Consider the following 57,671-nt stretch of genomic DNA (forward strand, 5'->3'; position numbering starts at 1 on the left):
GTTTTTCATCGTGACAGTTTGAATTTAAAGTTAGTAAATTCGAATTATGAACTGTCCTATTTTTAGGGAAGCCTACACTACGGAGACGCAAATAAATATAAAACCAAGGAAGATAGAATGTCCGTTTTGGTCATCTATAGAAAAGTTTTATTACGACTACTGAACCAAGGTTATGACCCCTATTCCGATATGATAGAATTATACAAAAATATAAATGATAAAAACAATGTTGTCGTTTCTACTGATTTACCCAATGAGAATTTAGACAAGCCAGACACGATACAAGATAAAATATCAATGACCATTCAAGAAGCTTTTGATTTCGGAATGAAGCTAAAAGAAAAATTGATCAGCCCTACCCAATTTATCACAATGTGGTGGCAATGCTTATTTATTTACGCCACATAAATAGATAGAATATGGAATACAGATGAAACCAATAAAAGAGTTTATTTTACCATGCGCTTTAAAAAGGTGGTAAAAACCATATTCGAGGTTCAACATCCTATACCATAATCAAATTAACATAGCATCAACTGAAAAGAGAAAATAATTGAAATAACTTTTGCATGAATTAAGTCAATTAGAAACCTAATTATTTTTTATTAAATATGGATTCATTCAATTCACCCTCTAAAAATGTTTTAGAGCCAACTCCTAATTTTCTAAATAATTTCATAGCATTTACACCCTTTACATTTAACTTTTTTAATCGATCCAATTTCACAATTACCACATTACCAGCCATAGGGTTTGGTGCTCCTGGAATAAATACAACATTAAGATCTTCATCAATCTTCTCCATTAAAAACCCAACTTGCCAAACCTCTTCTATATCAACAAGAACAACCTCTTTTAAATTATTAGAATCTAATCCTGCTGCTGTCTTACTCACTCCCTGCATTAGCGTATAACCAGGGATATTCGAAAGAATATTAACCTCAACCCAATCTTTAAACTGATTAATTTTCTGCATTTTTACTAAAATACCTGCGACAAAACACAAAATAAATAAAATGATTACAGCCAATATTCTAGAGGTTGTTTCTAATCCTAGTAGAGAAATATCAATTCTATCTACAAAGGGAGCAACCATTTTTCTAAATATGCCAATCACTTTTCCTAGTAAATAAATCACCAAAACAATAGGAATTATTAGAAATAATCCGTCAATTATGGTTCTTTTAATAAAAGACAATACCTTATTCATAAATCATTTTTATTTGTTTGCTTTAATCGGATACAAATATCCATTAAGCACTTGTTGTGACTATTGGCAATTCACTCTTTTTAAGGAATTAGGTAATTCACCTAGAAAGATCAACACAAAAATAAGTTACCTTTCTAAGACTGACCTCATCCCATATTATGTACCGGTTAAAAATAGAGAATCCAGGCTATTTTGATTCTTTTCGATATACTCGTTGGGGGACATGTCCCCCAACGAACTGTAAGGTCTGAAGCCGTTATAATCCTTTCTCCAAATATCGAGCTTTTCCTGTGTACCCGCAAGGGAAAAGAACCAGTTAGCATTGAGACATTCGTCCCTTAACGAACCTATGAAGCTTTCGACAAACGGGTTGTCGGTAGGTTCTTCGAGCCTTGAGAAATAGAGTTCCACTTTATTTTCATAGGCCCATTTATCCAATACCTTACTTATGAACTCACTGCTGTTGTCCACTTTTATTCGTTTTGGAAGCACTTCGCCGCAAAGGTAGTGGTATGCATGACTTGTACTACATCACTTCCTTTTAAGAACTTCCTGCATGAATGGCAAGGCATTTTCTACTATAATAATCCACTACAGTCAAGCCCATGAACCTACTGCCGTTGTAAAGCTGGTCAGAGACAAAATCCATACTCCAGCAATCATGTAAACTGTAGGCATTGCCTTCAATTGGTTGCCTTTGTGCTGCGGAACGGTTTCTTTTGGACCGCTTAAAACTGAGGTTCAACCCTTTATCGCAATAAACCTTGTAAACATGCTTATGGTTGTCCATGAAATCCTCACGTCTCAAAAGTATGTAGATCCGCGAAAAACCATATCTGACCCTTGTGGCAGCTATTTCGTTCATACGCATCAGAAGAAACTCATCGTTCGTCCCATGCGCTTTATAATAGAACACAGTTTTGTGTAAAAGCACCAAGCTGGCACAACGGTTTATGGAGATATTGTATTCTATGCGTATGTTGCAGACCATCTCACGTTTTCGAACTGGTCTCAGAACTTTTTATCAGTACATCTTGTAGGGTCTGTTTATTAAGGCTAAGGTCCGCAACAAGCTTTTTAAGCTGGGAATTCTCCTCCTCTAGGTTTTTTTACCAGCGTAATTCTGAGACCTCAAGACCTCCATATTTCTTCTTCCAACTATAAAATGTGGCCTCGCTGATGCCCATCTTTCGACAGACCTCCTGGATACGGGTGCCCGTCTCCACCTGTTTGATTCCAAATACGATCTGCGACTCTGAATACTTTGATCGTTTCATAAGCAAATAATATATTTAAAGTTAAACATTTATTCGCCCTATTTTCTCTTGTTTTATTCTGTCCAGTTTATCGGGAGGATGTCAAATTCTTAAACAACAAAAAGTCATTTAACAAAAACTAGAGAAGCTTGCTTCTCTAGTTTAATATTAATTATTTAAAGACTGTCAACCTATTTTAAGACGACTCATACTATTGAATAATAGCAAGTATAAAAATAGAATACAAACTACTATTTAATTTTCTTCCAGTTCAAAAGTTCCATTGAACTTTGCCATTTCTTGTTCCTCCCAATCTTTTTGTAATTCTTCTGGATCGAACCATTGCGGTTCTGTATGGGTCTTACTCCAGTTCTGAGCCTCTAAAACCATTTGCTTTAATTGCTCTGGGTGTTCTTTGCTTAGGTCATTACTCTCCCCTAAATCATTTTCAATATTAAAGAGTTTCCAAGCGTTTTTATTTGTCTTCAAGGCTTTCCATTCATTCTGTCTAACACCGACATCGCTATACCCTTCCCTATGTCTTAAAACAAATACAGGTTCATCTTTTCTCGGGTTGTTACCATTAAGTAAATTTTGCCAAATATCTTTACCATCCAATTTTTTGTTCTTTGGAATAGAAGTGTTTGCCAACGTGGCAAACGTAGGATAGAAATCTAATGTAGAGATAGGATAATCAAACTTTTTACCAGCAGTAATTGCACCTGGCCAATGAAAAAACATAGGCACTCGGTAACCGCCTTCAGCAGTACTTCCTTTTCCTTCTCTTAATGGGTAATTATTTGCGCCCCTAGAAAGCTTACCTCCATTATCACTTAAGAATACGATAAGTGTATTCTCATACTCTTTTTTTGCCTTCAGCGCTTTTACTAATTCACCCACTCCTCTATCAACTGCATACACCATGGCGGCATAGGTTCTTCTGTCTTTATCTTCAATATGCTTAAACAATTCTAAATCTTCTGCTTTTGCTTCGAGAGGTACATGTGGGGCGTTATATGCCAAATACAAAAAGAAGGGATTTTCGTCGGTACTGGTAGTTTTTACAAAATCTACGGCTTTTCTAGATAACTCATCCGTAAGATACTCTGTAGGATTTTCTACATTTACCCCATTATGCTCCAAAGGTTTTAAATAATCGAAAATAACTTTTTGCCCTGCAGCTTTTTGCTTATTATAGGTTGCTGTATATTCCTCTGGAAAATACTTGTGACCACCACCTAAAAATCCATAAAAATCATCAAAACCTCTTTTATTTGGATGATAATCGGCTACTGCGCCTAAATGCCATTTACCAATTGCCCCAGTTGTATAACCGGCATTTTGAAGCATTTTACTCATGAAAGTTTCTTGCAATGGTATACCCTTACCTATATTTACTTCACTATTAGCAGGTAAATTAAATTGTGAACCAATGGTATGCGGGTAGCGACCTGTCAACAATGCTGCCCTACTAGGACCACAAAATGGATGGGCAACATAACCAGAAGTTGCAATTGTACCGTTAGATGCCAGTTCGTCTAATTGCGGAGTAGTAATATCTTTTGAGCCATTAAAACCCACATCAGCATACCCTAAATCATCTGCAACGATCAGTATAATATTTGGTCTTTTATCAGTTGAAACTTCTTCTGTAATTTGAAGTTTCTGGTTTTCTTTACATGCTATTAAAAGCAATAATATTACTATTACGAATATATTAATTTTTAAGATTCTACCGTTTTTTACACACATGGCGTTTAAAGTTTTTCACTATTATTATTATAAAAAAACTGCAACTGATTTTTATTTTGTTTTGATAATTCTTGCTTTGATAAAAACCAATAAACTCTTCTAGCAAGTATAAAATCAGATTGCATAAGTATTGTCAACATATGTTTATTGATGCTAGGTGAAACGAGTTCTTTTATCTCTAGTATTCTAATGAACAAATCTATTTGTTGAAAAGAATTGGAACTAACAAGTTGTTTGCTTAATGTATTTAAAAAATCTTCAGATGGTTCTTTTGATGTATTCAATAATGACTGTAAGGCAAGTACCGATATTTTTTCATTCTCTCCTTTTAAAAGACATTCAATAGCTTCAAAATAATCAACACTAGGGAGTTGCTCTATGTAGTCTATTATTAGCTTTTGTAATTTTAGATTTTCTTGGAATTTTAATTGAAGTACTGCATTGGTCACCTTGCTTTCATGAAAATTCAATCGAATCAATTGCTCTAAGGCAAATTTTTTTTTGGTCATAGAGTTCTCTTGTAAATCATTTACGAGAGCATTTAAAGTCATTGATTCTCCCGTTATATCTCTAATAGTAGTTGTAATATTTCCATTAACCCAATGCCATAAGGTGTAACATGTCCAAACTGCTCCTTTTACATAAGACTTGGTGTCTAAAGCTATTGTTGCTCCTGCCAATGCATCCACTCCTTCGCTAGTCTCACTTCCTGTGACCTCATACTTTTGAACATCTTTCAGACTCGAATTTCTATCCGACAAAATACTATCCATTTTTTTGTAATCAACCTGACTAAACGATGCTCCTTCTGCCTTTTCAAGTTCCACACCATTTGGCAATTTAATTCGTTTGTAAAAGCCTAATTCGTCCCAGTAGATACGAATTATATCAATTCTACATTGTAAATCTCCACAAACTACCGATTCTACATCCATATAAAACTCTGCGGGTTCTATTAAACTGCATGTTGATCTAACTAAAGTTTTATCCACAGTTTCTACCATATCAATTCCAGGGTGCAGAACCTCAACAACATAATTTGTTTCACACACCACTGCTTTCTCTGGAATAGACCATCCAAAGAAAAGAAAAACCATAGCTATCTGTAGCACAACTATTTTCATTAGGCTTCGTAGGCTCTCAATTCAAATAATTTTCCGTTTTTATGACCATACGTTTCATTAAGTTGAATACGTATTGCAGTAGTCTTTACCTCGTTGAACTTAAATTTAACCAATCTGGTTTTGTTTTTATCAACGGCGCCAATATTCATCCATTCACCATTTACACGAGCTTCCAATACTAAAGATTTCATGAGTTCTTCTGGAATATTATTTCTATAAATCCCTTCATTGCTAGAGTCTTTTCGCATCATAATATTACGCTTCACATTAGTATCACATTTAAGTTCGATCGTAGAAAGCGATATTGGGTTTTCCCATTCCATTTGTACCGTAGCAGGTAAGCCGTCGGATTGCCAATGATGAAATTCGCCATCTATATCACGAGACATGCCATCTGTCAATAGTTTTGCGTCGCCAGAAGTTGTTGAGGACGCAAAAATTAAGCTCGCTTTTTTTGCCAAATCTTTAGGATCATTCGCCGGTCTTTTAGGAATGAAAGCATCATCACGCATTAATTGCTCTTGTAATTCATTAACATATTTTTCGCTAATGCCTTTTGGCATAACTTCATGTTTTAAACAAAGCGCTGCCGCAGTACCAACTGCCTGCCCTTCAAGCGCACAGGTTGCCATAATTCTAGATGAGGATAAGGCCATGTGAGTCTGACTAATATTTCTGCCTGCAAAAAGAAGATTTGAAACATTCTTAGAATATAAGGAACGGAACGGAATCTGATATACCTCCGCGAATCTTGCATGGAAATAACTTGGCGGTTCCGATAGATTTTCAATCCCACCAGGATTATGTTCATCTAAAGACCAACCACCAAATGCTACTGCATCTTCAAAATTACGGTTCTCGAGAAGGTCTCCTTCAGAAAGAATAAAATCGCCAATAAATCTGCGCGATTCTCTTTTCCCTGGTAACGAACAAACCCAGTCCAAAGCATAATTCTCAGATTCAGGGAATTTTCCAGAGTTTTTTACATAATCCCAAACTCCATATGCATACCCCATTAACTTATGTCTATTTTCTTCATAATCGGCAATAATATCATCATCGCTTCCTAATTCTACCCACCAAAACCCTTCAACAAAAGGTGTTAGTTTTCTGCCCTTATGTGATTTTTCTGTCTCGTATTTTCTAACAAATGAAGGTGGTTCAAAAGGCATTGGCCTACCCATATCTTTTGAAGACAGTAAGACCGTACCTCCCATTTGCCACCCGTCTGCCTCTTTTGGCGCGTACCTTTCATTGAATTCAGCAGCAGCCTCACGTCCTGTTCTATATAATGCACCAGCTGTTGCCGCTAATAAACCATCGCCAGAACAATCAATAAATTGTTTTCCGTTAATGGTAAATTCCAATTCTGTAGTTAATTGATAGCAGTATGCCGAAAGTATTTTTCCATTTTTAGTATTGGCCCGCATTGCAGAAGTATTCAACAATAAATCTAAATTAGGTTCACGGGTTACAAAATCATAAAGCACATGATCCCAAACGGTAAAAGATTCCTGTGGATTCTGAAATCTATTAAGCAATAAGAACTCTTCAATAATGCCAGTTTCTCTTTCAGGAAGGCCATCTTGCAAATGGTTCACTCCATTCAAATGCACACGAATTTCGCTCGAAGCATTACCCCCAAGAACAGGTCTATCTTGTACTAAAACCGTTTTAGCGCCATTACGTGCTGCTGCAACAGCAGCACAAATTCCGGCCGCACCGCCACCGATAACAACAACTTCATAATCCAACGTTTTGTTTCTGTCAGGATGCGGCCTTTTTCCATTACCCATCTGATGCCATTGCTCAGAATCGCCTGAACCCTTTTGAATACCATTTTCTGGTAAATTTATTTTGATACTATCAGCAGTCGTCGCCGCAGAGCCTACTATAGGCATCATACTTGCTGCGATGGCTCCTTGTGTTCCTCTCTTGAAAAATTTTCTTCTTTCCATACAGAAATGTTTACATTCTTAATTTGGTAATCTACCTTGAAGCCCTTTATTTAACTGCACCAATAGATCTGCTACAATATCCTTATTTTCATTAGCGATATTGACACTTTCCGTTGAATCTGTTTTGTGATCATAAAGTTCCACGAACAATGGTTCTTTGGTAGGTTTTGTTCTATCTTTCCAAGCAACCAAACGGTATTGTTCTGTTCGCATAGCATAGCCAAATAGATTGTTTTCGAATAAATCCCTATTCCATTTTTCTTTTTGTTGGATTATAATACGCTCTTCTACTTCTTTTAATAAAGGTCCGAAGTAAGTTTCACGCATTCCCTGCCGTAAAGGAATAGAGCCCCATTCGCGTAATGCGGGGGAAGGAAATTGACTAAAGGCTGCTGTTTTCCAAGGCATATCCGGCTGCTTTATAAGCGGCATAAAACTGGTTCCGTCAAGATAATCCGGCTTATCCAATCCAGCCAATTCACATAAGGTTGGGTAAATATCAACCAGTTCTATCAGGGCATTTGTCTGTCTACCTCGATTCTTTTCTATCATATTCGGTGTCCAAATCATCATAGGAACACGGGTTGCAATTTCGTAATTGGTGGCCTTGCCCCAAATACCCATATCACCCAAGTGATATCCATGATCGCTCCATACTATTATAATGGTATTGTCACGTACTCCAGCTTCTTCCAAAGCTTTAATCATTCGCCCTATTTGTGCATCAACATAGCTAATACATGCTAAATATGCATGCATAAGTGTACGCTCTAATTTTGGATCTAGGTCTCCTTTTTTAGGAATACCGTCACGCACACGAAGCTCAAATGAGGGATGTAAACCCATTGCCGCTCCGTTCTCTGGACCATGAATCTGTTTCGTGATTTCTATTTCCTCAGGACTATATAAATCCCAATACTTTTTTGGGGCAATCCAATTCAGATGTGGCTTGTTCATTCCTAAGCCTAAGAAAAAAGGTTTATCACCCTTAGCAACCATATCTTTCATAGTTGCAATTGCCAAATCTGTATTATACCCATCAACATAAGTGTTATCAGGTACATCTGCAAATTCGTAAGCTGGGCCCATAGCTAGGCCAAACTTTGCTACATCGCCGTATTTCGCGAACATTTCTTTTCGCACCTTATCCCTCTTATCTATATTTTCCTGTAAAGCAAAACCGCTTGTTCCAAGGATTTCCTGTTTTCCAAAATCTGGGTGTACAACTGGTTTTCTGCTCCATGATTTTTCTTCATCTTTATCTCCATGATGAAATATTTTTCCGGCATAAACTGCTTCATAACCATTTTCCTTAAAGTGTTGTGGCAGTGTAACTATATCAGGAAATTGATCTCTTATTTTTATATAGTTATGGATGATACCGCTATTCTCTGGCCTCATACCTGTTAAAACACTTGCACGTGAAGGACCGCAAATAGCTTGTTGACAATAAGCATTATTGAACTGCAAACCTTCACTTGACAATTTGTCTAAATTGGGACTTATGGCAATTTCAGAACCATAGCTACCTAGTTCGGGCCTAAGATCATCAATTGCTATAAATAGAATATTTGGTTTAATATCCTCCTTAACCACATCAAGTTCTTTTTCCTTTAGCTTACAACCAACTGAAAAGTAAAGAAGAAAAAGCCCCCCAACTAATATCTTGGAAAAAGATTTTATTTCTTGTTTTTGTTTCATATGCCTAGAGGATATAACTAGAAACCTTTAAGATTTCTTCAAATTATTTGAACAAATTCAATACAGCAATCTAACCAAATCAATAAAACTATTATAGCATAATTTTAACTTACACCTTACTAATATTACCCTTTTCGGATATACGAATAATGAGATAAATTCCACTTGAAATAAATATCAACATGAATGCAAAACTCAAAAGAATCCTAGTTTCTTCCATATTAATGAATGATAGAACAATCATTACCAGAGCCAGAATAGCGAGAGCATACATAACCATCTTTGCTGGCATTGTAGAGGACTGAACGCTCTTTATCCTAGAAAACTTTTGTTGAGATTCCTGAACCCTAGCCCACCCGGGGTGCTCATTTTTTTCAAAGAACTCTAGCACTACCAAAACAATAAACGGTACTAGAATTCCAGAGGTTAAATCGGCAATACGCATATTAGCAATTACCCAATCCGAAAGTGGCCCTAGAAAGTCTGAGCCTGCAAGAAAACCATTCTCAGTGAGTCCAAACTTAACAATTACAGCAGAAATGAAACCTATTATTGTTGTTCCCCAAACGGCTTTTATCCCTATTTTTTTTGAAAACAAACCCCAAATAGTTGGTAAGACCAGAGGCCCTGTCAGCAATGTTGTTAAATCTATGATAAAACTCGTATACCCATATCGTGGTATCAATAATGCACCTGCAATGACGATACCTCCCAAAAGAATAGTAAAAATACGTCCAACAAAGACTAATTTTTGTTCGGATGCATTTTGATTAAAAATCCTTTTATACACTTCAGTTGTAAAAGCACCAGCAAATACATTAAGTTGAGAAGTTGCCGCACTTGCCGTTGCCGAAGCCATAGCGGCAATCATAAGCCCCATCATACCTGCGGGAAGTACTAAATTACAAGCCAAAATATAAGCTTGCTCTACATCTTGATTGGGTTCTATAGTACGATAAACTAGTGCAGGAAGCATCCAAAAAATAGGGCTTATTAAGTACATAGCCCCAAAAATAAATGCAGCCTTCTTTGCATCTTTGGCAGTTGGCACGCATGTATAACGCTGAACAAATGCCCATTCACCACCTATTTTAAAAAAATGTATGACTACCCAACCTACAAGAAACCACCATGTGAAATCTGAAGCAATGGGAGACATAAAACCCTCAGGAGCTTTCTCTATAATTAGGTCCATACCACCTGCTTTCTTTATAATTAGTGGCACCACAAAAATTACAGAAATTACCAGTATTACAAACTGTAGAACATCGGTTACCAATACTGCCCACAAACCGCCCGAAAAAGTAATAAGAATTACCATGAGACACAGAACAACAGAGGTAAAGGGAACAGATAGCATACCAGTGACAGGATCAGACAAAAGATGCCCTTCGGGCAAAGGCATTAAAGCGCATACTATTTTAGATAGCGCATATATAGCACCACCTACGGCAAATATGCCAAAAGTACCTTGAAACCATGTGTAAAATTGAACTATAGATCCCCCAAAGCGTAATTGTAAAAATTCTGAAGCGGAATTAACACCTAATTTTCGCCAATAGCCTGCAAGAAACCAACCAACCAGCATTGCAGCAATACCGTAACACATATTTATTGCTACGGCCACCATACCATATTGATAGGCTATACCGCCCCAAACCACAAAGGTTCCTGCTGAAAAAATAGTCATAAAACCAGAAAGTCCTGATACCCACCAAGGCGATTGCCCACCTGCGGCGAACATATCTTTCGAATTTTTCATTTTTCCCGCAAGTAGCATTCCGGCTCCAACGACCCCCACCATATAAAGAATGATTACAATATAATCTGCTATTTGCATCTATTTTGAATAAAATTTAAAATGGTTTATTCATAACATCTTACCTCGAACAATTTTGCGTTTTTAACGCCATACGTCTTGGTTATATGAATTTTAAAGGCTGTTGTTTTCGTAGTGTTAAAATTGAATTTGATTAAACGCTTTTGATTTTCATTTACCACACCATATTCTACCCAATTTCCGTTAATCATTAGGTACAGTTTTAAAGATTTTAAAAGTTCTGGTGGTATTATGGTAGTATAAGCTTCATTCTCACGAGTGTTCTTCAACATCATGATATTCTTTTTCACATTGGTATCACATTTCATTTCTACAGCAGAAAGATGTAATGGTTTATCCCATTCAAAAATTACTTCAGCCGAAAGTCCGTTTGATTGCCAATGATGTATTTTACCATTCTCATCTCTAGAAACACCGTCGGTCAATAACTTTACATCTCCTTGACGAGTGGAAGAAGCTAAAACTCTATTGGCAGTTTTAGCTAAGTTCATTTTATCGTTTGCTGGTCGTTGTGGTATAAATGCATCATCCCGCAATAATTGATTTTGGAGTGTAGCAATATGGTTTTCCCTTAACTCCCTCGGGCTAATATTCTTTTTTACACACAAAGCAGCGGCAGTACCCACTGCCTGGCCCATAGTAGCACAAGTTCCCATAACCCGTGAAGAGGAAAGTGCCACATGTGTTTGACTAATGTTTCTACCCGCAAAAAGAAGGTTGGAAATGTTTTTAGAATATAAAGAACCAAAAGGAATTTGGTAAATTTTCTCAAAATGTTCATGCCAAAAACTAGGCGGTTCAGCTAAATTCTCAATGCCACCGGGATTGTGTTCATCTAAAGGCCATCCTCCAAATGCAACCGCATCATTAAATTGTTTAAATCCTATTTGGTCAGGTTCTGAAAGAATATAATCTCCCATAAAACGACGAGATTCTCTTCTTCCCGGCAGAGAACCCACCCAATCTAAAGCGAAATTATCGGCTTCTGGAAATTTACCTGAATTCTTAACATAATCCCAAACACCATAGGCGTGGCCCATTAGGCGATGCCTATCTATTTCTGCCGTACCAATAATGTCATCATTACTCCCAATTTCTACCCACCAAAAACCTTCTACAAAGGGTATTATCCTTCTATCTGAATGTGTGTTTTCAGCATCAAATTTTATAGTATAGGGAGGAGCTTTAAAATCCATCGGTTTACCCATATCTTTTGAAGAAAGTAATATGGTTGCCCCCATTTGCCAACCATCAGCTTCTTGAGGCGCATATTTTTCTCCAAATTCAGAAGAAGCTTCACGTCCAGTCCTATAGAACGCTCCCGCGGTAGCAGCCAGTAGTCCGTCTCCAGAACAATCGATAAATATATCTGCATCAATGGTGATAACCGTTTCGGTAGACAACTGCCAACAGATAGCAGATTCTATTTTATTTTTAGAAGTGACCGCTCTTATTGCCTGGGTATTCATCATCAACGTAATGTTGGCTTCTCTAGTCACATAATCATATAGAACATGATCCCAAACGGTAAAAGAATGCTGTTCGTTATAAAACCGATTTAATAATAGTATTTCCTCAATAATTCCAGTTTCCCGTTCTGGAAGACCACTTTTCAACTTGGTAACCCCATGAACAATGACACGAATTTCACTAGATGCATTTCCTCCTAAAACAGGTCTATCTTGAACAAGTATTACCTTAGAACCATTTCTAGCTGCTGATACGGCAGCACAAATTCCTGCCATACCACCACCGATAACAACTACATCAGTTTTAAGCTTTTTTTCTCGGATAGGAGTTCTCATTTCTCCCGTCCCCATATGAATCCATTGATCGGAAGATCTATCGGTCAAGTCTGTTAATTTATTCATTTACAATTAGAAGTTTATTTAGCGATATTACCTTCCCAACCTTTATTGAACTGGGACAAAAGTTCTTTAACTATTTTAGGATTATCATTTGCGATATTGACGGTTTCAGTTGGATCCTTTTTATGATCGTACAATTCAAAAAATATAGGTTCTGCTTCAAGGTCGGTATAATCTTTCCAAACGGTAAAACGATAGTTTGCCGTTCTCATTGAATAACCCATTAATCGATTCTCGAAAAGGTCTCTATCCCATTTACCGCCTTGCTGTGCTATTATTTTTTCCTCAACCTCTTCTAACAAAGGACCAAAAGATGTTTCTCTCATTCCTTTAGATAAAGGGTTAGCAGCCCATTCTCGAAGTGCCGGACTTGGGAATTGTGTAAATGCAGCATCTTTCCACTTTCTGTTTGGATCAGACAATAAAGGTTTAAAACTTTGCCCTTCTAAACTCTCAGGAATTGAAACTCCCGCCAGATCGCATAATGTTGGGTACATGTCCACTAATTCAACTAATGCATTAGTCTTGGTGCCACGTACAGCTTCTGACATGTTAGGTGTTGAAACAATTAATGGCACCCGAGTTGCTATTTCATAGTTTGTCGCTTTTCCCCAAATACCCATATCTCCTAAATGCCAACCGTGGTCACTCCACAGCATAATGATTGTATTATCTCTTAAACCAGCTTCGTCCAAAGCTTTTAACATCTTCCCTATTTGGGCATCCACATAACTTACCGTTGCCAAATAAGCGCGTTTTAAATTTTTGGCCTGCTCTTCATCTATATCACCATAATTAGGAATATCTGCTCTTGCGCGTAATTCAAAAGAAGCATGAAGACCCATTGCAGCACCATTTATTGGTCCTTCATGTTGATCCGTCATTTGCAAATCTTTACCTTCGTACAAATCCCAATACTTCTTTGGTGCAATCCATTCTAAATGGGGTTTTAAAAACCCTAGCCCTAAGAAAAAGGGCTTTTCGTTTTTCGCCATTTCTTTCATGGTCTCAATAGCTAACTCTGTATTATGACCATCTTCGTAAGTATTATCTGGTGCATCTGCAAATTCATACGCCGGACCTTTTCCTAACCCATTTCTTGGTGCATTTTCACCATATTTCGCAATAACCTCTGCTTGGTTCTTTTTAAACATTTCCTGATTTTCAGGAAGAACGTAGCCTCTTATTCTTTTGGGCATATCTGCTACATTTGGACCTGAATATGCTTTTCTACTCCATGAGAGCTCTTCGTCTGTATACCCAGGATGGAATATTTTACCCGCATAAACGGTCTCATAACCTTCTGTCTGCAAATGTTGTGGCAAGGTTACGATATCTGGATTTAGGTCTCTGAAATAAGAGAAATTCTCAATGACCTTAATAGTCTCTGGTCTGGCACCTGTCATAACACTAGCCCTAGAGGGACTACATATTGCTTCTTGACAATATGCATTGTTGAATAAAAGACCTTTAGATGCGAGTGCATCCATATTAGGTGTTATGGCAACTTCTGACCCATAGGCTCCTAATTCTGGACGAAGGTCATCTATCGCAATAAATAGAATATTAGGTTTCTTACTAGGTTCATCTATTGATTTTTCTACTTGAGCTTTACAGCTAAAAAGAAGAATATTTAATAAAACAAAAAAGGTTATTCTTTTCATACTATAGCTTTTAGGTTTTAGGTTTTAAAACTTTATTTTTTATTTCTTACCAATAAACACTTTGGTATTCATTTGAAGATTTTCGCTAACACTTTCTCCATTGGTCCACGTTACATTTACCTTTAAAGGTCTTGTACAAGTACCTACGCCGAAATGTATGAATGAATTAAAAGATGAAGAATAAGCTGAACCTGTAGCCCCTACTCTTTTTAACTGTTTGTTTTTACAATTAGTAAGGCTCACCAATGCTCCTAATGCCGTTGCTTTTCCTGAAGGTGCGTTACCTACCTCAACAGTTATAAATTTTTTTTTAGATTTTGAAATTTCCGAATTCTCAAATAAGTGCCATTTACCTCGCTCATTGCCAATGACAACATCAACATCGCCATCTAAGTCATAATCTAACACTTCTACAGCCATACCCATTGATCCAATATCCGAGGTTGAAATTCCATTATAATTTAATTGCTTAAATGTAGCATCACCTTGATTCAAGTAGATAACCACGTTGTTTTCAAAGACCAATTCACCTCTTCTAATAACTAGTATATCTTCTGATCCATTATTATCAAAATCTGCAACCGAAACACCTACAGTATGGTCTTCTAGCAGAAGGTTTGCTTTTTTTGTTACATCTACAAATTTTCCATTTTTATTTTCTAACAGAACATCTGAAAGCCCCTTCGGGTGTTTATAGTCAGGATATTCTTTAACACCTATTATTGCACCTGTAGTTGGTGCAAAAGTACTACCGGCAATACGCCACTTATCATTCCCTACGTACCCAACATGTATACCACCTTCTGGATTTAATACATCTGGAAAACCTAATGCATTGCTATTCACCAAACGTATGTCTTTTCCAGAGTGTGTTTCTCCTGAAAATTCATATTTATAGGCAGATTCGCCGATATAATATGCATCGTTAAATGGCCATTGCGACTGAAAATTATTCATATTCAAGACATCACCAACGAATAAATCTTGAAATTGAAAATCTCCCCGTTTAGTGAAAAATCCCCAAGTTTGGGTTTCCTTGTTTAAAAATGTTTCACCGATTTCAAATTCTTTACCTCTGGTCATGATCAAATCAAAATCACCATCATTATCAAAATCGATTTCACTTATAGCCGTGACCTCTTCTATATCAAAAGGTAGAACATTCGTTTTTTCAACAAAAGTTAAGTCACCATTACCTTGGTAAATTTTAACCTTGCCGTTTCCATATAAAAGTATATCTACAATACCATCATCATTAAAGTCAGTTAAGGTAGATTTTTGTCCATCTGCCTTTATCATGGGCAAAGTAGCTTTTAAAAGAAGTTGACCTTGGGTATCATTTTCATAAATATAATTTTCAGATTGCCCTTTTTTTTCTTTGGATGGAAAAGCAAAATTCAACAGATCTAAGTCACCGTCCATATCACCATCAAAAAATTTTAAGGTTCTGCCTCTCATCATTTCTAACGGAACATTAAAATCTGGCATTGGTATAAACTCTCGCTTCTTAGTAATTTTATACATTTTTGAGTTACGTGCGTTGCTACCAGACCCTCCACCTCTAGACAATACCATTTCGTTAACACCATCAAAGTCGAAATCACCAATAGCAACCCCATGTAAATCACCCATGATAACATCATAAGGTTTTGCGAATTTGCCTTTGTTATTCCAACAAACACTGATACCTAGACCGTGATCGTTTAGAATTAAATCTGGGTAACCATCTTTATCTAAATCCGCAACAACGGGAGCATCCCATTTTCTAAGATTCACTTCTTTTCTAGGGAAATCCTCAAAGGTTTCAGTGAAAAGAGATGCTAAGCTAGACTTTTCTTGAGACCATGCATTTAATACAAACCCTAAAAAAATAATATTGATAATTACAAACACCTTTGTTTTGTACTGCATATGATCGCTTTTCATGAAATCAGAAGTTTTGATTAATTCCAAATCATAGGCATAAATACCGTCATTTCACCAACACCTCGATTACTCCAAGCGTAGTATGGAATTAAATGGGTTTTATAAGTGTCAAATTTTGGCATACCTACCTCTTGATACATTCCTAAGGCTTTGTCTTTACGGATCATAAACTCACCATCTAAGGTAGCCATACCACCAAGGTAATCTGGTCTATAAGTTGGTTTCAATTCGTTACTACCTTTAACATACACATCAAATATGCTAGTGTCTTTTGGTAAATCGGCAGATTCTACACAATAAACCACAGGTCCTCTTTTAACGGCAACTTGGTTACGAACCTCTTCTATTCTTGGATGCCCTTCTATAAACTTCACATCCATTGGCATATCTAACGTAATAACATCGCCAGCTTTCCACTCACGTTCTATTTTAGCAAAACTGCCAGCTACTACATTTTCAATTGCTTTGCCATTAACATTAAGTGTACTACCTTCTGCCCAAGCTGGTATTCTTAATAACATTTCAAAAGCCTCTGGCTTACTTTCTTCTATTGTAATCTTTACTTCTCCTTCCCAAGGATAATTACTTTTTTGATTCAGTTTAATAGCCGAACCATCTAACAAGGTTGTTTCAAGTTCATTACCGCCATATAAGTTTACGGCAATACCATTTTCTGATTTACTGTACGCCCAACCTGGAGATTTTGCTATGGTACGCACTAAATTTGGCGGACAGCAAAAACATTTTAGATAAGGTTGACGCTCAGGAAACTCAACATTCATTTTATCATAATCCAAAGCGCCATCAACTTTACGTAAAGGGTTGGAGTAATAATAATCTTTACCTTCAAGACTAATACCTGAAAGTCCGCTGTTATGCAAAACCAACTCCATAATATCGCCATGCTTAGAATCTCCGCTCAACGTCAACATTCTATAGTTGAACATTGAATTACAAATGTTGGCACATGTTTCATTATACGCGGTCATATTAGGCATCATATATTCATCAATAAAGCCTTCTTCAATTTTATCTAATCGAGACGATCTACCGTAATGTGTTTGTCCTATTGCACCGGTAACGTACATTTTTTTGTTCGTTACATTATCCCAAAGTCTGTTCAAAGCATCCATTAACTCTTTCTCGCCTGTTTCAGCATAAACATCTGCGGCACCGGCATAATAATAAAGTGCTAAAACCGCATGACCTACTGCTTCTGTCTCTTCTCTTAACGGAACTCTTTCTTGAACCATATCACCAATAGGATAACCCTTTGTCGTTGAATCTTCAACAATATCAAACGTTCCCCTAAGGTTAATAAACTGTTCTGCAAGTTCTAAATAGCGCTCATCTTTTGTAGTACGATAAAGCTCTACCAAACCCATTATTTGAGTTTGATTAAAACCGAATCTTTTCAATGAATCTTGTATTGGCACGAATAACTCGTATAAATAATCTGCATGTTTAATTGCGATATCTAAAAAGTTAGTTTTACCTGTAACACGATTATGAATACAAGCCGCAGTCAATAAATGCCCACTATTATACAACTCATGATACCTTCTATTGGTAAAAGGATCAATGGTATCATTAATTATAATAGGGGTTGACAAATAACCATCTTCTTGTTGTGCCTTACCAATAACCTCAATGATTTCATCAAGTTCATTTGCTATTGCTTCATTCTTGTTTACACCGTACAAGTACAAATTGGCTTCCATCCATTTATAAAAATCCCCATCATGCCACCAAAACCCTTTATGTTCTCCTTCTTTTAGCCCTGCCGCAATTTTAAAGTTATTATATCCATGACCCACATCACCTTTTAAGATTTCTCCCATATGCGGAATCATAACCTCTTCGGCAATTTTCCATTTATCTGCCCAAAAACCTTCGGTCCAGCGACAATCGCCTATGTCAATGCTTTTAAGTTTAACATGCGGACTATTTGTATTGTTTACTATACCACCGTTTTTATCAAGTGCTAAAACTTTCTTATTTTGATTTATATCTGTTGATGCCGTTTCTTTATTTTCTTTACAAGAGAAGAATAAGGCAAATAGACATAAGCTGAGTAAAGTTATTTTTTTCATTTTATTGAGTGTTGAAATAAGGATTACAAGTAACGTAAATTCAGTATAAAGGGTGATGTAATTATTAACTAAGACCTACACTATATTACCCTTTATTTAATCTTCAGAATTACTTTTCCACCAATAAAGTTTACTCCCAAACAACAGGCATAAACACCGTCATTTCTGCTTGCCCCCTGTTACTCCAAGCAAAATAAGGAACAAACTTATTCTTGTAGGACTCCCATTCTGGCTTAGTAAACGTATGATACATACCTTCAGATTTGTCTTTCCGTATTAAAATTTCACCTTTCACAACAGATACTCCGCCTAAAAAATTAGGCTGAAATTCCTCTTTAAGTTCGGTGTTTCCATTAAAATACACATTAAGCACCTCTGTATTTTCTGGCAAATCTGGAGACTCTATGCAATAGACAATAGGACCACGCTTTATAGCTACTTGATTACGAACTTCCTCGATTCTAGGATGCCCTTCCACTAGATTAATTTCCATTGGAATATCTAAAAGAACAACGTCACCCATTTTCCAAACCCTATTAATTTTAGCAAAGGTCCCTGGGTTTATTTGTATTGAAGTGGGCTCTCCATTAATTTGTAATGTAGCAGATTTTGCCCAACCTGGTATTCGAAATGCAATTTCAAATGATTCGGTTTTACATTCCTCAACGGTGATTTTGATACGACCTTTCCAAGGATAATCAGTTTCTTGGGAAAGTGCTATAGCAGTACCGTCAGATAGATTTGTTTTTAAGTGATTTGATCCATAAAGATTTACAGAAACCCCGTTATCAGACACACTATATGCCCACCCTGAAACTTTTGATATAGTCCTAACCAAATTTGGAGGACAACAAAAGCATTCTAAATAAGGCTCTCTATTAGGTGTTTCTGTTACATTTTCATGGGCTTCATAATCTCGCGTATTATTGACCATTCGTAACGGATTGGCATAGAAATACTCTTTACCTTCTACACTTATACCAGATAGCCCACTATTATAAAGTACCAGCTCTATGATATCCATATATTTAGATTCTCCATGAATACCGAACATGCGATAACTGAACATGGCATTACATAAATTGGCACAAGTCTCGTTGTAAGCGGTCATATTAGGCATCATGTATGCATCTATAAATCCCTCTTCAATCATATCTAAATTGGTAGAAGCGCCGTAATGCGCCTGACCAACTGCACCGGTTACGTACATTTTCTTTTGGGTAACATTATCCCAAAGTAGGTCTAACGCATTTAGTAATGCCTGCTCCCCAGTTTCAGAATATACATCTGCAGCACCGGCATAATAATATAAAGCCAATACGGCATGACCGACAGCTTCTTTAGATTCGCGCAAAGGAGTACGCTCTTGAACCATATCACCTATAGGATACCCTATTGTGGTAGAATCATGTTTTACCTCATACTTGCCACGGTTATTTATGAATTTTTCTGCTAACCTCAAATACTTCGCATCGCCAACTGTTCTATATAACTCTACCAAGCCCATAATTTGAGTTTGGTTAAATCCAAATCGTCCAAAATGTTTCGTTTCGGGCATGAATATGGTATGCAGTAAATCGGCATGTTTTATGGCGATATTCAGAAAATTATTTTGCCCGGTAACGTTATGATGAATACAAGCACTTATTAACAAATGCCCAGTATTATACATCTCATGATATTTTCTGTTTTCGTAACGATCAGCGTCTTTACGAAGTTGTATTTGTGTTTGCAGATAACCATCTTCTTCTTGAGCTTGTGAGATAATGGAGATATATTCATCTATTTCAGAAAGTATGCCGGCATTCTTGGTATACGCATAGATATATGTTTTTGCCTCAATGAATTTATAAAAATCACCATCATGCCAAAACATCCCTTTATGCTCACCTTCTTTAAGACCAGCGGCAATTTTAAAATTGTTTAAGGCATGACCAACATCACCACATAGTAGGTCTCCCATATAGGGTACCATAATTTTCTCTGCAGTTTTGAACTTATCGGCCCAAAAACCTCCTGTCCAATTACAATCTCCGATGCCAATACTTTTCAATTTACTATTTGTATTAAAAGTCAAATTTGCGGCTAGTTTCTGATCTATTTTAGAAATGCTCATTTTCAAAGGATATGTTTAATTACGATATTAATTTTATTTTTTTAGAAGTGCCAATTGTATTTCTTCAATACTCATATTCTTGGTTTCTTTTAAGTACCTCCATATTATTACCATACCTATGGCAACAGTAGCTGCATAAAAAAGAAAAATAGCACTACCACCCATTGTGGCTAATTGCCACGGAAAAAACTGTTGTACTACATAGTTGGTTAAACTTGTAATGATGGTGAAAAAAGGTATGGCAATACCACGTATAGAAATTGGGAATATCTCAGAAAACAAGACCCACATAATTGGTCCGACAGAAAAATGGAATGCCGCAATAAAACTTAACAGACCAATTAGAATTAAGGTCGCGTTTAAATCTGCCGCTTTTTCTAAGAGTAAGCTGCTATTATTACGCGCACCCTCTTCACCTAGAACTTCTTTTAATGCGTTTTTAAATTCAGTATCGCTACCAAATTCTTTACCAACAAGCACATTAAGTTTGTCAACACCTTCCATATCCGACATTTGAGAAATAGCATCTTGTGTAATGGTATAGCGGGCACTTTTAAATCCGTAAGAACACATACCTAAACTAATGATGATCCAGACCATGCCAAAAATAATCATTGGTTTACGCCCAATCCTATCAATCAATAAAATAGCAAGTACAGTAAATATAACACTGGTCAGTCCAATCCAAATAGCTTGGGCAAAGGCAGTATCTGTTCCTAAACCTAATTGTTCAAAAACTGTAGGTGCATAAAACAAAATAGCATTTATTCCAGTAGATTGTTGCACAATGGCTATCGTTGTAGCTATGATCAAAATATTGCGCATTGGTTTACTGAAAATCTCCTTAAACTGAGCCACCATTGAACGATTTTCATCTCCCTTATCCAAACTCTTTTGAGTCTCTTGAATATGTTGGTCAATTTCATTAGAAGGAATAATTTTTGACAAGGTTCTTTTAGCATCAGCGATTCTATTTTTATACACCAACCAAGCAGGACTTTCTGGTATAAAAAATAACAGCACCAACCATACTAAGGCAGGTAATATTTCAGAAGCCAGCATCCACCGCCATGTATTTTCATTAACTCCCCAACTTATTGTCCATTCTGCACCAGACCCAATAGCTTGCAGAATTAAATAATTAATAAAATATGCCGTCGATAAACCTACCACTATATTAATTTGAGTCGTTGATACTAGTTTGCCACGTAATTTTGGAGGTGCTATTTCACCAATATACATTGACGCCAATGAGATTGAACTAAAAGCCAAACCGCCTATAAAACGAGCAATAACCAAAGTCCAATAGTTTGGTGCCAAGGCAGAAGTTATTGCAGAAAAGAGGTAAAGTATAGCAACAATCTGTAAGGTTTTTTTACGACCAAATTGATTACAAGCATACCCTGCAAAAGGCAATGCCAATAAAACCCCAAGCGCGGGTGCACTTACAGCTGTACCTAGTTGTAAATCTGTTAAACCGAATTCTTGAGAAATAAAATTTACAGTTCCTGATATCAACGCAGCATCTAATCCAAAAATAAAGCCGCCAATTGCAACTATTATAGCATAGGTAAATGCTCTATTCTTCTTTGCTCCCATTTATTTTTAATTAGTGGTTTTATATCTTATTACTACTTAGTATTAATTCGTTTTACATCCACAAAAAGCGGTCCTGTTGCCAACCTACCAATTTTAAAATAGGCATGAAAATTACCTTCTCCTTTTGGTAATGAAACATCGTTAAATACTACATTTTTCTGACCTTTACGAATGGGTTGTTCAAGATGAAGGTCGTTATATTTTAAGTGGGCAACACCATCGTCATTCACTTCTGGCAAATCTAAACTTACAGTATACATCCCTAATTCTGTAGTTACCCGCCAATGCCCCAACTCATTTTTTGAAATTACTCGTGGTCCGCCCCAATCGAATCTTGAAAGGTTTACTTCTGGTTGTTGCGCGGTACCTAAATATATTCTTTGAATGCCTTTAGCGTCTCGTTCTTCAGTAACCTCATCGAACCAATTTTCATATTCAGCCAATAGCTGCTCTACCATTTCAGGGTGTTTTGCTGCAAGATCTATTCGTTCACTTGGATCTTCTTCAACATCGTAGAGCTCTAAATTTGAAAGTACCTCTTGTAACTCTTCATCTTTAGGTTGATATAAAATACCATGCGGAAAATCATGCGGACTGATCAATTTATATTTTTGCGCCCGTACTGCAAAATGCATGTATTTAAAAGGTGTAGGACCATAATGCATTTGGGTAAAAAACAAGCTGTTTTCAAAAACATCTGTTTCACCTTTCCATAATGGCAAAAGAGATTTACCATCTATTTTAATATTTTCTGGTGCCTGTACATTACAAGCATCCAATATGGTGGGTAAAATGTCGATAACCGTACCCATAGTTTTTGAAGTTTGATTCGGTTTTATTTTACCTGGCCACCTTACAAAAAACGGCACCCTTATTCCACATTCATATACACTTGTTTTAGTCCCTCTTAAATTAGCCGTCCAACGGCCAGGGTATACATCATTTTTAGTCCTTCTATTTCTTGGACCGTTGTCAGATAGAAAAATAACGATCGTGTTTTCTTCAATACCTAATTCTTTTAATTTTTCTAATACACGACCAACATTATAATCTATATTATCGATCATGCCATACGTTAAGGCATTGTCTTCATGCAAACCCTTTTTACGATAAGGTTCAGCACGTTCATCAGGAACTTGTAATGGAAAATGAGGAAGATTGGTCGCTAAATAAGCTAAAAAAGGTTTTTTATTTTTTTGACTTATGAAATCTATAGCGGCTTCAGTAAAAATATCATCACAATATCCCTCATACTTTTTTGATACGTTATTATGCTCTAGAATAGGGTCAAAATAGGTATTCCCTGCAGGACCTGCCGCCTGTCCTATTCCGCCACCTTTATGTACCAGTGCTTCTTGAAAACCTTGATCTGTTGGTCTCATTGGTGCATTATCGCCTAAGTGCCATTTTCCGAAAATGCCCGTTCTGTATCCGTTATCCTCAAGTATTTCCGCTAATGTTTCTTCAGATGTATTCATAAAATGATCTACCTGAGTTACTGCGGTTACCCCAGTTCTATATGGGTATCGACCTGTTAAAACTGCTGCACGAGATGCAGAACAATTTGGGTACGCAAAAAAATGGGTCATCTCTACACCCTGTTCTCCAATAGATTCCATATTAGGGGTTTTCAAAAACGGGTTACCGTGAGATCCAATATCACCATAACCTTGATCATCGCTCATCATAATAATAACATTAGGGCGATCTTGTGATTGCAAAATTGAACAGGCAGAAATAAATGTTACAGTTAACAATATTCTTGACAATCTAATCTTTAGGTGCGTACTCATAATTCTATTTTTTTTACCAATTTGTATAGGATCCGTCTCTCTTTTTTAAGCGAGGCGTCTCTACTGGAATAAATTTTTTCGATAAGGCTAATTCTTCATTAAACTCAACACCCAAACCTGGCACATTTGGTATAATATATTTAGCACCATCTAATTTGGGTTGTGTCGGATAAAATTCAGCAGCATTGGTACCTAATTGTTCTGCAGGTGTATTAATTTCCTCTAACCATGCTACATTGGGGCATGCTGCTGCCAAGTGAATAGAAGCCGCCGTACAGATCGGACCTAACGGGTTGTGCGGCATTAAATCTATATAATGAGCTTCTGCCATAGCAGCAACTTTCATTGCTTCGGTAATACCGCCCACATTGCATACATCTACCCTTGCAAATTGTGTAATACCTCTTTCTATATATGGTAAAAACTGCCATTTACTTGCAAATTCTTCTCCTATAGCAAATGGTATATCTATCATTTTACGAAGACTTTCATATGCTTCTGGCGTTTCATCTCTAATAGGCTCTTCAATAAAATCTAAAGTTCCATGTGGCATTTTTGAGAGAAATGAAAACGTCTCGGCCGCTGAAAGACGATGGTGATAATCGATACCTACAACGGGGTCAGGCCCTATTACCTCTCTTAATTTAGTAACCCATTTAGATACTGTAGCAATTGATTCTCGAGGTTCAAAAATAGCCTTGCTATTCTCTTCATATTCCGCAGGTGCCAAGCGTAACACATTCCACCCCTCTTTAATTAAAACCTGAGCTCTACTAATCAATTCTTCTTCTGTTGTAAACCGTAATGATGCAAAACAGTCTACATGGTTTCTTTGCTTGCCACCCAATAATTCATAGACAGGCACACCTAAAGATTTACCTTTAATATCATATAAGGCAATATCAATTGCAGAAATAGCAGCAGTTAATACGCGACCTCCTTCAAAATATTGACCTCTATACAAATCTTGCCAAATGGCTCCAATTTGGTGTGGATCCTTACCTAGTATATTAGGTCTAAAGTGGTCTATTGCACCCATAACCGCTAACTCTCTACCAGAAAGACCTGATGCTCCCCAACCATAAATACCAGAGTCGGTTTCAATTTTAATAATCAATTGACTACCAAAACCAATATTGATAGGAAATGTTTTTACTGCCGTAATCTTCATATATAATTCTTATGTTATGGGTTCTGCTACTTCAATTCGTTTTACTTTGCCAACAACCAACAAAAAGGATAAAAAACCAAGAAGTGTTATTGCACCTATAAAATATAGTGCGGGACTAAAATCCCCATCCTTTACCAAAATTCCTATTACTACAGGAACAATTACCGCCGATAGTCCTCCTATTAAATTAAACACTCCGCCTACTAATCCAATTAAATGCTTAGGTGCCATTAGTGACACAAACACCCATGTTATCGATGCCAAACCATTACCAAAAAAAGCCAAGGTCATAAACAAAATGACATAAAAAGTATCATCAGTAAAATTGGCACCTATGATCGTTACCGATAATAATAACCCACACAATACCGGTGTCTTTCTCGCAAACTCTATAGATTTTCCTTTTTTGATTAAATAATCTGATGTGAAACCAGAAAGTAACACTCCTGCGAATGCTGCAAGGAAAGGTACTGATGCCAAGAAGCCAGATTTTATAAAATCTAATCCTCGATATTCTACTAAGTAAGTTGGAAACCATGTCAAGAAAAATATAGAAACAGATCCTACACAAAATTGACCAAGATATACTCCCCACAATTTTCTGTGTTTAAAAGCTTGCGCTAAATCTGACCAGCTAAACTTGGTTTTTTCAGCAGATGAATTACTTGCCTTCACCAAACCACCGCCTTCTCTTATATGCGCTAATTCTTCGGCACTTACCGATTTATGATTATCTGGATCACGATAAAAAGCATACCAAACAATAGCCCAAAGTACACCTATAATACCTGATACAATAAATAAGCCTCGCCACCCCAATTGATCTTGAATTACGGTAAGAACAGGAAACAAAAAAGCCAAACCAATAAATTGCCCCGAAGTATAAATAGCTATAGCAGAAGCCCTTTCATTTTCAGGAAACCACTTTGTAACGATAGCATTATTTGCGGGATATGCCGGTGCTTCAAATATTCCAATACTTGCACGTAAACCCAACAAGACTATAAATGAATTGACAAAACCTTGTAACAGGGTAGATATTGACCAAAAGAAAAGCATTAGACCATATAACAATCTAGCACCGATTTTGTCAACAACGATACCACCTGGTATTTGAAGCGCAACGTAAGTCCACCCAAAAGCGGAAAATATTAACCCCAATTGTACCGATGAAAGATCTAAAGCTTCTTTTATAGCCGGGGCGGCAACTGATATATTCGTCCTGTCCAAATAATTGATAACCACACTACCAAAAATCAAGGCAAGCATATTATATCGTTTCTTGGTCATAAGATTTGATTTCTATTTGTTAGGTTCTCCGTTTAAATACTTTGATTGATCTCTGTACTGATCCATACGATCTATATCGACTTTTTCAAAAGACTTCTTAAGCATCCATCGAGGTCTTTCAAGCGTAAGTTCCCAAGAGAAAAGCTCTTTAAAAAGTTCCTTTACCATTTCAGGATGGTCTGCTACCACATTATTAGTTTCTGAAATATCTGCAGGTATATTATAAAGTTCTGCAGGCCTATCTGGATATCTTATAAGTTTCCAATCTCCTTTACGTATAACACCCCTTGCATCTTTTTTCCAAAAGAGCGTTTCATGTGGTCTATTTTTATCTATACCATTGATGTAAGGTATAAGGTTTACACCATCAATATCTTTTAGTTCTTTTTCATTACCGCCTGCTACAGCATAAAATGTAGGTAGCAGATCTAATGTACTTATTGGGTAGTCATATACCGTATTCGGTTTCACCTTACCTGGCCACTTCATTAAAAACGGCACACGTATACCTCCTTCTAAATGACTTGATTTAGTGCCACTTAACGGATAATTTACTCCTGCATTTTTATCTGTAGGTCCGCCATTGTCATTCGTGAATATTACAATGGTATTATCTTCTATACCTAAGTCCTTTAGCTTATCTAAAACTTTACCACAAGCACGATCTAGTGCCAAAGTCATGGCGGCAACTGTCTTTCGTTTACCTTCTAAACCAGGAAATTGTTTTAAATCATCTTCGGTTGCATCCATAGGGGTATGAACTGCATTAAATGATAGTATGGTAAAAAATGGTTTTGATGCTTTTACATTTCTTTCTATAAAATCTACAGATTCTTTTGCCAAGGCATCTGTCAAATATTTTTCTGGTTCTACAAAATTACCAAAGCCGCGTTCCATTAAATCCATTTCACTTGCAGGTGCATCTGAATATGGAAAATAACTTCTTGCGCCACCTCTAAAACCATAAAACTCATCGAAACCGCGTTTTGTTGGGTGAAAACGGTCATCGCCACCTAAGTGCCATTTTCCATAAAATGAAGTGGCATACCCTTGCTTTTTTAAGTAGTCTGCAATAGTTACTTCTTCTACTGGCACACCCATTTCACGGTCATCAGCTGCAGATACAGCACTCATATAACCAGGTACATTATTCTCTTCGAAACCAAATCTCTGTTGATATTTACCTGTAATCAACCCTGCCCTTGAAGGACCACATGTAGGATCAGAAACATACGCTTGGGTAAATCGCACACCTTGGCTTGCTAGTTTATCTAGATTAGGGGTCTTCATTATTTTGCTTCCATGAAAACCAAAATCTGCATAACCTGCATCATCAGAAAATAAGAGCACGATATTAGGCTTTTCTTGTGCCGAACAAAACAAAGACATAAGACAAACTGTTACAAATATTATTTTTTTCATTACAATTCTTTTTTAGAGTCCAAAATACTTCAGTAAAGGAAAGCCGGAGACATGCCCCGGCTTTTTACTGTATTCAAATTAAATAAGTAACAACTAATTAGTACCCCACATTTTGAATAAGTGCCTCAGTTCTATTTATTTCTGATTGAGGTACTGGTAAGTAGTACTGTTTTTGATCAAATGGTCTTGTTTCAATTGCAAATTCTTCAAAAGAAACATTTTCAGCAAGATCTTTTGTCCAGCGCATACCTTGTACATCAAAACCAAGATTATCCTCATTTAACCAACGTCGTTCGTCAAAGAAGTTATGGCCTTCAAAGGCAAGTTCTACTCGTCGTTCTCTTTTTATAGCCTCTAAAAGTTCTGGTCCACTAGCTATAATAGCCGGTTGTAACGCTCTTTCTGAAACTCTACTTACATATCTTCTTGCCGTTTCTTCATCACCAGCTCTAAATGAAGCCTCCGCATAATTCAAATAAATTTCTGCAAGTCGATAAATGATGTATGGCCTTCCTGGGCTGGCTTGTTTTACATTTGTACCTAGTGCCTCATTTTGGAATTTACGCATTGCATAACCAGTTGTAGACCCATGTCTAAAGTTTCCTAAAGTTTGTTGGTCTTGTGAAAAAGAGTCCAAACCATCTGGGACAACCGTGTTATCTACAGAAATAGAGTAATCAATAGATCTTCCTCTAAAAATTGCCCCTTGATAATTGATATTGGCATAAAAACGCATTTCACGGTTCTCATACGGGTTTGAAGTATCATAAGAAGGACTATCGGTAGTGTTACCATCGTCCATATTATAAATTAAAGTGTGGTTGTGCAATGGTGTAGAAAGACTCCATCCATCAAAACCTCTAGGTGACTGCGCATTGTCCGGCTGTGTCGTAACATCGGTACCAAATCCGAAAACACTTCCACCAAAAGGTCTTGCGAACAAAATATCTTGATTTGCTGATAAAAATAGTTCTTGGTAAGCTTTTGCATTTGGTGTACTTATCAAATCTCGATCCCCTACCAAATCAATAACGGCTGCGGCAGCATCTGCAGCATCTTGCCATTTATTTGGCTTATCATATGTATACAACTCTAGATTAGATGATTGCGGTGCCATAGCCGGGTCGTGCAAATCACTTGCCGCATATAATAATGTCCTAGATTTAAGAGCCAAGGCAGCTAATCTTGTAGCTCTACCAAATTCTCCACTATCTCTAGTCAAAGGTAAAAGCGGTACAATTTCATCGATTTCACTTACTATAAATTCTACAACCTCTTGATAGCTGTTACGTGGTATATTGAAATCATCATCTAGTGTGGCAGCAGAAGTCAATAATGGTACACCGCCATAGAATTTTAATAATTTTGAATACTGGTTGGCTCTCAAAAATCGCATTTCTGCCTTAAGTGCTTCAATTTCATCAGGATTATTTTGTTGTGCCTCACTTTCTTCAACCAATTCCAAAAATACATTGGCTTGCCTTACATAGGTCCAAAGATCTTGCCACTTTTGACCCAACTGACCTACATTAGCAGAAGTCCACCCTCTAACTACATTGAAACGATCTTGTGCTTGCGTAGCCGCGTTAAAATTCATTCTAGCTTCAAAAGAGGCTATCTCCACATTCATGTATCGGGCCCAAAATTGACTTCCAGCCCCAAATGATTCCGTACTGTTATATGTAGTGAATAGTAATAATTCAACTTGCTCGGGAGTACTTAATACCAAATCACTGGCAAAAGAATCTCTTACGTCTATTTCTAGACTATCTTCACAAGCCCCCAGTGTAAAGAGAATGAATGTTAGTACTATCGCACTATATCTTTTAATTGATTTATAATTTTTCATGATTATTTTTTTTAGAAACTAAAATTAACACCTATAGAATATGTCTTTAACGGAGTATATCGTGCTCCTCTAAAATTATTATAACCCGTAGCTTCTGGGTCAAGACCTAAATCCCAAATATCAGAGAAGAAAGTAGCGAGGTTATACCCCCTTGCAAATAAGCGAACATCAGCAAATTTGATAACCTCCCTTTTAAGGGTATATGACAATTCAACTTCTTTAAGGCGCACAAAAGAGGCGTCAAAATAATAAATATCAGCAAAGCCCTCGATACCATCGATTTGCCCTCCGCTGTAGGGATCACCCTGTGCAAAGGCTCTTGGATAGATAGAATTTCTATTGTTTGGCGTCCATCTTTCGTTAAATACGAATTCTGGTTTGGCTCCTGATTGATCAAAGAATACCAAAGTCTCTGCATCGGCTTGACCTTGGAACAAGAAATTTAGACCAAAGGCTTTATAATTGATGCCTCCAAAAATACCATATTGAACTTGTGGTATATTAGATGTTGATGTTCTAATAAAGTCATTTGCATCGGCTACACCATCATCATTTATATCCAAATAAATAGGCTCTCCTTCTACAGTACCGTCCCTTTTTATTTCAGTGGCATCTACTTGGGCTTGATCTCTAAAAATTCCATCAGTTGGAAAAACTAAATATGAATCTATTGGTTTTCCGCTTTGCTTTTGAGAGTCTAATATATTATCGCCTTCTGGTAGTGAAATTACTTCGTTACGAGCTTTGGTAAAGTTCATTCCTAAGTTATAAGAGAAATTATCGCTTACCTGGTCGTTCCATGCCAATTCAAATTCGTAACCCCAACTTCTAGTTTCACCAATATTTTCAGCTGGAATTTGACTGTTTTGCAATCCTATAAATCCAGGAATTGCCCCTGATCTGTTCACTAAAATATCTGACCTATCTTGTTCGTAGTAGTTGACATCACCAGATAATCTGTTTTCGAAAAACGTAAAGTTCAAACCAATGTTCCATAACTGAGCAGTTTCCCAAGTTACATCGGTATTTGCTAATCTAGCAAGATTATAGGTGTTGAAAAAACTTTCACCACCCGCTCCTAAAACATAATAATTTGGAAATCTTGTGCCCAATGGGTTGTTTGCGTTTCCTGTATTTGTTCCAAGATCAAATAAGGAAAGAAATTGGTTAGCGCCAATACGATCGTTACCCATTTCTGACCAAGAAGCCCTAAGTTTTAAACCGTCTATCCAACTAACATTCTCTAAGAAACCCTCTTTGTCTATTGCCCAAGAGGCTGCAACGCTAGGGAATGTCCCATAACGATTACCTTCTCCAAATCTACTGGACCCATCATAACGCATTGTAAAGTCTACAAAATATTTTTTCTTAAAATCATACGATAAGGATCCAAAGAAATCTTGCCTTTTGAATTCGGAGCTAGTTCCTCCAGATGACTGTCTATCATCATTGTTACCCTGAAACAATTCTCCTCTACTAGCATCAGGAAATCCACCTACTTTTGTTGCAAAGAAGTTATTTGAATCGTTCGTCAATCTTTCCATTCCCACAAAGGTGCTTATGGAGTGGTCGCCAAAAGTATGATCATAATGTAAACGTGCATTATAAATTTGCTCATCAAATTTGTTAAAACTTTCGGTCAAGATACGTTCTGTTCCTTGCTGGTTAGATCCAATTCTTGGCTCATAAGTTCCATCATCCAATTGTGCATAAAATGTCCATGGCGAATACCAAGATTTTGAATTATTTTCTATTTTTCTGAACCCTGTAAATCCTTTTATACTTAAGCCTTTTAAAACCTTATCTAAGTTCCAATCTACGGTAAAACGACCCGTTGTCGTGTTCGTAAAGTTATCTTCAAAACCAGAGTCATTACTAGATGTCAAAATAGGGTTACCTTCATCACCACCACGTGCTGGCAATCCATTTGGGAATCTAGCTATTTCGTTTGGTGGCAAACCATAAATTAATTTATAGATATTATTGGCATCTACACCTGGCGCGGTCGTTTTGCCAAAACGTGTAGACAAATCAACGCCTAATTTAAAGCTGTCAGTTAAATTGACATCAATGTTAGAACGTAGCTGGTATTGCTTGAAACCTAAAGCACCTGAACTGTACAAACCCTTTTGGTCAATAAAATCACCACTTACAAAATATTTAGCTTTATCGGTACCCCCTGATACAGAAAGGGAAGTTCTAGATTCTGGCGCGCTTTTTGCCAATACTTCATCAGCCCAATTGGTGTTAGGAAAACCTGCAATTTGCTCAGGACTAAACACTGGATCAGCATCAGCACCATTAACCCTTTCATTTATTTCATTCTCATATATAGCGAATTGATTGACATTCATCAATTCTGGCCGTCTAGTAAAAGATGAGATATTGTAAGCGTTAGAGAAATTAATTTTTGGTTTACCGCTCTTACCTCTTTTAGTGGTTACCAAAATAACCCCATTTGCTGCTCGTGATCCATAAATTGCCGCCGAACCATCTTTAAGAATGGTAAGCGATGCAATATCTTGTGGCGCCAATTGTGAGAATGAACCTGAAGGAACACCATCTATAAGTATTAATGGACTGTTATTGCCAAGAGTTGACTTTCCCCTAATCAAGATTGTAGTGGCATCATCATCCGTATTGCCGCCAGCACCATTTCCGGCACCAGGTACACCTCCACGGTCACTTATGATTAAACCAGAAGCCCTACCCGCCAATGACTTGGCAATATCTTTACTTGAAGACTGTTCTATAGCCTCACTACTGATGGTACTTACAGAACCGGTAACTTCCCCTTTTTTCTTAGTTGTATATCCTAAAACGACAACTTCGTCTAATTTAGAGGCATCTTCTTCAAGAGTTATATTAATTAGAGACTGTCCGTCAACCGGAATTTCCTGTGTGGCATAACCGATATAAGAAAAAACCAATACCTCACCATTGTTAACTGTTAAGGAATAGTTTCCATCAAAATCTGTTTGAGCACCAGTTGTAGTACCTTTTACCACGACACTTGCTCCTGGCAATGGACCTTGAGCATCTGAAATAGTACCCGAGATTACCACTTCTTGGGCCATTACACTTGTAATACCCATAAATACGCATAGAAAAGCACAAAGTCCCATTCTATGAAATTCTTTAAAATAAAAACCACCCCCCCTAGGGTTGTTTTTTTTAGCGATTGCTTTTTTCAATTTTTCCATAAAGCTTTCTGTTGTTTATTTAAGTTTAGTTTAAGTATTTCATTGTGTTTACTTGTTTGAATTTGAGTCTGATACGGAATACTCTTAACCCATCTTTAACAATTCTTTTACAAAAGAAGCGGAAGTAGCCCTGTTTTAACTCCAAAAAATTACCTAGTACTAGCATTATTCTAACCTTTTTGATTTCTTACCAAATTTTAAGGGTAAATTTTGCGAATATAACATTATCACATCCGCATTTTAAGCACATGTCTAAAAAAAAAGTGATTTGTAAAGAATAGTAAAAACGAAGAAGCTAAATATTAAATATTAGCGGCAATCATCAATATTAGTGGTAGAAAAAAAGTGTAGATAGTGTAGTCTTAGTTATTTTGAAATCTCCATAAATTCAACAGGAGAACCGTTGTGCTTGATGAAAGCCACCCGAACACCATCACCCGGAGAGAATGTTTCTACCAATATATCTCTACCTAACAAAGCTTCTTCTATATTATCGACTAGATAAGCCACGTGAGGTATAGTGCGCATCATTTCTGGCATTGGGCTATCAGCATCGAATTTCACCCACTCTATTGCATACTCATCATTATTGAAATCTGTATAATGTATTTTACCGGGCTCATAATAACCATCCCAGTCTTTTTCTTCTTGTGTAGGTATTCCAATATGACTGAATTGATAATTCATAATGCTATTTTTTTTGTAAAAAGTTTGATTTCGTTTCGTATTGCTATAAAATGATTCTGCAATGCATCAAAATCATTATCCTTGATCATTTGCTTATTAAATAAAGAACTCCCCATACCAGCACCCACTACGCCAGCTTCAAAAAAAGAGTTGATATTTTCTTTAGATACCCCACCTGTTGGCATTAGCTTGATTTGATTTAAGGGTGCCAACACATCTTTTATATATTGCGGACCTAGTTGTGTGGCAGGAAATACCTTTACCGCAGAAGCCCCTATTGACCAAGCCTTGTATATTTCACTTGGGGTATATGCCCCTGGAAAAATTGGAATCTGCATTTCAACGCATTTCTTTATAACCGCTTCATCTATAATTGGTGTTACTATAAACTGTGCTCCTGCTGCAATTGCGGTATCTAAGTCTGCCATAGTACACACCGTACCCGCACCTACATTTAAATCGGGGTAATTTAAACGTAACTCTGCTATTATTTCAGCTACGCTAGGCGTATTCATAGTAATTTCTATAGTGTAATAATGTGCACTGATATAGGCGTCAACAATCTGCCTTACCGTATCTATACCCAAACCTCTAACAATACCCACAATCGGAGTACTATTATATCTCTGCCAAGAAAAAGCTGTTTTATTTTGCATGAATTTGTATAATTTTTTTTTGCCCTATCAACAGAGCTTTTTCCAAAACTTTATCACCAAAACATATTACTTGCGTATCTTTTAGAAAGGTTTCTAAAGCTAATTTGTACATACTATAAAAAGGTTCTGTTGCCGCGAGAAAAATTGTCTGCCTCGTACCTTTTAAATAAGAAAGTTCATCTCCTATCAGCATACCGCTCAATAAATAATAGTTATCTTTTTTATTGGCATCGTTGAGAATATGCCTAGCCCTTATAGAAAAAAGATTTGCGCTCAACTCTCCACTAAAACCAATTTCTAACCCCTGTTTAAATGCATCATGTCTTTTATTGATCCAATGACATTTCTCTACACTATTCGACAAAATACTATTACAAGAAAACAACTCAAAAACTTCACCTGTCATGAAACTTTTTAAAGTGCTAAACTCCCCTTTTTTATAATCGATATGTTTACTGTGGGTGCCTGGTAATATGAGAATACCAGATTGGTAAGACTCCAAGTATTTAGCTAGACCAAATGCCTGTATTTCCTCGCCACGCATCATACCGGATTCTGTTTTGACCCCAGAAATCAATAAAATGGCTAAATTTTCTTTGAAAGACATTACTTGCCAAAGAAGACCATCGCCTTGGGTATTAAATGGTATTTGACCATAAGGTAAATTCTGCATCCCAATATTGGAAGAAGCCATACCAGCGGCTATTACCAGCCCTGCCTTATTGTTTTCACCAAGATTACTGATTTGACTTTCGAGGTAATTCTTAAAAAACTGAGTTCGGCCTATCTCATTTTGCTGTAAGAATTTTTGGTAAATAATTTTTACACCTTGATCGGTTTTATGCTCGACCAAAACATTTAACGTTTCGGTCTCTACCAACCTAAGCCTAAAGTTAGAGGTACCCCAATCACAACTAATAAAATAATCAGGAATTTTCATTTGTTCAAAGCCAGTGAAACTCTCTTTTTAATCAAATAATCATCTAATGCATATGTAGAACAATCTACACCTATACCACTATTTTTAACACCACCATGAGGCAGATAAATATCATATTTAACTCCATTAAGTTGCACCTCGCCAAATTCCAATTTTTCTGCAAAAAAGTTTAAAGTGTCCTTATTTTCTGCAAAAACATAAGAAGCTAAACCGGCATCTGTATTATTCGCCAATTCAATAACCTCTTCTTTCGTTTTAAAGGGAACAATTATTGCCACAGGACCAAAAATTTCATGCTGAAGTATTTCTGCATTATTATCTTTCATGCGGATAACCGTTGGTTCAAAATAATAGCCTTTTCCATCAAGAGGATTGCCACCATATACAAGTTCACCGCCTTGGTCTATTGCTTCTTTTACTATTCCATGTACTTTTTTTACCGACCCTTCATTTGCCAATGGTCCCATATCAGGACCGTTTTCACGGCCGAATCCGATTTTAGCACTACTGAACTTTGTTGCCAAACCTTCCGTAAATTTATCGATAAGTGATTCGTGAACGAAGAAGCGATTAGGCGCTACACAAATTTGACCTGTGTTTCCAATTTTTAATGCAGCTCCGAGATTTATAGCCAACTCTAAGTTAGCATCATCCATTACAATAAAAGGGGCATTACCGCCACACTCCATACTATATCTTTTGATAGATGTTCGTGCACTTTGAACTATAAGTTTCTGTGCCGTTTCAGTTGAGCCGATCATGGTAATTAACCTTGGTATTTTACTCTCACATAATGGAATACCCACATCTTTTAAATCACCACAAATTACATTGACAACACCTCTTGGAAAATCTATTTCCGCACAAAGTTCACCTATTATATAAGCCGATAAGGGTGAAAATTCAGATGGTTTCAATATGATACTAGATCCTGATGCCAGTGCCGGTCCTAGTTTAAAACCTAGATTTAATAATGGAAAGTTATATGCCAAAAAAGCAACGGCTACACCTAACGGTTGAGATACCATATGATGTTCATGACTACCGTCTTCATCTTCAATCGGTATATCTTTTCTTAATTGAATTTCGTCAGAATAGTATTTTAATGAGTTAGTGATACTGGTAAGATCTTCTTCTGAACCTTGCCACGTTTTACCCATTTCATACATGATACTTTCACGTAGCAAATCGCTATTCTCTATTATTTTATTTCTTAATTTATCAATCCACTGTAACCTGGTCGCTAATGGCATTACTGACCATATCTCGAATCCTTTTTGTGCAGATTCTAAGGCTCTATTCGTATCTTCAATACTTGCCCATGCAATGGTAGCAGTAGGCTTCTCATCTGCAGGGCATATCACTTCAAAAGTCTTTCCGTTGGAAGCTTCAGTTAATTGCCCGTCTATATATAATTTTTTATGACCGAATTTCAATGCTTTCATTATTTGTATTTGTTTCTTTCTCCTTAAATTTTTCTAAAGCGTCAACATCAACATCTACCCCTAACCCTGGTGAATTTGGTACATTTATTAAACCATTTACCACTTTAACATCGCTTTTTGTAACTAAATCTCTAAGGGCATTTTCGGTACGATCTAGTTCCATCGTTGGTAATTCGCAGTACATTCTACCAGGATTCATATCTAAATTACCCACAAAATGTACGGCTGCACTAATGGCGATCCAAGTACCCCAAGTATGTGGTACAACATCTTTACTATAGGTTTGTGCTAAAGTTGCTATGCGCTTAGCCTCGGTTAGTCCGCCGGTAGCACAAATATCTGGCTGGGCAATATCTACGCACTCATTCTCAAACAAGCGTTTAAAACCAAACTTTAGATATTCACATTCACCACCAGCTATAGGAATTGATGTATTCTCTCTCAACCTTCTATAACCTTCATAATCTTCTGGAGAAACAGGCTCTTCAAACCATGAAATATCAAACTTTTCAACTTGTTGCGCAAGCTTTAAAGATTCACGGTAATTATAGGCATGATTAGAATCGATCATTAGCCTAATATCTGGTCCAATAGCTTTTCTTATTGCAGAAATATATTTAAGATCTTCTTCAACTCCAAGACCTACTTTCATCTTTACCGCCTTAAAACCTTGACTTTTATATAGTAGTGCTTCTTCAACCAATGTTTCTTCAAGATTTTCTACTCTTGTAAAATATAAACCGGTTGCATAAGGCTGTATTACAGGATTTTTAACCCCTCCCAATAGTACAGAAACAGGCTGATCTAATAATTTTCCTTTAATATCCCATAGTGCAACATCTATTGCACTAATCGCAGCTTGCAGGCTTCCACTACGGGCATAGTCTAATGAACGGCGGTACATTTCTTGCCATAATATTTCATGCCCTAAAGCGTCTTTACCTAGAAGAAAAGGTGTAAAAAATTCAATACCTGCCTTAATAACACCTGCTGGTCCATAGCCTTCTCCCCAACCATAGGTACCATCTTCTAAAATAACTTTTACAATACAAATTCTACGGGTATCATATTGCCACTGAGAAAAATAGAAAGGAGTGTCTAGCTTGTGAACTATGATATAAGGTTCGATTTTCGCTATCTTCATTTGTATATATTATTTACTTAAAATCAATTTAATTCATACCCTTACGGCAACTCATTAATAATTTGCATACCCTAATATGCATATTGCTATAATAAGCACAGCAAGACCCATCATTAGTAACTTGAATGGCGCTTTTGCATTTTTCCATTCACCTGCTCTATATGCCCATATATTACTAATGATCAATGCTAAACCAAGTAGTATTGGCCATCCAATTACCGGTCCCATTTCACCCATTAACGCAGCACCTTGTCCATAAACGCCAAGTGCCGAAAACCAGAATATACCAGAAACAATTGCCCACATATAAGCCTTTCCACTATTGGCTACTTTGTAAGAACTCCAAGAATTATTTTTTATCAATCTAAACACAGCATAGCCGCCATTAACAAGAAATGCACCAATAAGCACTACTACCCACGATGCTAAACTTGCATTTTGAGTACCGACACCAAAATCATCAACAGCCACTTGTGCAATTGATGTCGCATTTGAGAACCCCACATTTAAAAAAGCAGAAAGAACACCAGATATTATAGCTATCAATACACCGGTTTTAATCGCAGTATTGGTAGATGACTCATCAATTTTCAACTTATCTCTACGTACACCTGCTACAGCTGTAATTGCAACCCCTACTATTAAAAGCACTACACCAATCATTATTATCGGGAAGGACGGTTGCGCAAAAGCCCCTTCAATTTGAAACAAAGGAATTATTGACCCGACCGAAGCCGCTAAACCCATTACTACCCCATAAGTAATAGAAATACCTGTCTTTTCTACACTAACCCCAAAAAGGATGCCTCCAACACCCCATAAAGCACCATATAAAGCGGGTAGCACTAATGCATTACTATCTATTGAAGCAATTACCTGAAACAGATCAGGAATGACCAAAATCGCCCAAACGAAAGGAACTAAAATCATTGCAACAAAGGCATGGAGCAACCACCATGCTTCCCATTTTAAAGGAGCCATATATTTCATACCCAAACCAAATGTTCCCTGAAAGAAACTTGCTAAAAGCACTAATATTAAAGGAAGGAATTCAATATTCATAATTTAATTTTATACAAAAAAAAGAGCTATTCGATATACATGCACTATTTGAATTCATCATGCACAAACACAATTTTACCCTCGTTTTAATTTCATTTATTAGAAAGATATAGCTGGATTTAATATCATTTTTAAGAATAAATAATTGACCCTATCAAATTGTCATATTATAATATAAAACACGGCAATACATGTAAATTACTACCGTGCTTATATGCAACAACTAACTCAACAACTATAATTGTCTTAATTCAACTAACAATTCAAAGTACGTGGTTATCAAGAAGATCCACTATGCAATTATTAACCTAGGACTGCACAATATTATCAATTTGACAAAATTCTTATAGCCAAACAGATAATTTTAATAAATTTTGAAGATTTTTAAATGTAATTCAAAGACAATGAAGCATTTACTTATATTATTCTTAGTTGAAAAACCAAAATAATATTAGAACCAGCATACCACCACTAATTGCTACTACACCAGATAGCACACTAAATGACCTTAGTAGCCTGGTCACCGAAATATCATGCACCTCTTTAAATAGCCAGAAAAAACTACTGTTTACATGAATTATACCTAAAGACCCAGCACCAATGGCAGCAGCCGTTAATTCAGGGTTCAAGACGCCACCAGTTACCAAAGGGGCTGCAATAGAAGCTGTAGTTATCAATGAGACGGTTATAGAACCAGTAACTGTGGTGAACAAAAAGCTAAGTAAAAAAGGAATAATAACACCTAACACAGAAAGGCTGCCCATATCTACTTCTGAAAATAGGGAATTGACAATCTCGGTATCCTTAATTACTTGACCAAAGGCACCACCTGTACCAGTGATAAGTATCACTATGGCACATTTGGCTCCTGCAGACTGAAAATACGAATTTAGGCGTGATGAAAAATTCACTTTACCTATTAAAGGAAGCGCAAAGCAAACACCAATCATCAATGCCCAAACCGGATTCTTAATAAAATCTATAAACGGATTGTTAGCCGAAAATATACTTCCTACAGACATTAAAATTAAAGGAACAAGTAATGAGGCAAAGGGTAATATTCGTTTATAACCAACTAATTCTTTCTTATCTCTAATATCAGCATCTTGTTCAAATGAATTTGAACTTGGCATATTCAATCTCTTTGCATTGAGCTTTATCCATATTAAACCACCAACTACCGCAACCAATGCCACCATAACATTAAATGGTATCATATCACCAATATTGATTTCTAAAAGTGCAGCTACGGCTAAAGGACCTGGGGTTGGAGGAATAAGTGCATGTGCCACCGTTAAACTCATTGCAAGCGACAACCCTAATACCAAAATAGACTGACCAGATCTCTTTGATAACGCTACCATAGTTGGCAACAACGTTAAATAGGCAACATCCATAAAAACAGGTATACCTACCAGAAAACCGATTACCGCCATGCCCAATGGCAAACGATTGATTCCAAAAAGTTTTATGATACTTTCGGCAATTACATCTGCCCCACCGGTCTCTGCCAAAATTTCACCTAGCAACGTCCCAAATAGAATGACCAAGCCTATCCATTTTAACGTATTACCAAAACCACTTAAAAGACTTTCGGTTACTATTTCGACTGAATTACCGGTTGCCAACCCTAAAACTAATCCAGCAATTAAAAGCGCAGGAATAGGGTGCACCTTAAATATCGTGACACCAACTATTAATAAAACAATGCAAAAAATTAAAATAAAAAGCGAGGTCATATTCTTTTGATTCTACGGAAAGTTAATTTCAATTAATTGTTTATTGATAACATTCCTCTTACAAACTTAACAGAAATAGCGGTTAACTATAGCTACACGATTACCCTGTAGAAACACTATATTAACATATATAAAACCTTATAAAAGTACCTAAATCGGTAGTGAATCAATTGCCTAAACATCTTCTAACTCTAACTTTTGATCCGAAATATAAGGTTCCATATATTCAGTTGGAGTCATATTCATTAGCGCCTTAAATTGGCGATTGAAATTTGTGACAGTATTGAAACCAGATTGATAGCAAATTGTAGTAATCTGTAGTTTACCTTCTATTAATAATTTGCAAGCGTGCCCAATTCTAATTTCATTTAAAAACTGCACAAATGACTTTTGAGTTCTTTTTTTAAAGTACCTACAAAAGGCATTTGGCGCCATATGAGCAATAGATGCCACGGTCTCTAATTCTATCTTATTTTCAAAATTCTCATTGAGATATGAGATTATTCTAGCCATTCGCTCTTTCTCACTTTTCTTGTATGAATTATCAAAACCATTGGAACATAGAAAATTAAAATTCTCGCTTACCGACAAAATATCTAATATTTTCAATAGCCCAACGATTCGTGAAAGCCCCTGCCCCCTAACAAGACCCATCATATGAGTATGTACTAAATACGTTGCAGCCTTAGAAAACTTAAGACCCCTATTTGCATTATCAAAAAGTGTTTGTAATCTTTTTGCTTCGGGTAATTCTTTAAAAGCCTCTCCTAAAAAATCACGTTCAAATTTTACTACAATTAAATCTGCTGAGTTATTTTCGTCTAAACCATCATAATACTCACGATGGTTTCTGAACAAATGCGGTACATTACTACCTATCATATAAAGCTCACCCTCCTCAAAATTACCAATCGAATTACCCACATAACGTGTACCAGTACTTTTCAAAAAATAGATAAGCTCTATCTCTGGATGAAAATGCCAATCTTGCTCAATACAAGGTATCGTGTCTTGTCGTGCTAAAAATGAATTTTCAGGCTTTCTGTCGGTTTGTTTATAGGTTAGTTTCATAATGCCTATTGCTAAAATTTAATATTGTGAAAAATTACAATTCGATTAAATTCAAATATTCTGAAACTAAATATATAACAATATTTTCACTTTATTTTTATCACATTTATAATTTCAAGATAATTTATTGCTACATCTTAAAAAATAACAAGTTATTATTTATTTAAATGTTAGAAATTGAACCGTGTATAATTACCCTTTTGTAGACTGATAAAGGCTTTTAGTTTTCTCTAAATATTTTAAAAACCAACTCTTTACTCAATGGCTGTCCTTTTGCTTTTTCACGAATAGCATCGAAACTAAAACGAAAGTCGCATCCTGCTTTGTATTCACTACAGCCATACGCAGTTTTTCCTTTAACTATAATACCTTTATTACATTTAGGACACTTATTTTCTTCAGTAGTATTCTTTGCTTGAACTTTAGACTTCTTAGGTTCTAACTTCAGCTTAAAGCTTTCATCAAATCTAACCAAACCTTCAACGGAAGCATTGTTGACTTTAAAGCCTTTTAAATTTACTGTCGAACCTTTTTGAAACAGCCTAATGTATTGTTTTTCTGAAATAGTTTTTCCTTCAAACTTAAAAGGAATTACAAAATCGCAAGTCTTATTAAACTCAGAACAGCCATAGGCTGATTTCCCTTTTCGTATTGTTCCTTTCTTACATTTAGGACAAACCTCTGATGTTATTCCTGTAGCCTTTTTAATTGCTATTTTCTTAGAAGTCGCTGCTGCCGGTTTATTATTTATAGCCGAAATATTAGCCTTTCTAGTTTCACTTCGAACGTCGTAAACCAATTGATCCACCATTTGTTTCATCTGCTTGATAAAACTACCTGCACTAAAAGCACCTTTCTCTATATCTTTTAATTGCTTTTCCCATTTACCAGTAAGTTCGGCAGACTTCAGCCTTTCATTTTGAATGGTATCTATTAACTGAATACCTGTAACGGTGGGAATCACTTGCTTTTTATTTCGCTTTATATATTTTCTGCGAAACAATGTTTCAATGATATTGGCACGTGTAGAAGGTCTACCAATTCCGTTTTCTTTCATTAGCTCACGAAGTTCATCGTCATCGACCTTTTTACCTGCTGTTTCCATTGCACGCAAGAGTGAAGCTTCTGTATACTGCTTTGGTGGCTTTGTTTGCTTTTCTAGAAATGAAGGTTCGTGTGGTCCCTTTTCGCCTTTCTTAAAAGTTGGCAATATTCCCGTTTCTTTTGATGATGAATCAGGTGTTTCAAAAACAACACGCCAACCCTTTTCTAAAATCTCTTTCCCTGTGGTTTTAAACTTTACTGTTTCAGCTTTACCTATCACTGTAGTATTCGAAACTTTACAATCTGGATAAAACACCGCAATAAACCGACGGACAATTATATCATAAACCTGCTGCTGGTTGTACTGCAAGTTCATTTGTTGACCGGTAGGAATAATAGCGTGGTGATCTGTAACCTTACTATCGTCAAAAACCTTTTTGGTTTTCTTTATTTTTTTACCATCTAGAGGCTTCGTTAGCGTATCATACTTGGTAAGATTTTTGAGTATACCAGGAACTTTAGGGTACACATCATTAGGCAAAAATGTGGTATCTACTCTAGGGTAGGTTACTACTTTTTGCTCATATAATTTCTGAACGATTTTTAACGTTTCGTCTGCACTGAATCCGAATTTGGTGTTACAATACACTTGCAAACCTGTAAGATCGAAAAGCTTTGGTGCATATTCATTACCAGCTTTTTTTGTCGTGGAAACAATTTCAAAATCATGTTCTTTTACAATATTGGCAAGTTTTTCGCCATCTTCTACTTTCAAAAAACGACCTTCTTCATAACTGAACAACGCCTCGCGATATAATGTTTGAAGCTCCCAATAGGGTTGTGGCTTAAAATTTTCTATCTCCTTAAACCGGTCTACCAACATGGCCAAGGTTGGTGTTTGTACACGCCCAACAGACAATACTTGTTTGTAGCCACCATGTTTTAAAGTGTATAAACGGGTGGCATTCATACCCAAAAGCCAATCGCCAATTGCACGAGAAAAACCTGCATAATACAAATTATCGTAATCTGTAGATGATTTTAAATTATTGAATCCTTCTTTTATAGCTTCTGTGGTAAGTGAAGAAATCCATAGTCTTTCAACTTTGCCTTTATAGTTCGCTTGATTTAATACCCAACGTTGTATCAATTCTCCCTCTTGCCCGGCATCACCACAGTTTATAACAACATCTGCCTTATCGAATAATTGCTTTATAATTTTAAACTGTTTTTGAATACCAGAATCTTTTGTCACTTTGGTTTCAAAATGTTCGGGTAACATTGGTAGATTATTTAAATCCCAACTTTTCCAATGTGGCTTATAATCATTTGGCTCTTTGAGCGTGCAAAGGTGTCCGAAAGTGTAGGTTACTGCATAGCCATTGCCTTCGTAATAACCATCATGTTTGGTATTTGCCCCAAGAACGGAAGCGATTTCTCGAGCTACAGATGGTTTTTCGGCAATACAGACTTTCATTTTATGAATTGAAAATTAAAGATTTAGGCATTATTATTAGTCTAAGCAGTCATAGCTATTTATGAAACTAAAATTCACAACCGTCGGACATTTTTATTTGGACAAATATAGAAATAGTTTGTCATAGGTAATAGTATATAAAAAGCTTCTAAAACTGAGTTTTAGAAGCTTTTTAATTCTAGTTATTTAGCTAACATAAAAATGATGCCAATTACCCAGAGTGTTCAAAAAAATTCCTATCAAAAAGATATAGGGTAATTTTAATTTTTATGTATTCTCTTAATAGGTTAACGTATTATAACCGTTTGCTTGTAGTTGCAGTACACGTACCGATGCGGTCGGCGTAACATCAAGACCATCAAAAAGTGTTTCTTCTGCTACACCTAGTTTCTCCATAGCAACACTGCATACACTTACCTTTACCTTTCCCTTATATTTTTTAAAGAACTCTTCAAGCTCTGAACCTTTTACCAATTGGGTCACCACTTTACCTTTTACCACAATTTCATAATCCTCTATTTTAACGCCGTTCTCAATAAGAAGGTCATACATACTTAGCACACCCTTAAAATGTCTTTCTGTAGTAAGTATAAAACCATATTTAGGTGTTTTCTGTAAATCGGCAACAGCTTGTTCGTCTAATTTTTTTTGTCCATATGCTTGTGTGCCACTAGCAATCATTACAATAACTACTAAAAGTGTTCGTAAAATATTATTCATAATTTCTATTTTGATGGATGTATTTGTTATTTAAAAATACAGAAAAATAGTTCTAAATATTAATTTAGGAATGATAAAAAAAGGAATCATTTTTTAGCATTACATAACACCATCAATCGATTATAAAAATTGTAGCAAAGTTCACTTCATTTACAATAGAACAACGAATTCATCTTTATGTACTACTTCATCATTCTTGAACGGCACCTTTCTCAAAGACTTCGACAACAGCTCTCTTAATTCTTTCAAGGAAGATGATTTTTTTAAGAATTGATTAGCCCCATCTTCTTTAAGCTGATTCACTTCTCTATCTCTATAAATTGAAGAATAGGCAATGATGTATATATCCTTAAATTTTTTGAAATTTCTGATATCAATAAGACACTCAAAACCATCCATAATAGGCATATATAAATCTAGAAATATTACATGTGGCAAGGTAACATCAGAGAATAACCTATCCATTCAATCAACACCATTATCAAATTGAGACACTTCTGTATTTATATCTACACTCTGCAAAGCATCCATAAAAAAATCACGGTCGTCAAAATCATCATCCGCAATATATACATTCAATTCTTCCATTATTTCTATATAAATCAGTGTGTCTTTCAAAACTATATAGAAATATCAAATAAAATTCTACCAATAAAAACGAAAAATGACTCAAAAGCACAAAACATGTTCTATTATCAAACACTTAAAATTCAGTTTTTTACCTTTTGTATTACTTAATAAGTGTACGAAACATTTTCTCTAATAATATGATTCAATAACCGCTTTTAATTAAAATTATCATGCCCTATTTTATTCAATAAATTCTTTGCCGCCAGCCAAAATCTTTTAGAAGTTGGATTAGGAATAACCGACATATCGGGAATTTCAAATTCAGAAGTAACCATTAACTTAATGTATTGAAAAGCTTCGTTTGGAAGTTCATCTGAGAGGTACGCCATACTCCAAGTATCGAACTCCCTTGAATATATATTACCTTGAGATAGAAGAATTACTTCATAATGACGAGTATCTGCCCTGATTTTCTCGAATAATGCCAAGACTATCTCGGCATCGCCTTCTAAATATTGCACAAAAAAACCATCATGATAGATAAGACATCCTGTAACATCATGTTTGCCATTAAAATCTCTTGATTCCATTAGAATTTCATCAACCTGAGCAGGTGTTAGGCTATTGGCAATTGACTTATACAGAATATTGTACATTTAGTAAGGTTTATAAAACTGCTTAAAACAGTTATTAAGGTACCAACTTTCAATGAATTAGACCTATTTAAACATGGTATTTTTCTTACAAAAATAAGTCGATGTAAATTTTCATCCTTAACATTTATAAAAAAACTATTACACCCTAAGAGTCAATTTTAATTGTGATGGCGACTATAGAAATATATTTTAAGCCATAATTTTCGATGAGAATTTTAAAAGATAAAAATCATAGTTAATTTAGCATTAATCGCCATCTTGACCTCATGCTCAAGCACTAAAAAAACGACTTCAAACAAGGCGGAAGCAGTAACAGCACGAATGAATACCGCGCAAAATGAAACGAGCACGAAGTCAACAGAAAATACTGCTTCTGAAACAGCTATGAATCAAAAAAGTAGCACTGAACAAGTGAACGAATCTACTGGCGCCATGAACAATGTAGCGACTAAAAATAGCTCAAATAGCTTAGGTGCCGAGTATTCTGATATGTTCACTGCATTAGAGATGAGCGAAAATCAAATCAGCATTTTCAAATCTTCTATGGAACGATTTAAAACAAAACAGGCTAATATGGCTATTGGTAAAATATTAGGCAGTATAGAAAGTGAACGTACACGACAAATGGAAGGTATTTTGTCTAGCGCACAGTATGCCAAATACGAGCAATGGTTAGCTTATAGCAAATAAATATCCAATTCAAATTCATGTATTGCATAAATACTAAAAGGTATGCAACAAAGCTTTAACAAGAACCTCATTTACCTTTATAACTTACTAATTATAAAATAACATTACCATGATAAAACCCAAATCAGAAGTACCTGATTTAAAAATACCTTTTATCAACGATACACAATGGAGCTTATATGACCAAGCTAGTACATCTTTTACTATGGTCGTTTTTTAAAGAGGACTGCACTGCCCTGTTTGTAAAAACTACTTAGAATATCTTGCGACAAGATTGAAAAATTTTAGCGACATAGGTGTTCACTTAATCGCTATTAGTAGTGATAGTGAAGAACGGGTAAAAAAAGCTGGCAAAGAATGGAATATACCTGAACTACCTGTTGGTTATAATTTACCAATTGAGACTGCTAGAGAATGGGGATTATATGTTTCTAAAAAAACATCGGACAAAGAGCCAGATGAATTTTCAGAACCTGGATTATTTTTAATTCGCCCTGATAATACATTATATGCAAGTGCTATTCAAACAATGCCATTTGCAAGACCCCATTGGGATGATATTTTGAACGCAATAGATTACGTCAACAAAAATAACTACCCTGCAAGAGGTGGTGAGTACAATACTTTACATAAATAAGGTGACTAGTGCTGTTATAGCGCTAATCACCTTATTTTTTTATCTGCCAAAATGACTCAACTACATGTTATCTAACTTCCATTTTTCGAATTTAACTTTAGCCTCATCACTTACCATTGGGTACAGCCCTATGACAGGTTCTCCTCCTTGCACCATTTCCAAAACAAAATCTTCATACAATGTCATCTGAATACATTCATCTGCAACCTCATCGGCAAGATTTGCAGGTATTACCATTACTCCGTCATCATCACCGAGTATAATATCACCAGGAAAAACTGCTACATCACCACAACCAATAGGATCATTTATAGCAATAGCTTGGTGCAAAGTCAAATTGGTAGGTGCTGTAGGTCTATTATGATATGACGAAAAATCTAAATCGGCAATTTCGGCGGAGTCTCTAAAGCCGCCATCGGTAATAATACCTTCTGCTTTCCTAACCATTAATCGTGTAACTAAAATTGAACCGGCAGACGCAGCTCTAGCATTTTGTCTACTATCGATTACCATAACAGCACCTTCTGGACATTCTTCAACGGCTACTCTTTGTAAATGCTTAGGGTCTCTAAAAACCGTTATAGGATTCAGATCTTCTCGAGCAGGTATGTAACGTAAAGTGTACGCCTCACCCACCATAGTAGGTCTACCTAGCTTTAATGGTTTTACGTGCTGTATAAACTGATTTTTCAATCCTTTTTTAAATAAGCAGGTTGCAACGGTTGCCGTACTAACCTTTCTTAATTTATCTTTTGTTGCTTTAGCTATTTTGGTCATTCTATTTGATCTGAAAATTTATATTATTCCTCTTTTTTCCATGCTTCTTTGATAAAGGTTAAATCCTTTTTCATCTTAGCGAACACTTCTTTTTTATCTATTGTAATTTTTGATGCACCGTGCTCTGCCCCGCCGAGATCATATTCTAAATGTAATGATATGGGCACGTTGATTTTGTACTTTTTAAGTAAGGAAAAGTATCGGTTAAAATCTATCATACCTTCCCCTAAAGGTGTATTGATAGGCTCCCATACTCCATCTTTCTTTCCCCATTTAAAATCTTTAATAACTATAGATTTAATATACGGCTGAATGCTTCGCAAATCTAATTCCCAACTTTTGCCACCCTCTACTACTGCATGTCTTATATCGTACTGACATCCTAAAAATTCAGTATCCGTTTTTGAAAAAATTGTAGGCAAATCCCAAATTGGTGCACCTACGTGATTACCTGCATGATTTTGATAGCATCCGATTAATCCTAATTCCTTAATTTAAAATTTCTAAATGTTTAGCCTGCGTTGCATATAATGCCAGACTTTCTTCTATTGATTTTTCTTCGGGATAGCTTAACCAACCCGTTCGGTAATATTGGAACCCTAACGTGCTAGCTGTCTTTAAAACTTTTTGCTGACCGGCATCTGTAATATCCCAAACATTGGTGGTCATCATCTTGGACTTCAATCCATATTTTTTCATGGCTTCTACTGCCACCGGTAAATCTTCATCTACCCTGTCTGGTAATACATGCCCTTTTGGGCGTACTGTTAAATCTAACCCATTAAAACCCATTTCTGCTGTTGCGGCAGACATCTCATTATAATCAAGAAATTGTAAATGTTTAGAGAATAGGTGTACTTCAATACTATCATCTGTAGTTAAAAATGGTTTCAGAAAATCACTATCTAACTGTACTAAAGGTATGCCCGCCAATGCCATAGCTGATTTTTTTGCAAAATTTCTTCTAGTAACACCCTTTTTATCTTCTCTCATTTTTGATCTCTCTTTTATATTTTATTAATAGGTTTTGTGTTAATTAGTTGTCATTCTTACAAATATATGTATTTTTGGTCAACCAAACTGGTTAACCAGTTTGTAGTGATTACACAATAAATCACAGATCTACATTGAGTTTCAAACCAGATTAATATACTATCTAATGAAAAAGTATTTTATACTATTAGCTTCCGTTTTCTTATTACTTTCTTGTAGTGAAGAATCAATCAGTAACGCTATCACCGTAAACGATATTACAGAGTTAAATACAGCAATATCTGAAGCAAAACCTGGCGACGATATTGTTATGGCCAATGGAGATTGGAAAGATGTGAATATCAAATTTGTAGCCTACGGAAAAGAGAAAAACCCTATTACTTTACGTGCAGAAACGCCTGGTAAAGTTAGAATTACCGGCACTTCTGATTTGAAACTTGCTGGCGATTATTTAATTGTTGATGGGTTGCACTTTACTAACGGATCATCTCCATCTTCAGCTGTTATCGATTTCGGTATTAGTGAAGACTCGGTCGCAAACCATAGTAAGATTACCAATTCTGCAATTATAGATTTCAACAAAGCACAACGTAATCAAACAGATTTATGGGTTTTATTTAAAGGTCGACACAATGAACTAGACCATTGCTATATTTCAGGAAAGTCGAATAGAGGACCAACGGTTAGAATTGATTTGGCAGGTAATAATAGTATTAAGAATTACCATAAAATTACCAATAACTATTTCGGACCTCGACCACCTAAAGGCGGACCTAGTGCTGAGACCATTCAACTTGGTAATAGCTTTACCTCTATGGCCCCTAGTTATACTTTAGTTGAAAATAACTTTTTTGACCACTGTAATGGTGAAGTAGAGATTATTTCTAGTAAAACCAATTTCAATGAATTTAGAAATAATGTGTTTTATAAAAGCGAAGGTTCTCTAGTTACAAGGCATGGTAACTACTGCATTATTGATGGCAATGTATTTATAGGAGATGAAAATTCTGATCAAATAGGTGGTATTCGATTAATAGGAACAGGACACTGGGTAACTAATAATTACTTCTACAATTTAAACGGAAAAACATTTAGGAGTCCGCTTGCCGTAATGAACGGTATTCCAAAATCACCATTGAACAGATATTTACAAGTTACCGATGTTGTTGTTTCCAATAATTCTTGGATAAATTGTGTGTCGCCTTGGCAATTTGGAGTAGGATCGAATACCGATCAAAAAGATATTTTACCTAAGTCAGAGATTAGATCCGCAACACCTATACGAACAATTGTGGCAAATAATCTTATCTATAATGACAAAGGAGATAAGCAGCCTATTGTTACCCATGACTCTATAGATGGCATTAGATTTAAAAGTAATGTCATTAATAATCAAGGAGTGATGTTTAAGGCGGTTGACGGACTTACCCAAAAAGATTTTCGCACTACTGTAGCCGACGGAGATATTTTAATGCCCGATAATTCATTGGATGCCTTTAAACTTTATTACGGATTTGAATTTGACCAGATTACTGCCGATTTGTTTGGTAACTCTAGAGCTGACAAAAATTTGGTTGGTGCTGTAATAGGTAAGCCAGTGAATAAAAAAGATATGATGGATGTATCGCAATATGGTCCTGACTGGTATTCTAAAACAAATTCTACGAGCACCGAAAACAAAACACATTCAGCAAGTACCGTTGCCGAGCTTACCAGCGCCCTTACAACTGCAAATAGTGGAGATACTATTGTACTATCTGCCGAGCGTTACGATTTAGATACCCCTTTAATAATTAATAAAGGTATTACCATAATGGCTACTACCTCTGATACAAAAGCCATTATTCAATATAAAGGAGCATCTGAAACTCCGGCTTTTGAAATGAATCCTAAAGGGCAACTTACTCTTAAAAATGTTCAACTTATTGGAGCTAAAGAACAGTATGCTTTTGCTAGTTTAAAGAATAATATGTCGAGCCTGTACAATTTAACCGTTGTCGATTGTGAAATATCGAATTTCGATTATGTTTTAAAAGCATACAAGCTTTCGTTCTCTGAGCATATTACTTTCAAATCTACTCAAATTAAAGATTGCGCAAATGGTTTAGAACTGTCTGAAGAAACAGATGATAGGGGGGAATACAATGCCGAGAACATTACAATTGACAACTGTTTATTTGATGGGGTTGCGAGTAATGTTCTGGACTACTATAGAGGTGGCTATGATGAATCTACAGTTGGTGGTAATTTAATAGTAACTAACAGTACATTCACACATTGTGGATCTAAATCTAAAGAAGGACTACTTCTTAATACTTATGGTATTATCAATGTAAACCTTGCTAACAATAAATTCATTGACAACCCTGTAAAACTTGTTGCACGTCTATGGGGTGCAAAGAACAACAAGGCTTTTAACAATGAAATAAAAAATTCCGGGAAGCTGGTTGTACAAGAAAACCTACCTCTTAAACTTATGTACTAATACCACACAAAAAATATGTTACCAATGAAAAAATCAATAATTACCATCATAGCAGTAGTAGCTTTATTTGCCTGTAAAGACAACTCAAAGAAAGCTTCGGACACTACTGAAACATCCATTATCGATAGTGTAATTGCCACTACATACCCTAGCGATGTTATCCCGTTTATGGATGAATGGAAAATTCTATTAGGTGATGGCACCTACGAGGATAACCTTAAAAATTACGCCAAAGATGATTTCTTTTATGTTGCTAATGACGGAAAAACTGATTGGGTAGTTTACAAAACACCAAATAGCGGCATAACATCTCGTACATCTAGCAACACAAGAACAGAATTAGGTCAAAAAGAACATTGGATACCTGAGACTGGGGGCAAATTAACCGGAACTTTAAAAGTACAACACGTATCTACTTCTGGCGATGCAAGAGTTGCCGCTTCTTATGCTGTTGTGGTAGGACAGATACATAGTGATGAGGGACATGAGAATGAACCAATAAAAATTTTCTACAAGAAATTTCCCGGACATACAAAAGGATCTGTTTTCTGGAATTATGAAATCAACACAGAAGGGGATAATTCAAAAAGATGGGATTTCTCATCAGCTGTTTGGGGTAATGATATGTCAGTTGTTGGATCAGACGCAACAACTCCTCCCGCAGAACCAGTAAATGGTATCGAATTAGGTGAAGAGTTTAGCTATGAAATTAATGTTTATAAAGGCATCATGTACTTAACTTTTACAAGTGAAGGTCATGAAACCGTAAAGTTCACCAAAAACCTATTGGCGTCTGAATTTACTAAAACCTTACCTGAACAAATTAAAACACTATATGCCTCAATAGGTCGTGATGGTTTGGAACGCGAAAATGCATATGCTGGCGAAATTCAATATTTCAAACAAGGTGCATATAATCAAACTAATGGTAAATCTCCAGAAGACAATATTGTTTGGAGTACAGGTGCTGATACCTATGATGGTGATATCGAAAAACAATATGCAAATGGTGATTATACAGAAGTGTGGTTTAGAGAAGCAACGGTAGGTGCAGGTACTGAACCAAATGAGGAATAGCATTCAGTTTTCTTATAGGGTTGTTTTGAAGTTTATTTAGACCATAAACAAATCACTCTTTATGTGACCAAATAGACTTCTAATTACTGATAGATTTACAAGTAACGAAATTTATCGAATTGATGATTTCTAAAGTAGATATTTATCGATTCGTAATTTAAACCACCCTTTTTATGTTAAATATTTGCTAGTCTTGCAAATATCCTTATTTTTGGTAAACCAATTTGGTTAACCAATTTCAACTCATGAAACGATATCACCTTCTATTCTTATCTGTTTTTATATGCCTAGCATATTCCTTTTCAACACCACAACAAACTTATAACGTAAAAAATGTAGCAGAGTTTACAGCTATACTTCAAAAAGTACAGCCTGGTGATAGCATAGTTCTTGCCAATGGAATTTGGATGGATTCTGAACTACTCTTCGAAGCAAATGGTACCGCAGAAAATCCGATTACGCTTATAGCAGAAGAAAAAGGAAAAGTGATTTTATCTGGCGCATCTAATTTAAGAATCGCTGGCGATCATTTAATCGTAAAAGGTCTTGTATTCAAAAACGGTTTTACGCCGACCAACGCTGTTATTTCCTTCAGAAAAAGTAGAGAACAAATGGCTAATAATTCTCGCCTTACCGAATGTGTAATCGATAACTTTAATAATCCTGAGCGTCAAGTTCAAGATTATTGGATAACCATCTACGGAAAAAATAACCGAATTGACCATAACCATATTGCAGGTAAAAAGAATTTAGGAGTTACCATGATTGTTGGTTTAGATACCGAAGATAGTAGAGCGAACAATCACCAAATAGATCATAATTATTTTGGACCACGCCCTACCTATGGAAACAATGGAGGAGAAACCTTAAGAATAGGAACTAGCCACCATGCATTAGAAAAATCCAACACCTTGGTTGAATCTAACTATTTTGATAGAACTAACGGTGAGCACGAAATCATCTCTAATAAATCTTGTAATAACACTTTTAAGTACAATACATTTTTTGAATGTACAGGTACATTGACTATGCGCCATGGCAACGAAACATTGGTAGATGGTAATGTTTTTATAGGCAATAATAAACCAAGTACTGGCGGCGTTCGTGTCATTAATGAAACGCAAACAGTTATTAACAACTACCATGTTGGCTTGACAGGATATCGTTTTAGAGGTGCCTTTGTAATGATGAACGGCGTACCTAATTCACCACCGAATAGGTATGTACCCGTTATCGATTCTAAAGTAAACAACAACACTTTTGTAAACTGCGATAATATTCTTTTTGGTGCAGGTAGCGATGCCGAAAGAAGTCAGGCACCAAGAACCTCTGAGTTTTCAGAAAACATCATTTACAACGATACCAAAAAAGATGTTTTCACAATTGATGATGATATTAGCGGTATCACTTTCAAGAACAACATCCTTGGCGAAAATTCAGAAACTACTATTAAGGAGGGTTTTAAGAATGCCAAGATTAAATTGGTAAAAGACAAAAACGGATTCCCGATACCAACTTCAAACAAGATTAAAACTAAAGTTGTTATTAGTCCGAAAATCGCAACTAAAGAGAACACAGGTATATCATGGTATTCAAAAGCAGATAATACGGTTGCGTTAAATTCTGGTAACACTATCAATGTAGCCGCAGGTATTAATACCTTGTACGATAAAGTAAAAGAAACGAAAGCAGGTGATATTATTATTCTTGAAGAAGGTGGCACCTACTTATTGACCAAGGCGGTAAAAATCAACCATCCACTTACCTTTAAAACACTTGGCAAAGAAAAAGCTACAATCTTATTTGAAAGAATGATGGCTTTTGAAATTGAAAATGGCGGTAGTCTTTCTTTAGAAAATATCACTTTTGACGGTACCAAATCCCCAGACTACGCAGGCAACTCGGTTATTAGTACTAGCAAAAAATCAATGATCGATAATTATAAACTGTTTATTGATAGATGTGAGTTTAAAGATATGATCGTAAATCATTCTTTTGATGTGTTACGCGTTTCTAAAGGCACCTTTGCCGACACTATTAGTATTCAAAATTCTAGCTTTAAAAACATCTCTGGTAGCATTGCAGCCTTAGATAAAGAAACTGATGATATCGGTGCTTACAATGTGGAATACTTTTTAATGAAAAATAATGCCATTAATGATTTACAAGGCGCAGCATTAAGACTGTATAGAGGCGGTAAGGACGAAAGTACCTTTGGACCATTTTTAGAAATGGAGCATAATGTATTTGACCATGTCGGTTACGGTTCTAAAAATAAATATGATGCTACCGTTTCTTTATACGGAGTTCAAGAAACAGCTATTAAAAACAATATTTTTAAAGATAGTAAGGCAATTAACATGCATCTGGTAGTGGGTGAGCCAATTGTAAAAGTTCTTAATAATGCTTTGAGTAATTCAGAAAAACTTATGGTCACAGGCGATCAAAAATACCAAGTAGAAAATCAATGGGAACTTGTTCCTGAATTTTCTAAAGACACCAACTACTCATTACCTTCAGATTCTCCATTGAAAGGAAAAGGTACTGATGGCAAAGACTTAGGCCTACTTAAAAACGAATAACACCCATGATCAAATACTTAACAACATTACAAATTTTTATTTGTGCGATTTTAATAACGTTCAGTGCAACTGCACAAGAACACCCTAGCCTTATTCTCACTAAAGAGGGAGTTGAAAAAATAAGAGCAGAATTAGGTTCTGTACCACTATTTGATGCCTCGTTACAAAAGTTAAAAGCAGAGATTGATGCCGAAATAGCTTTAGGCATAGACACACCTATACCTAAAGATTATTCTGGCGGCTATACTCATGTACGTCATAAACGTAACATGATAGTAATGCAACAAGCTGGTGTTTTATATCAAATTTTAGACGACGAAAAGTATGCAAAGTATGTAAAAGACATGCTTATGCAATATGAAGGAATGTATAAAACATTACCTCTGCACCCCAAAACCAGATCTTATGCTCGTGGTAAATTATTTTGGCAATGTTTAAATGATTCTAACTGGTTGGTTTACGTTAGCCAGGCATACGATTGTGTATATAACTACTTAAGTGCAGCCGAAAGAAAGAAGCTAGAGAAAAATCTTTTTAAACCATTCGCAGATCACATTTCAGTTGATAGTCCGCAATTCTACCAAAGAGTACACAACCATAGTACATGGGGCAATGCAGCTGTTGGTATGATTGGTTTAGTAATGAACGATAAAGAATTAATTGATCGCGCTTTATACGGTATTCCAGATTTAGAAATGGACAAAACCGCTAAAGACGATGATGGCGGATTCATTAACAAAGAAGGTAAAGCTGGATTTCTAGCAAACATAGAAGAACCTTTTTCTCCTGACGGGTATTATAATGAAGGTCCGTACTACCAGCGTTATGCCATGTATCCATTTTTGATTTTTGCAGAAGGTTTACACAATGTAAAACCAGAATTGAAAATTTTTGAATACAAGGACGGTGTACTTTTAAAATCAATCAATGCCCTTTTAAATTTATCTGATGCAGATGGAGATTTCTTTCCCCTTAACGATGGTCAGAAAGGAATGTCTTATTACAATGATGCCTTAGTTACTGCTGTAGATATTTCTTATTATTTCGGAAACCAAGACTCTGGATTATTAAGTATCGCCGAAAAGCAAAACAAGGTTTTACTAGACGATTCTGGATTGGCAGTTGCACTTGGTGTAAAAAATGGAAAAGCAAAGCCTTTCGATAAAAAATCAATTAACTTATCTGACGGACCTAACGGAAAACAAGGCGGTGTGGGTATTTTACGAAGTGATGATTTAGAACTTGTTTTTAAATATGCAGCACAAGGCTCAAGTCATGGCCACTATGATAAGTTATCATACTCTTACTACGAAAATGGTGATGAAGTATTGCAGGATTACGGATTAGCTCGTTTTGTAAATATTGAACAGAAAGGTGGTGGTAATTATCTGAAGGAAAATAAAACTTGGGCTAAGCAAACTATTGCCCATAATACACTAGTGCAAAATGAGAAATCTCACTACCAAGGCAAATATGATATTGGCAGCAAGCACAACCCTACTTTATATATTTTTGATGATTCTAATGCCAATATACAAATTGTTAGTGCTATAGAAACTAATGCGTATCCTGGTACAGAGATGCACAGAACAATGGCTATTATTAAAGATGGTGAATTTGAAAAGCCTTTCTTGCTTGATATTCTACGAGTTAAATCTGATAATACCAACCAATATGATTTGCCCTTTTATTTTATGGGTCAAGTATTGAAAACAAATTTTGAATACGAAGTTCCGAAAACACTTGAACCTTTAGGTATTAATAGCGGCTATCAACATTTATGGTCAGAAGGTTGCGGAAGTACTACAGAAGAAAACACTAAATTGAGTTGGCTAGAAAAAGGGAAGTTCTATACCTTAACATCTGCAACCTCAAAAGATGACGAGTTAAGATTTGTACGAATAGGCGCCAATGACCCTGAATTTAATTTAAGAAGAGAAGCTGGTTTTATTATCCGCAGAAAAGATACTCAAAATACGCTTTTTGTTTCAGCTATAGAAGCGCATGGAAGCTATAGCCCGGTTTCAGAATCTGCTGTTAATTCTAATAGTTCTATCTCAGCGTTAAAAGTAATTTTAGATACTATAGATTACACCGCTATTTCAATAACTACCGTAAAAGATTCTACCAAACTATTTATTATTGCAAATACCAATGCTTCAAAAGAAGCTACACATACATTAAAAATTAACGATAAGAATTATGAGTGGTCTGGTTCTTATTATTTTAAATAAAAATTAAAAGAATAAAAATTATGAAAAGATTCAGTGAAAAGTACGTCATCACTAAAGACATGGAATGGGAATTACTTGGAGGAGGAGTATCAAGAAAGTTTTTAGGTTATGACAACCAAATCATGATGGTTAGAGTAAAATTTGACAAAG

General features: G+C 36.0%; 42 protein-coding genes and 1 pseudogene (1 of these 43 running past the window's edge). 8 read left to right on the forward strand and 35 right to left on the reverse strand.

Annotated elements, in window-relative coordinates:
- The first annotated feature begins 117 nt into the window (after positions 1-117).
- On the forward strand, positions 118-408 hold the full coding sequence (locus Q4500_RS16425; protein WP_303600680.1) for a hypothetical protein: 291 nt from the start codon (positions 118-120) through the stop codon (positions 406-408).
- Between the two features lie 187 nt (positions 409-595).
- Here Q4500_RS16425 and Q4500_RS16430 read toward each other — a convergent pair whose 3' ends face one another.
- The 32 genes and pseudogenes from Q4500_RS16430 to Q4500_RS16585 form a co-directional block, all read right to left on the reverse strand.
- Positions 596-1,210 (reverse strand): DUF502 domain-containing protein, encoded by a 615-nt coding sequence (locus tag Q4500_RS16430; protein ID WP_303600681.1) that lies wholly within the window; start codon positions 1,208-1,210, stop codon positions 596-598.
- A 156-nt stretch (positions 1,211-1,366) separates the two neighbouring features.
- A pseudogene (locus Q4500_RS16435) lies at positions 1,367-2,487 on the reverse strand (IS3 family transposase).
- A 234-nt stretch (positions 2,488-2,721) separates the two neighbouring features.
- On the reverse strand, positions 2,722-4,218 hold the full coding sequence (locus tag Q4500_RS16440) for a sulfatase-like hydrolase/transferase (protein WP_303600682.1): 1,497 nt from the start codon (positions 4,216-4,218) through the stop codon (positions 2,722-2,724).
- Between the two features lie 5 nt (positions 4,219-4,223).
- Entirely contained in the window at positions 4,224-5,342 is a 1,119-nt protein-coding gene (locus Q4500_RS16445; protein WP_303600683.1) for a hypothetical protein, read from the reverse strand.
- Positions 5,342-7,300, reverse strand: coding sequence for an FAD-dependent oxidoreductase (locus Q4500_RS16450; protein ID WP_303600684.1), 1,959 nt, complete (start codon positions 7,298-7,300; stop codon positions 5,342-5,344). Before Q4500_RS16450 ends, Q4500_RS16445 begins: the two co-directional genes overlap by 1 nt.
- Positions 7,301-7,318: 18 nt before the next feature.
- Positions 7,319-9,001: a sulfatase gene (locus tag Q4500_RS16455; protein WP_303600685.1), complete on the reverse strand. Its 1,683-nt coding sequence runs from the start codon at positions 8,999-9,001 to the stop codon at positions 7,319-7,321.
- Positions 9,002-9,110: 109 nt separating this feature from the next.
- Positions 9,111-10,841 carry a hypothetical protein gene (locus tag Q4500_RS16460; protein ID WP_303600686.1) on the reverse strand — a complete coding sequence of 577 codons (1,731 nt, stop codon included), beginning with the start codon at positions 10,839-10,841 and terminating at the stop codon, positions 9,111-9,113.
- 26 nt (positions 10,842-10,867) lie between these two features.
- Positions 10,868-12,712 (reverse strand): FAD-dependent oxidoreductase, encoded by a 1,845-nt coding sequence (locus Q4500_RS16465; RefSeq protein ID WP_303600687.1) that lies wholly within the window; start codon positions 12,710-12,712, stop codon positions 10,868-10,870.
- Between the two features lie 14 nt (positions 12,713-12,726).
- Positions 12,727-14,373 carry a sulfatase gene (locus tag Q4500_RS16470; RefSeq protein ID WP_303600688.1) on the reverse strand — a complete coding sequence of 549 codons (1,647 nt, stop codon included), beginning with the start codon at positions 14,371-14,373 and terminating at the stop codon, positions 12,727-12,729.
- 39 nt (positions 14,374-14,412) lie between these two features.
- Positions 14,413-16,299, reverse strand: a complete 1,887-nt coding sequence (locus tag Q4500_RS16475; protein ID WP_303600689.1) for a CRTAC1 family protein — start codon at positions 16,297-16,299, stop codon at positions 14,413-14,415.
- Between the two features lie 17 nt (positions 16,300-16,316).
- Positions 16,317-18,392 (reverse strand): glycoside hydrolase family 127 protein, encoded by a 2,076-nt coding sequence (locus Q4500_RS16480; RefSeq protein ID WP_303600690.1) that lies wholly within the window; start codon positions 18,390-18,392, stop codon positions 16,317-16,319.
- 130 nt (positions 18,393-18,522) lie between these two features.
- Positions 18,523-20,508 carry a glycoside hydrolase family 127 protein gene (locus Q4500_RS16485; protein WP_303600691.1) on the reverse strand — a complete coding sequence of 662 codons (1,986 nt, stop codon included), beginning with the start codon at positions 20,506-20,508 and terminating at the stop codon, positions 18,523-18,525.
- Positions 20,509-20,541: 33 nt separating this feature from the next.
- Entirely contained in the window at positions 20,542-22,107 is a 1,566-nt protein-coding gene (locus Q4500_RS16490) for a sugar porter family MFS transporter (RefSeq protein WP_303600692.1), read from the reverse strand.
- A gap of 32 nt (positions 22,108-22,139) precedes the next feature.
- A complete protein-coding gene (locus tag Q4500_RS16495; protein ID WP_303600693.1) occupies positions 22,140-23,900 on the reverse strand; it encodes an arylsulfatase in 1,761 nt (586 codons plus the stop codon).
- 13 nt (positions 23,901-23,913) lie between these two features.
- A complete protein-coding gene (locus Q4500_RS16500; RefSeq protein WP_303600694.1) occupies positions 23,914-25,071 on the reverse strand; it encodes a mandelate racemase/muconate lactonizing enzyme family protein in 1,158 nt (385 codons plus the stop codon).
- Positions 25,072-25,080: 9 nt separating this feature from the next.
- A complete protein-coding gene (locus tag Q4500_RS16505; RefSeq protein WP_303600695.1) occupies positions 25,081-26,361 on the reverse strand; it encodes an MFS transporter in 1,281 nt (426 codons plus the stop codon).
- A 12-nt stretch (positions 26,362-26,373) separates the two neighbouring features.
- Positions 26,374-27,783: a sulfatase gene (locus Q4500_RS16510; protein ID WP_303600696.1), complete on the reverse strand. Its 1,410-nt coding sequence runs from the start codon at positions 27,781-27,783 to the stop codon at positions 26,374-26,376.
- A 97-nt stretch (positions 27,784-27,880) separates the two neighbouring features.
- Positions 27,881-29,632, reverse strand: coding sequence for a RagB/SusD family nutrient uptake outer membrane protein (locus Q4500_RS16515; RefSeq protein ID WP_303600697.1), 1,752 nt, complete (start codon positions 29,630-29,632; stop codon positions 27,881-27,883).
- Between the two features lie 11 nt (positions 29,633-29,643).
- Positions 29,644-32,835: a TonB-dependent receptor gene (locus Q4500_RS16520; protein WP_303600698.1), complete on the reverse strand. Its 3,192-nt coding sequence runs from the start codon at positions 32,833-32,835 to the stop codon at positions 29,644-29,646.
- Between the two features lie 366 nt (positions 32,836-33,201).
- Positions 33,202-33,522 carry a hypothetical protein gene (locus tag Q4500_RS16525; protein ID WP_303600699.1) on the reverse strand — a complete coding sequence of 107 codons (321 nt, stop codon included), beginning with the start codon at positions 33,520-33,522 and terminating at the stop codon, positions 33,202-33,204.
- Positions 33,519-34,178: a bifunctional 4-hydroxy-2-oxoglutarate aldolase/2-dehydro-3-deoxy-phosphogluconate aldolase gene (locus Q4500_RS16530; protein WP_303600700.1), complete on the reverse strand. Its 660-nt coding sequence runs from the start codon at positions 34,176-34,178 to the stop codon at positions 33,519-33,521. The genes Q4500_RS16525 and Q4500_RS16530 overlap by 4 nt, the downstream gene beginning before the upstream one ends.
- Complete coding sequence (locus Q4500_RS16535; protein ID WP_303600701.1) at positions 34,168-35,118, reverse strand: 2-dehydro-3-deoxygalactonokinase; 951 nt, start codon at positions 35,116-35,118, stop codon at positions 34,168-34,170. The genes Q4500_RS16530 and Q4500_RS16535 overlap by 11 nt, the downstream gene beginning before the upstream one ends.
- On the reverse strand, positions 35,115-36,563 hold the full coding sequence (locus tag Q4500_RS16540) for an aldehyde dehydrogenase family protein (RefSeq protein WP_303600702.1): 1,449 nt from the start codon (positions 36,561-36,563) through the stop codon (positions 35,115-35,117). The genes Q4500_RS16535 and Q4500_RS16540 overlap by 4 nt, the downstream gene beginning before the upstream one ends.
- Positions 36,538-37,707, reverse strand: a complete 1,170-nt coding sequence (locus Q4500_RS16545) for a mandelate racemase/muconate lactonizing enzyme family protein (RefSeq protein WP_303600703.1) — start codon at positions 37,705-37,707, stop codon at positions 36,538-36,540. Before Q4500_RS16545 ends, Q4500_RS16540 begins: the two co-directional genes overlap by 26 nt.
- Positions 37,708-37,761: 54 nt before the next feature.
- A complete protein-coding gene (locus tag Q4500_RS16550; protein ID WP_303600704.1) occupies positions 37,762-38,769 on the reverse strand; it encodes an L-rhamnose/proton symporter RhaT in 1,008 nt (335 codons plus the stop codon).
- Positions 38,770-39,197: 428 nt separating this feature from the next.
- On the reverse strand, positions 39,198-40,508 hold the full coding sequence (locus Q4500_RS16555; RefSeq protein ID WP_303600705.1) for a GntP family permease: 1,311 nt from the start codon (positions 40,506-40,508) through the stop codon (positions 39,198-39,200).
- Between the two features lie 174 nt (positions 40,509-40,682).
- On the reverse strand, positions 40,683-41,579 hold the full coding sequence (locus Q4500_RS16560) for an AraC family transcriptional regulator (RefSeq protein WP_303600706.1): 897 nt from the start codon (positions 41,577-41,579) through the stop codon (positions 40,683-40,685).
- Between the two features lie 220 nt (positions 41,580-41,799).
- The gene (locus Q4500_RS16565) at positions 41,800-44,100 is read right to left on the reverse strand and encodes a type IA DNA topoisomerase (RefSeq protein ID WP_303600707.1); all 2,301 of its coding nucleotides are present in this window, start codon (positions 44,098-44,100) and stop codon (positions 41,800-41,802) included.
- A gap of 279 nt (positions 44,101-44,379) precedes the next feature.
- Positions 44,380-44,820, reverse strand: coding sequence for a DsrE family protein (locus Q4500_RS16570; protein WP_299800734.1), 441 nt, complete (start codon positions 44,818-44,820; stop codon positions 44,380-44,382).
- Positions 44,821-44,970: 150 nt separating this feature from the next.
- On the reverse strand, positions 44,971-45,285 hold the full coding sequence (locus tag Q4500_RS16575) for a response regulator (protein ID WP_303600708.1): 315 nt from the start codon (positions 45,283-45,285) through the stop codon (positions 44,971-44,973).
- Positions 45,286-45,438 (reverse strand): hypothetical protein, encoded by a 153-nt coding sequence (locus Q4500_RS16580; RefSeq protein ID WP_303600709.1) that lies wholly within the window; start codon positions 45,436-45,438, stop codon positions 45,286-45,288.
- A 167-nt stretch (positions 45,439-45,605) separates the two neighbouring features.
- Positions 45,606-46,046: a BLUF domain-containing protein gene (locus tag Q4500_RS16585; RefSeq protein WP_303600710.1), complete on the reverse strand. Its 441-nt coding sequence runs from the start codon at positions 46,044-46,046 to the stop codon at positions 45,606-45,608.
- A 321-nt stretch (positions 46,047-46,367) separates the two neighbouring features.
- Here Q4500_RS16585 and Q4500_RS16590 point away from each other — a divergent pair, with 321 nt between their 5' ends.
- Both Q4500_RS16590 and Q4500_RS16595 read left to right on the forward strand, forming a co-directional pair.
- Positions 46,368-46,736 (forward strand): hypothetical protein, encoded by a 369-nt coding sequence (locus Q4500_RS16590; RefSeq protein WP_303600711.1) that lies wholly within the window; start codon positions 46,368-46,370, stop codon positions 46,734-46,736.
- Between the two features lie 226 nt (positions 46,737-46,962).
- Positions 46,963-47,373 (forward strand): redoxin domain-containing protein, encoded by a 411-nt coding sequence (locus Q4500_RS16595; protein ID WP_368389776.1) that lies wholly within the window; start codon positions 46,963-46,965, stop codon positions 47,371-47,373.
- Positions 47,374-47,433: 60 nt separating this feature from the next.
- On the opposite strand, the gene Q4500_RS16600 is transcribed toward Q4500_RS16595, so the two are convergent.
- The 3 genes from Q4500_RS16600 to Q4500_RS16610 are packed head-to-tail and all read right to left on the reverse strand — an operon-like array spanning position 47,434 to position 49,143.
- The gene (locus tag Q4500_RS16600) at positions 47,434-48,150 is read right to left on the reverse strand and encodes a ribonuclease activity regulator RraA (protein ID WP_303600712.1); all 717 of its coding nucleotides are present in this window, start codon (positions 48,148-48,150) and stop codon (positions 47,434-47,436) included.
- Between the two features lie 23 nt (positions 48,151-48,173).
- Positions 48,174-48,644, reverse strand: a complete 471-nt coding sequence (locus tag Q4500_RS16605; RefSeq protein WP_368389777.1) for a sugar phosphate isomerase/epimerase family protein — start codon at positions 48,642-48,644, stop codon at positions 48,174-48,176.
- Positions 48,640-49,143 carry a hypothetical protein gene (locus tag Q4500_RS16610; RefSeq protein ID WP_303600713.1) on the reverse strand — a complete coding sequence of 168 codons (504 nt, stop codon included), beginning with the start codon at positions 49,141-49,143 and terminating at the stop codon, positions 48,640-48,642. Before Q4500_RS16610 ends, Q4500_RS16605 begins: the two co-directional genes overlap by 5 nt.
- A 166-nt stretch (positions 49,144-49,309) precedes the next feature.
- Here Q4500_RS16610 and Q4500_RS16615 point away from each other — a divergent pair, with 166 nt between their 5' ends.
- From Q4500_RS16615 to Q4500_RS16635, 5 genes are all read left to right on the forward strand, one after another.
- Positions 49,310-51,628 carry a chondroitinase-B domain-containing protein gene (locus tag Q4500_RS16615; protein ID WP_303600714.1) on the forward strand — a complete coding sequence of 773 codons (2,319 nt, stop codon included), beginning with the start codon at positions 49,310-49,312 and terminating at the stop codon, positions 51,626-51,628.
- A gap of 24 nt (positions 51,629-51,652) precedes the next feature.
- Positions 51,653-52,705 (forward strand): polysaccharide lyase family 7 protein, encoded by a 1,053-nt coding sequence (locus tag Q4500_RS16620; protein WP_303600715.1) that lies wholly within the window; start codon positions 51,653-51,655, stop codon positions 52,703-52,705.
- Between the two features lie 245 nt (positions 52,706-52,950).
- The gene (locus Q4500_RS16625; RefSeq protein WP_303600716.1) at positions 52,951-55,287 is read left to right on the forward strand and encodes a chondroitinase-B domain-containing protein; all 2,337 of its coding nucleotides are present in this window, start codon (positions 52,951-52,953) and stop codon (positions 55,285-55,287) included.
- 5 nt (positions 55,288-55,292) lie between these two features.
- The gene (locus Q4500_RS16630; RefSeq protein WP_303600717.1) at positions 55,293-57,521 is read left to right on the forward strand and encodes an alginate lyase family protein; all 2,229 of its coding nucleotides are present in this window, start codon (positions 55,293-55,295) and stop codon (positions 57,519-57,521) included.
- A gap of 20 nt (positions 57,522-57,541) precedes the next feature.
- Positions 57,542-57,671 carry the 5' end (the start) of a cupin domain-containing protein gene (locus Q4500_RS16635; protein ID WP_303600718.1) on the forward strand. Its footprint extends 245 nt past the window's final position, so only the first 130 of its 375 coding nucleotides appear in the window; the start codon lies at positions 57,542-57,544; its stop codon lies off the right edge, out of view.

This window comes from Maribacter sp. 1_MG-2023, from assembly GCF_030547005.1.
GTDB lineage: Bacteria > Bacteroidota > Bacteroidia > Flavobacteriales > Flavobacteriaceae > Maribacter.

What these genes read in the sequence shown, in the direction of transcription:
- Q4500_RS16425 (WP_303600680.1), top strand. Translation starts at nt 118, where the DNA reads ATGTCCGTTTTGGTCATCTATAGAAAAGTTTTATTACGACTACTGAAC.
- Q4500_RS16430 (WP_303600681.1), bottom strand. Translation starts at nt 1,210, where the DNA reads ATGAATAAGGTATTGTCTTTTATTAAAAGAACCATAATTGACGGATTA.
- Q4500_RS16440 (WP_303600682.1), bottom strand. Translation starts at nt 4,218, where the DNA reads ATGTGTGTAAAAAACGGTAGAATCTTAAAAATTAATATATTCGTAATA.
- Q4500_RS16445 (WP_303600683.1), bottom strand. Translation starts at nt 5,342, where the DNA reads ATGAAAATAGTTGTGCTACAGATAGCTATGGTTTTTCTTTTCTTTGGA.
- Q4500_RS16450 (WP_303600684.1), bottom strand. Translation starts at nt 7,300, where the DNA reads ATGGAAAGAAGAAAATTTTTCAAGAGAGGAACACAAGGAGCCATCGCA.
- Q4500_RS16455 (WP_303600685.1), bottom strand. Translation starts at nt 9,001, where the DNA reads ATGAAACAAAAACAAGAAATAAAATCTTTTTCCAAGATATTAGTTGGG.
- Q4500_RS16460 (WP_303600686.1), bottom strand. Translation starts at nt 10,841, where the DNA reads ATGCAAATAGCAGATTATATTGTAATCATTCTTTATATGGTGGGGGTC.
- Q4500_RS16465 (WP_303600687.1), bottom strand. Translation starts at nt 12,712, where the DNA reads ATGAATAAATTAACAGACTTGACCGATAGATCTTCCGATCAATGGATT.
- Q4500_RS16470 (WP_303600688.1), bottom strand. Translation starts at nt 14,373, where the DNA reads ATGAAAAGAATAACCTTTTTTGTTTTATTAAATATTCTTCTTTTTAGC.
- Q4500_RS16475 (WP_303600689.1), bottom strand. Translation starts at nt 16,299, where the DNA reads ATGAAAAGCGATCATATGCAGTACAAAACAAAGGTGTTTGTAATTATC.
- Q4500_RS16480 (WP_303600690.1), bottom strand. Translation starts at nt 18,392, where the DNA reads ATGAAAAAAATAACTTTACTCAGCTTATGTCTATTTGCCTTATTCTTC.
- Q4500_RS16485 (WP_303600691.1), bottom strand. Translation starts at nt 20,508, where the DNA reads ATGAGCATTTCTAAAATAGATCAGAAACTAGCCGCAAATTTGACTTTT.
- Q4500_RS16490 (WP_303600692.1), bottom strand. Translation starts at nt 22,107, where the DNA reads ATGGGAGCAAAGAAGAATAGAGCATTTACCTATGCTATAATAGTTGCA.
- Q4500_RS16495 (WP_303600693.1), bottom strand. Translation starts at nt 23,900, where the DNA reads ATGAGTACGCACCTAAAGATTAGATTGTCAAGAATATTGTTAACTGTA.
- Q4500_RS16500 (WP_303600694.1), bottom strand. Translation starts at nt 25,071, where the DNA reads ATGAAGATTACGGCAGTAAAAACATTTCCTATCAATATTGGTTTTGGT.
- Q4500_RS16505 (WP_303600695.1), bottom strand. Translation starts at nt 26,361, where the DNA reads ATGACCAAGAAACGATATAATATGCTTGCCTTGATTTTTGGTAGTGTG.
- Q4500_RS16510 (WP_303600696.1), bottom strand. Translation starts at nt 27,783, where the DNA reads ATGAAAAAAATAATATTTGTAACAGTTTGTCTTATGTCTTTGTTTTGT.
- Q4500_RS16515 (WP_303600697.1), bottom strand. Translation starts at nt 29,632, where the DNA reads ATGAAAAATTATAAATCAATTAAAAGATATAGTGCGATAGTACTAACA.
- Q4500_RS16520 (WP_303600698.1), bottom strand. Translation starts at nt 32,835, where the DNA reads ATGGAAAAATTGAAAAAAGCAATCGCTAAAAAAAACAACCCTAGGGGG.
- Q4500_RS16525 (WP_303600699.1), bottom strand. Translation starts at nt 33,522, where the DNA reads ATGAATTATCAATTCAGTCATATTGGAATACCTACACAAGAAGAAAAA.
- Q4500_RS16530 (WP_303600700.1), bottom strand. Translation starts at nt 34,178, where the DNA reads ATGCAAAATAAAACAGCTTTTTCTTGGCAGAGATATAATAGTACTCCG.
- Q4500_RS16535 (WP_303600701.1), bottom strand. Translation starts at nt 35,118, where the DNA reads ATGAAAATTCCTGATTATTTTATTAGTTGTGATTGGGGTACCTCTAAC.
- Q4500_RS16540 (WP_303600702.1), bottom strand. Translation starts at nt 36,563, where the DNA reads ATGAAAGCATTGAAATTCGGTCATAAAAAATTATATATAGACGGGCAA.
- Q4500_RS16545 (WP_303600703.1), bottom strand. Translation starts at nt 37,707, where the DNA reads ATGAAGATAGCGAAAATCGAACCTTATATCATAGTTCACAAGCTAGAC.
- Q4500_RS16550 (WP_303600704.1), bottom strand. Translation starts at nt 38,769, where the DNA reads ATGAATATTGAATTCCTTCCTTTAATATTAGTGCTTTTAGCAAGTTTC.
- Q4500_RS16555 (WP_303600705.1), bottom strand. Translation starts at nt 40,508, where the DNA reads ATGACCTCGCTTTTTATTTTAATTTTTTGCATTGTTTTATTAATAGTT.
- Q4500_RS16560 (WP_303600706.1), bottom strand. Translation starts at nt 41,579, where the DNA reads ATGAAACTAACCTATAAACAAACCGACAGAAAGCCTGAAAATTCATTT.
- Q4500_RS16565 (WP_303600707.1), bottom strand. Translation starts at nt 44,100, where the DNA reads ATGAAAGTCTGTATTGCCGAAAAACCATCTGTAGCTCGAGAAATCGCT.
- Q4500_RS16570 (WP_299800734.1), bottom strand. Translation starts at nt 44,820, where the DNA reads ATGAATAATATTTTACGAACACTTTTAGTAGTTATTGTAATGATTGCT.
- Q4500_RS16575 (WP_303600708.1), bottom strand. Translation starts at nt 45,285, where the DNA reads ATGGATAGGTTATTCTCTGATGTTACCTTGCCACATGTAATATTTCTA.
- Q4500_RS16585 (WP_303600710.1), bottom strand. Translation starts at nt 46,046, where the DNA reads ATGTACAATATTCTGTATAAGTCAATTGCCAATAGCCTAACACCTGCT.
- Q4500_RS16590 (WP_303600711.1), top strand. Translation starts at nt 46,368, where the DNA reads ATGAATACCGCGCAAAATGAAACGAGCACGAAGTCAACAGAAAATACT.
- Q4500_RS16600 (WP_303600712.1), bottom strand. Translation starts at nt 48,150, where the DNA reads ATGACCAAAATAGCTAAAGCAACAAAAGATAAATTAAGAAAGGTTAGT.
- Q4500_RS16610 (WP_303600713.1), bottom strand. Translation starts at nt 49,143, where the DNA reads ATGAGAGAAGATAAAAAGGGTGTTACTAGAAGAAATTTTGCAAAAAAA.
- Q4500_RS16615 (WP_303600714.1), top strand. Translation starts at nt 49,310, where the DNA reads ATGAAAAAGTATTTTATACTATTAGCTTCCGTTTTCTTATTACTTTCT.
- Q4500_RS16620 (WP_303600715.1), top strand. Translation starts at nt 51,653, where the DNA reads ATGAAAAAATCAATAATTACCATCATAGCAGTAGTAGCTTTATTTGCC.
- Q4500_RS16625 (WP_303600716.1), top strand. Translation starts at nt 52,951, where the DNA reads ATGAAACGATATCACCTTCTATTCTTATCTGTTTTTATATGCCTAGCA.
- Q4500_RS16630 (WP_303600717.1), top strand. Translation starts at nt 55,293, where the DNA reads ATGATCAAATACTTAACAACATTACAAATTTTTATTTGTGCGATTTTA.